General features: G+C 59.3%; 32 protein-coding genes and 4 pseudogenes (1 of these 36 cut by a window edge). 18 read left to right on the top strand and 18 right to left on the bottom strand.

The genetic code is table 11. The features are described from left to right. Both HNQ99_RS14550 and HNQ99_RS14545 read left to right on the top strand, forming a co-directional pair. Positions 1-339 (top strand): annotated as a pseudogene (locus HNQ99_RS14550) (hypothetical protein); the annotation flags it as partial. Further along, positions 339-1,427 (top strand): relaxase/mobilization nuclease domain-containing protein, encoded by a 1,089-nt coding sequence (locus HNQ99_RS14545; RefSeq protein ID WP_184476921.1) that lies wholly within the window; start codon positions 339-341, stop codon positions 1,425-1,427. The pseudogene HNQ99_RS14550 and the gene HNQ99_RS14545, both read left to right, overlap by 1 nt. 216 nt (positions 1,428-1,643) lie before the next feature. Here HNQ99_RS14545 and HNQ99_RS14540 read toward each other — a convergent pair whose 3' ends face one another. From HNQ99_RS14540 to HNQ99_RS16460, 5 genes are all read right to left on the bottom strand, one after another. Then, complete coding sequence (locus HNQ99_RS14540; protein WP_246415014.1) at positions 1,644-2,081, bottom strand: GFA family protein; 438 nt, start codon at positions 2,079-2,081, stop codon at positions 1,644-1,646. A 312-nt stretch (positions 2,082-2,393) separates the two neighbouring features. Continuing rightward, positions 2,394-3,014: a hypothetical protein gene (locus HNQ99_RS14535; RefSeq protein ID WP_184476919.1), complete on the bottom strand. Its 621-nt coding sequence runs from the start codon at positions 3,012-3,014 to the stop codon at positions 2,394-2,396. 3 nt (positions 3,015-3,017) lie between these two features. Continuing rightward, positions 3,018-3,548, bottom strand: a complete 531-nt coding sequence (locus HNQ99_RS14530) for a hypothetical protein (RefSeq protein WP_246415013.1) — start codon at positions 3,546-3,548, stop codon at positions 3,018-3,020. Positions 3,549-3,765: 217 nt separating this feature from the next. Continuing rightward, entirely contained in the window at positions 3,766-3,975 is a 210-nt protein-coding gene (locus HNQ99_RS14525) for a DUF5818 domain-containing protein (RefSeq protein ID WP_184476917.1), read from the bottom strand. After that, on the bottom strand, positions 3,975-4,298 hold the full coding sequence (locus HNQ99_RS16460; protein ID WP_221232708.1) for a hypothetical protein: 324 nt from the start codon (positions 4,296-4,298) through the stop codon (positions 3,975-3,977). Before HNQ99_RS16460 ends, HNQ99_RS14525 begins: the two co-directional genes overlap by 1 nt. A 77-nt stretch (positions 4,299-4,375) precedes the next feature. On the opposite strand from HNQ99_RS16460, the gene HNQ99_RS14515 reads away from it, so the two are divergent. The 16 genes and pseudogenes from HNQ99_RS14515 to HNQ99_RS16815 all read left to right on the top strand — a co-directional run bounded on the left by HNQ99_RS14515 (position 4,376) and on the right by HNQ99_RS16815 (position 30,939). Next, positions 4,376-4,918 (top strand): thermonuclease family protein, encoded by a 543-nt coding sequence (locus HNQ99_RS14515; protein WP_184476913.1) that lies wholly within the window; start codon positions 4,376-4,378, stop codon positions 4,916-4,918. A 22-nt stretch (positions 4,919-4,940) separates the two neighbouring features. Further along, positions 4,941-5,045 (top strand): annotated as a pseudogene (locus HNQ99_RS16705) (hypothetical protein); the annotation flags it as partial. A gap of 83 nt (positions 5,046-5,128) precedes the next feature. Next, a complete protein-coding gene (locus HNQ99_RS16700) occupies positions 5,129-5,254 on the top strand; it encodes an excalibur calcium-binding domain-containing protein (RefSeq protein WP_246415012.1) in 126 nt (41 codons plus the stop codon). A 314-nt stretch (positions 5,255-5,568) separates the two neighbouring features. Continuing rightward, complete coding sequence (locus HNQ99_RS14505; RefSeq protein WP_184476911.1) at positions 5,569-6,345, top strand: helix-turn-helix transcriptional regulator; 777 nt, start codon at positions 5,569-5,571, stop codon at positions 6,343-6,345. A 78-nt stretch (positions 6,346-6,423) separates the two neighbouring features. Further along, positions 6,424-7,050 carry an acyl-homoserine-lactone synthase gene (locus tag HNQ99_RS14500; protein WP_184476909.1) on the top strand — a complete coding sequence of 209 codons (627 nt, stop codon included), beginning with the start codon at positions 6,424-6,426 and terminating at the stop codon, positions 7,048-7,050. Positions 7,051-7,084: 34 nt separating this feature from the next. Beyond that, a complete protein-coding gene (locus HNQ99_RS14495; protein WP_184476907.1) occupies positions 7,085-7,999 on the top strand; it encodes a phytanoyl-CoA dioxygenase family protein in 915 nt (304 codons plus the stop codon). Further along, on the top strand, positions 7,999-8,475 hold the full coding sequence (locus tag HNQ99_RS14490) for a winged helix DNA-binding protein (RefSeq protein ID WP_184476941.1): 477 nt from the start codon (positions 7,999-8,001) through the stop codon (positions 8,473-8,475). The genes HNQ99_RS14495 and HNQ99_RS14490 overlap by 1 nt, the downstream gene beginning before the upstream one ends. Positions 8,476-8,802: 327 nt before the next feature. Continuing rightward, positions 8,803-9,357 (top strand): outer membrane protein, encoded by a 555-nt coding sequence (locus tag HNQ99_RS14485; RefSeq protein WP_184476905.1) that lies wholly within the window; start codon positions 8,803-8,805, stop codon positions 9,355-9,357. A gap of 712 nt (positions 9,358-10,069) precedes the next feature. After that, on the top strand, positions 10,070-11,770 hold the full coding sequence (locus tag HNQ99_RS14480) for a TolC family protein (RefSeq protein ID WP_221232707.1): 1,701 nt from the start codon (positions 10,070-10,072) through the stop codon (positions 11,768-11,770). 32 nt (positions 11,771-11,802) lie between these two features. Beyond that, positions 11,803-13,953 (top strand): type I secretion system permease/ATPase, encoded by a 2,151-nt coding sequence (locus tag HNQ99_RS14475; RefSeq protein ID WP_184476939.1) that lies wholly within the window; start codon positions 11,803-11,805, stop codon positions 13,951-13,953. Beyond that, positions 13,950-15,344, top strand: a complete 1,395-nt coding sequence (locus tag HNQ99_RS14470; RefSeq protein ID WP_184476901.1) for an HlyD family type I secretion periplasmic adaptor subunit — start codon at positions 13,950-13,952, stop codon at positions 15,342-15,344. Before HNQ99_RS14475 ends, HNQ99_RS14470 begins: the two co-directional genes overlap by 4 nt. Positions 15,345-15,554: 210 nt before the next feature. Next, positions 15,555-15,950: an SEL1-like repeat protein gene (locus HNQ99_RS14465; protein WP_184476899.1), complete on the top strand. Its 396-nt coding sequence runs from the start codon at positions 15,555-15,557 to the stop codon at positions 15,948-15,950. 88 nt (positions 15,951-16,038) lie between these two features. After that, on the top strand, positions 16,039-16,524 hold the full coding sequence (locus HNQ99_RS14460; protein WP_184476897.1) for a hypothetical protein: 486 nt from the start codon (positions 16,039-16,041) through the stop codon (positions 16,522-16,524). Between the two features lie 1,349 nt (positions 16,525-17,873). Further along, the gene (locus tag HNQ99_RS14455; RefSeq protein WP_184476895.1) at positions 17,874-30,206 is read left to right on the top strand and encodes a cadherin domain-containing protein; all 12,333 of its coding nucleotides are present in this window, start codon (positions 17,874-17,876) and stop codon (positions 30,204-30,206) included. Positions 30,207-30,213: 7 nt separating this feature from the next. Then, positions 30,214-30,744 carry a toxin-activating lysine-acyltransferase gene (locus HNQ99_RS14450; RefSeq protein WP_184476893.1) on the top strand — a complete coding sequence of 177 codons (531 nt, stop codon included), beginning with the start codon at positions 30,214-30,216 and terminating at the stop codon, positions 30,742-30,744. A 60-nt stretch (positions 30,745-30,804) separates the two neighbouring features. After that, entirely contained in the window at positions 30,805-30,939 is a 135-nt protein-coding gene (locus HNQ99_RS16815; RefSeq protein ID WP_281376849.1) for a hypothetical protein, read from the top strand. Positions 30,940-31,300: 361 nt separating this feature from the next. Here the strand turns inward: HNQ99_RS16815 and HNQ99_RS14445 are convergent, their stop codons facing one another. The 13 genes and pseudogenes from HNQ99_RS14445 to HNQ99_RS14385 all read right to left on the bottom strand — a co-directional run. Further along, positions 31,301-32,080, bottom strand: coding sequence for an LPD7 domain-containing protein (locus HNQ99_RS14445; protein ID WP_184476891.1), 780 nt, complete (start codon positions 32,078-32,080; stop codon positions 31,301-31,303). Beyond that, the gene (locus HNQ99_RS14440; protein ID WP_184476889.1) at positions 32,081-33,901 is read right to left on the bottom strand and encodes a type IV secretory system conjugative DNA transfer family protein; all 1,821 of its coding nucleotides are present in this window, start codon (positions 33,899-33,901) and stop codon (positions 32,081-32,083) included. Beyond that, on the bottom strand, positions 33,873-34,886 hold the full coding sequence (virB11, locus tag HNQ99_RS14435) for a P-type DNA transfer ATPase VirB11 (RefSeq protein ID WP_184476887.1): 1,014 nt from the start codon (positions 34,884-34,886) through the stop codon (positions 33,873-33,875). Before virB11 ends, HNQ99_RS14440 begins: the two co-directional genes overlap by 29 nt. Further along, on the bottom strand, positions 34,883-36,079 hold the full coding sequence (gene virB10 / locus HNQ99_RS14430) for a type IV secretion system protein VirB10 (RefSeq protein WP_322790379.1): 1,197 nt from the start codon (positions 36,077-36,079) through the stop codon (positions 34,883-34,885). Before virB10 ends, virB11 begins: the two co-directional genes overlap by 4 nt. A gap of 1 nt (position 36,080) precedes the next feature. After that, positions 36,081-36,926, bottom strand: a complete 846-nt coding sequence (virB9, locus tag HNQ99_RS14425; protein WP_184476885.1) for a P-type conjugative transfer protein VirB9 — start codon at positions 36,924-36,926, stop codon at positions 36,081-36,083. Further along, positions 36,923-37,615 carry a virB8 family protein gene (locus HNQ99_RS14420; RefSeq protein ID WP_184476883.1) on the bottom strand — a complete coding sequence of 231 codons (693 nt, stop codon included), beginning with the start codon at positions 37,613-37,615 and terminating at the stop codon, positions 36,923-36,925. The genes virB9 and HNQ99_RS14420 overlap by 4 nt, the downstream gene beginning before the upstream one ends. A gap of 2 nt (positions 37,616-37,617) precedes the next feature. Then, the gene (locus tag HNQ99_RS14415; RefSeq protein WP_184476880.1) at positions 37,618-37,950 is read right to left on the bottom strand and encodes a hypothetical protein; all 333 of its coding nucleotides are present in this window, start codon (positions 37,948-37,950) and stop codon (positions 37,618-37,620) included. A 10-nt stretch (positions 37,951-37,960) separates the two neighbouring features. Continuing rightward, positions 37,961-38,965: a type IV secretion system protein gene (locus tag HNQ99_RS14410; protein WP_184476878.1), complete on the bottom strand. Its 1,005-nt coding sequence runs from the start codon at positions 38,963-38,965 to the stop codon at positions 37,961-37,963. Between the two features lie 23 nt (positions 38,966-38,988). After that, a complete protein-coding gene (locus HNQ99_RS14405; RefSeq protein WP_184476876.1) occupies positions 38,989-39,294 on the bottom strand; it encodes a hypothetical protein in 306 nt (101 codons plus the stop codon). Then, positions 39,294-39,917, bottom strand: a pseudogene (locus HNQ99_RS14400) (type IV secretion system protein); the annotation flags it as partial. The pseudogene HNQ99_RS14400 and the gene HNQ99_RS14405, both read right to left, overlap by 1 nt. Before the next feature lie 129 nt (positions 39,918-40,046). After that, a pseudogene (locus tag HNQ99_RS14395) lies at positions 40,047-42,264 on the bottom strand (VirB4 family type IV secretion/conjugal transfer ATPase); the annotation flags it as partial. Positions 42,265-42,292: 28 nt separating this feature from the next. After that, positions 42,293-42,637 carry a type IV secretion system protein VirB3 gene (locus HNQ99_RS14390; RefSeq protein WP_184476872.1) on the bottom strand — a complete coding sequence of 115 codons (345 nt, stop codon included), beginning with the start codon at positions 42,635-42,637 and terminating at the stop codon, positions 42,293-42,295. A 60-nt stretch (positions 42,638-42,697) separates the two neighbouring features. Beyond that, positions 42,698-42,968, bottom strand: the 3' portion of a protein-coding gene (locus HNQ99_RS14385) for a TrbC/VirB2 family protein (RefSeq protein ID WP_246415011.1). Its footprint extends 107 nt past the window's final position; 271 of the gene's 378 nt are visible here — the last part of the coding sequence; its start codon lies beyond the right edge, outside the window; it ends in the stop codon at positions 42,698-42,700.

The following is a 42,968-nucleotide window of genomic DNA, read 5'->3' as shown; positions in this document are numbered from 1 at the left end:
GCCGAGCTTGCCGTGCTGGATGCGCGCGCGGCCGCGCGCGGGACGGATAGGGCGGGGTGGGTCAAGGCACTGATGCGCCGCCATATTGGCTTGAAGGGGAATGTGGATGATGGGTTACGCGGGAGCCTGGCCCCGGTGCGGCTCCAGTTGCAGCGCATTGGCCGCAACCTCAACCAGGCCATGCGGGCAGGCAACGCGGCGATGATGGCCGATACTGGTCTGCAGATCGAACGTGAATTGCGCCGCATCGCGGAGATGCGTCAGGACATCAATGAGCAGATTACAGCGCTGGGAGATGCGCTGCGCGGCGACCTTAGCTATTGGAAGGTTGCTGACTGATGGCGTTCGGTGAGCGCGAGGATGAATTGTGGGGCGTGCTGAAGCCGACGTTTCGGCCGCGCGTGTCTGGTGACCCCAATATCAAATATGCCAAGCATCTCCTGAACCAGACCGGTCCTTTCAAGCCGGTCTCCCATGTCGAACCGCCCTACGCGGATTCTCGTGCCGTCCTGGGCCGCGTGGTCCGCAAAGCGCCTGAAGTTCTGGTGAAAGTGACGGGGCGAAAGAAGGGCGCGGACCATCTGGGCGCCCATCTGAGCTATGTCGGTCGCAACGGTGAGATCGCGATCGAGACCCGCGATGGAGAAGTCCTTACCGAAAAGGGGGAGGTCCAACAGATCGCGCAAGAGTGGTCCGATCCGCTCTATTGGCGGCAGCGTGCTACCGTATCCGCAGTCTCAATGGTGTTTTCGATGCCGGAGGGAACGAACCCGGAAACGGTGCGGCAGGCTGTGCACGAGACGGCCGAGCGAATGCTTGGCGACAATCATGATTATCTGATGGCGCTGCATACCGATACGCCGAGGCCCCATGTGCATTTGACGGTTCAGGCCGAGGGCATGGATGGCGAGCGCTTCGATCCGCGACGGGAGGATTTGTTCAAATTCCGCGAGGCTTTCGCCGAGGCGCTTCGGAGCCGAGGTGTCGAATGCGAGGCGACGCCGCGCTGGACGCGCGGGCAGGGGAGGGCGGGTACCAGCATGGCCCTTGCCCAGATGCGCGCCAAGATCAGACGCGGGGCATCGCGGCAGCCAACGGAGGCCGACATGCGTCAGGCTCGAGAGGCCTTGGCCATAGCCATGGGGAAGGGGATGTCGCCGCCCTTTGTTGGACGCGCAAAGGAGCGGTGGGAAACCACAAGGCAGACGTACGAGAAGGCTGCGGAGAAGTTGGACCGGTCTGGCGATCCGCGCGATCAGGTTCTCGCCGGCGAGCTGCGCGCGTTCCTGAAAGATCGAACGATCATTGAGACTGTGCCCGATCGCGTATTGAAGGATGCGCTTGAGCGCGTGCGTCGTGCCCGGGAGCGACAGCGTGATAATCCACCAGACAGGAAGCCCTCAGATCGATCCCCACCTGGTCGATAGGCAGCCTCGACTGTTACTATATAAACAGGCAAGAGGATGCGTTACCGTCTCGCTCGGAGTGGCGGCAGACAGCGACATCTCCGGTTTGCTGCAACCCGAGAAAAGCTAATCAATCCAAAGACCATGCTCTCGGTGCCAATCCTCCAGCGCGTTGTCCGGATATTCCTCAAAACACTGGTCGTCTGGGCCGATCTCGGGCTCGACCCACATGGCCTTCTACGAGAGCATCATGTGGACGAGTGACGGGGCCTTCGGCAGTTCGCTATCGATAGCCGACGCGAAGGGATGGAAGAGCTCGGGATATTCTGGGCTGAACACCCACAGCGCACTGGCGCATGCGGCGCAGAAATGCCGCTCCCCCGTGCTGACGCGGCACCCACCCTGGCCATCGTAAAGCTCAGCGTGAAACACGGCGATCTTACCCGCGACCTTTAGCGTCCGCTTGTCGGCGTGAATATTGATTGCGTATCCGCCGCCACCCGCAGTCTTCCGGGATATGGAACAATAGCACCGCATGAACGGCAATGGAGCGTGGCTGTCGGCGGAGAAGCGACGCTCACCGCAGCGGCCGACCCATCGAGCTTTAGGGGCATGACCAGATCCTTTCGCTCGGTGAACTGCTATGTCGTGGGCGGGTTCCGCTACGCGGTCCATCGATAACCAATGCGCCCATATTGGGATAGCGCACTTTCTGATTGAAGGTCGCAATGACAATGCGCGCTTTCCGTCCATCCAGTTTCCCTGACCATTGGCGGGCGCTGGCGGATCTTGGGAAGGCATAATTTTTGTCAATCGCCTTAGAGATGCTCATCTGGGGAATATCGACTGTTACGGATGAATCTTCTCGCCAGTTCTGATCAGCTTCCAAAGCTGTGATCCGATCATTTGGATCCAGTCCAGGAACGAGACATATGCGTCGAAAGGTGGCGATCGCTGAAGGATATTCCCTTCCCTCATTGCCTGACCCTATGTCCCGGGCTCTTCATTGCGCGGTGATTGATGGTGTTGAGGCTGCTCAATTCCAGCTCCTCCGACGGTGGGCGGAACTGCTGGATCTGTCTCAGCCGGCGCGGGTACCTTATCGACATATCCCGTGAACGTGTCACCAGCCTTGAGTCTTCCGCTATCACCGCCATTGAGGAGGCCCAGTAATCCAAAGCCAACCACTGCCAGAACGACACCTGCCCCATTTCCGTCGCCTCGATCGGCAAATTCACCTCGAAGCGGCAACGGACCGGTTGGGAGATCAATATGGAGAAGGCGGGCATTGAGGCGTCCGGCCTTTCCGACAGCGCCGTTCTTTTTCACCTCTACTATTTCGCCCCAGGCGGTGGTCCCAACGGGGATGAGAGGTGATCCATTAATATAGACTGGTTCGTCCACCCGCAGCTTGAACCGCTCCCCATTGCGGGCGTTGCGGCTTGTGATCTCTTTCAGGATCATCAGACGAACAGGCGTCCCCGGCGGCACAATTTGTGCGACCGGACGGACTGTGGGAGTGCTGACCATTGGTTCTGTCACGATGGGTGCCGAAGGCGGCGCGGTGGCAGCTGCCACGACGGCGGCTGCCACAACCATGATGTTCATGGATTATTCTGCAGCCGGAGCGGCCGGTGCGACAGGATCGATAAACTTGATCGCAACACCGGTTGCCGAGCTTGATCCCCAGCTGAACGCGGTTACATGGGCATCCCCATATTGCGCCTTGATCACCGCGTCCGCGCCGAGCTTTTCACCGCGCTCCCACAGTTCGCGATAGATCTTTTCCTGGCTTGGTGCCTTGCTGAAGATGGTAGCCTTTCGCACCCCGGCTTTTACGTCGCCCAGCACCTTATAGGGCCGATCAGTGATATCATGGGGGAAGACCGGCACGCCGACTTCCTCATTGTTGATCACATATTGCTTGGTGACGGGCGCCGCATTGAGTGAAAACGGCACGCAAACCGCCGCGATTGCGGCGGCAAAGTAAATAGAAGTTTTCATAAATTCCCCCGAATTGAAGGGGTAAGAATGGCGATCAGCCAACTCCCCGTCAAGTTCATTGTTGTTACTCTTGAGTTTTGAAAACGTGGTGAAATTTAGCTTATCATCATAGACCAGGCATTTGCTGATGTCCTTCACACTACAAAACGTCGTCCGGAAATGCGCTGGGGCAGAGCATCGGCTACGGCTTTCGCCGCACTGCCCAGACCAGAGAGGAAATGCTGGTGACGAGCGCCGCCAGTCCGACCAATATTGGGGCATCCAATATAACAACCATGATCCGACTCCCTTCGCCGGATATTGTTCACATTATGTTCTATGTAGGACAGCTTTTTTGGGTTGGGCGGCTCTATGGCTAAAGGTCGCCTGCGGCGCCAATGCGCTCAACCGAAAGAATATCAAAGCCGATGCGCTCGCCTTCAACGGTGACCCGTTTCCCAAGCCATCGATGAAGGGTGCGATCGGGATCCAGGGTCCAGACACCGCCATCATCGACACGAAGCACATATCCTCGGGCGCTCTGGCCGAGCCGCCCCGTGATCGTGTGACGCGTTCCTCTTGGCATTAATGAATGCTCCTTTGCGGCGAAGTTTGTTCGAGTTCCCGAATGCGACGCAGGATCGACAGCCAGAGCTTGTGACCATCAAGATCACCCTTTTTGAGCAGGAGATCGGTGTTCATGGCGGCTCGAATAGTTGCATCCTCACCATGCATGTGGATCATCTTGTTGGCGCAGGCCCAGATTTCCCAATCGTTAATGCTCATGCCATGCCAGTCGCTATCGTTCCGCCTCGATGAAAGCGCGGCCGGTCGGGTCGCGCCCTGGCCGCCGCCGCCTCGTGTCTCAAGGACGGGCCGTGCGATAAGCGGATAATCTGAAAAGATCAAACGAGCCGGCCTGCAGACAACGCTGAGATTTCTCAAATATCCGCGACAGTCTTCCCCAATTCACGTAATAGATTCGTATGGGGCGGGAGAAACGAAGCTGGGCCAATGCCCACTATCGGGAATGGAGAGAGAAGAAACGCCGCTCTCGGCGCGGCAAACGCATGGGCGAAGTGCGGCTATACGCCACAGCCTTCTTGCTGATGGTCGGCACCTTCTGCCTCGTTTTCTTCTGGCCCGCCGGCAAGGGCGCAAGCGTGGCGGCCATCCCATCGGCCAACCAGTTTTCCTGCAAGGTGAGCCGCATCACGGATGGCGATACGCTTCGCTGCGCGGATGGCACGCGTGTCCGCCTCCATGCCGTCGCCGCCCGCGAATCCGATGGAAGCTGCAAGCCAGGGCATCCTTGCCCCACGGCATCCGCCTCTGAAGCGACAGCCACATTATCAGCGCTTGCGAGCGGTCAGACGCTGCAATGCGAACAGACCGGCACCAGCTACAATCGCGTTGTCGCTATTTGCCGTGATGAGGCGAACATCGAGATCAACTGCGCCATGATTGAAAGCGGAACCGCCCTGGTGTGGCCCAGATATAATCAGGAAAGAGCGATCTGCCGCCGTTGAGCGCTGACTTTCCAAAGCGGGAATGTGGGTAGGGGAAATAATGCTGCGCGCCGTCTTTCTGCTGTTACTTGCCACGAGTGGGCCGACCTTGGCGCATGGTGGTGGCCTTGATGCTGCTGGTTGTCATACCAACCGGAAAACCGGGGACTATCACTGTCACCAAGGCGCGGCGCGCGCCTTGGCGCCGACAAGGCCACCAAGCACCACGATATGCAGGGCTCCGCCTATCCCAACTGCGCCGCCGCTCGCGCGGTCCGCGCTGCCCCAGTCTACCTTGGCGATCCAGGCTATGGACGCCATCTTGATCGGGATGGCGATGGGGTGGGGTGTGAATGAGACGGCATTCATTCCGGGGTCTTGATCCGCGAAGGGTTACCACAGCAAACCGCCCGTCGGCTTAGCGTGCTCCCATAACGCTTTGAAAATGATCTCCAACGGCCGATGGTCCGCTAAATGTGAAAATCGGACGGGCGGGTGTATCGTCCGCAAGACGGACTAACCTCTCCTCCCATAATCACAACTAAATCTATCCATAGATTCTCCTCGCTATCTGCTAAATCGTGGTTAATACGATTTCGTACGATATGTATTACTGCCATTTTTCGCCGCCTGGCGTGACACATGCTGCCTTTGAAAGGGGGAAGGGAGTAATGTCGCACTTATTGGATGTACAGCAGTTCATTGAAGCATCCCGAAAGGTACGGAACGCCCGGGAATTAGAGGCGCTGATAGCCGCCATCACCTTGGACATGGGCTTTGATTATTACGCCTTGGTTCATCATGTCGATCTGCGGAGATATAATCCGGACTTGCGGCACATGGTGCCTGGCGGTCTCATCGCCTTGTCCAACTATCCTGAGGCATGGGTCGAGACCTATCAGCAGCGAAACATCGTAACCCGCGATCCCATCCTCGTCGCCAGCACGCGAACCGGCGTGGGCTTTGTTTGGGAGGACATGGGTAAGTTCATTGAGATCACGCCCCTGCATAGGGCGATTACTGAAGCCACGCGCCGCGCGGGTCTGATGCAGGGGTTCACGGTGCCGGCCCATGTTCCAGGACAAACGAACGGAACCTGCAATTTCGCGGTGGGTCGGGAACGGGCACTGCCAACCGCCAACCTACCCTTGGCACAACTGATCGGTTCCTTCGCCTTCGAGGCGGCGCGATCGTTGGTTCAACGAACCCTCGAGAAACAGGATCGCCCCACCAAAAGGAAATTAGGCAACCGGCAGCTCGAGTGTCTGGCCTTGATGGCCCAGGGCAAGAGCGATTGGGAAATCGGCCGCATCCTCGGAATCTCGGATTTAACCGTCAAGCGCCATTTCAAACTGGCGCGGGAACTTTACGACGTGCCGCGGAGCGTTCAAGTGCTACTGCGGGCGATCCATGAAGGCCAAATTGCCCTTTCTGATGTCCTTCCCTAATCCTGTCATTGCTCCTGTAGGAGCAATGCGTCCGATGCTAACCAAAGTCATATGGCCTCCGGAACAAAAGGAGGCATTATGGTTTGCATCATCAATGGGCATGAGGAATTGCTCGACCATCCGCTCGTGAGGGCAATGTACAAAGACAGAAAACGGGTTTTCATCGATCTGCTTGGCTGGGACCTGCCCCGACAAGGAGAGTTCGAGCATGATGCATTCGACGACGAGAATGCGGTCTATCTGGTCGTGGCTGACCCGATAACCGGGGATCACCTCGCTTCTTTGCGCCTTTTGCGCACCGATCGCCCGCATCTGATGAGCGAGGTCTTCCCACAGCTTTCCGAGGGTCCCGTTCCGGGCGGTGTTCATATTCGCGAAATTACGCGTCTATGCTTGTCGCCTAGGCTTCGTGCCGCCGAGCGCATCAAGGCGCGCAATGCCTTGGCGAAGGGCCTGATCGAATATGCGCTGCTCATGGACATCAGCGCCTTGACCGGCCTTTCCGAGATCAAGTTCCTCAGCGAAATCCTGTCCGCCGGATGGCGTTGCATGCCCTTGGGCCTGCCCCAGGTGATTGATGGTTCCGTCCTTGGAGCCTTCCAGATCGACGTGACGCCGGAAACGCTGCGCCAGCTCCGTCAATCCTGGCGCTGTGACGTCGATCATCCGCTGGTTTTCGACATCCAATCGCCACTCGCGGCGTAACTCCCTTTCATCAACTCAATCATTGAGGGCAATCATGAACGTGAATTCTCACGAAGCATTCGTGCGTCCCCACGACGCCGACAATCTGGTGGCGCAACTTCAGCGCGACGGCTTTCTCATCCTTCCCAACGTTGTGGACATCGAGCTACTCGACAGCCTTTATGCGGATCTCGAGCCGGAATTTGGTGCGGCGCGCTTTGGCACGGGCGTCTTTTATGGAGAAACCACCAAGCGCTTTGGACGCCTTTTTATGCGGTCGCGGTACGCCGAAGCTTTCGCCCGGCATCCGCTGATCCTTCCTATTGTCGAACAGATTTTGACGCCCTGGTGCGAGACCATCCAGATCAACCTCACCCAGGCAATCGAGATTTTTCCGGGGGCGCCACACCAGGTACCACATCGGGACCAAGATATGTGGCGCGCTGACAAGGGCCGGCAGGACTATATGGTCAACGTCATGTGGGCGCTTGATGATTTTACCCCGGACAATGGGGCGACGCGGCTATGGCCCGGCAGCAATCACGCGCTGCCGGATTCCATGCTGCCGGAAGAATTGAGCGTGAAGGCGGTCATGCCCCGCGGGTCGGCCGCGATCTTTCTTGGGTCCACCTTGCATGCGGGCGGCGCGAACCATTCCACGCGGTCCCGGCGCGGAATGATCATCAGCTACTGTCAGGCCTGGCTCAAGCCCTGGGAAAACCAATGGCTCGCTTATCCGCCCGCCATAGCCCGGACCTTCAGCCCGGAACTAGCGGCATTGGTGGGCTATCGCCAGCTGGCGCCAACCTTGGGGAATTTCGAAGGACAATGTCCTTCGGTCCTGCTGGGTGATGACGCGCCCAGCCATTTGTCCTTTACAGATTTGCTAACCGACGAACAGCAGGAGCTTGCCAAAAATTATCAAGCGCGGTTCGCTGTCGATGGGGAAGGCGCCAAACTGTGCAAGTGATGCTGGTGGTTGGTGATTTCATGGAACTTCCTTGTGAGGAATATGCGAGACATGTGCTCGAGGATAGGACGGACATTAATGCCGAACAATTGAAGGGCGATATGATCAAACGTCTGGCTTCGACAAGGCGTGGGAGTGAGGAACCGACGATCGCGCTTGCAGAGACTCTTATACTCATGCGGCGAAGGCGCGAAGAAGCGCTAGGACGTGAGCTTTTCGCCGATCCCGCTTGGGACATACTGCTCGATCTCTATGTCGCCCGTTCCAGGAACAGGCCCATATCGATCTCAAGCCTTTGCATTGCCGCCAGCGTTCCGGCCACCACGGCCCTGCGCTGGATCAACTCCCTGGCGGAGAGGGGTTGGCTCATCCGAGAGGCCGATCCCAATGACGGCAGGCGTATGTACGTTCGCCTGACGGATGAGGCCTCCAGCAAAATGCGCGACTTTCTTAATTCTTGTCTGACGGCTGAATGAGGCGGCGCAGGAGATCCGCACCGTGGGCGATATGGTTTGCTGGGATGCGGATCTCCAAGGCGTCCAGTTCCGAAAGGACGGCGTCAAGCCGAGCGACAATATTCGCCAGCCTGGGTCTACAATCCGGGGAATCTTGGGGATGATCTTTTCGTGCCATAAGGCGTCATATCTCGCGGAAGCTTAATATGCACCTAACCATATGGGCGCAAATCTATGTCCAAAATATACAATACTGCCTTGAAAATTTCTTCTTATAGGCCGGCAAAACCGGCAGGAGACCGGCAGGTCGCTACTAACCATTAGTCCATTTTCAGGGGGAAATCCTACATGCGTATTCTCATACTTGGCGCTGTTTCAGCGCTAGCCTTTGCCTCGCCCTCAGCCGCCGCCGGATTCCACGCCGACATTCATGGCGGATGGGACAGTGTCTCGATAGCGGGCGCCGATGATGATGGTATCGCTTATGGTGCGGCACTCGGCTACGACCTGCCGGTGGGGCCGAACATGTTCGTAGGTGTGGAAGGCAGCATCGATGACAGCTCGACCAAGGAATGCGTCGGCGATCTGCTCGAAGTCGGCGACAGCCTTTGCGCCAAGACCGGTCGGGATCTGAGCCTCGTCGCTCGTCTCGGCACAAATCTGGGCGATCGGGCCAAGCTCTATGTGCTGGCGGGCTACACCAACGCCCGGCTCAAGCTGTCCTACACCGATTCCACCGGAACTGTCTCCGATGGCGAGAATGGTGACGGCGTGCGTGCCGGTGCTGGCCTGCAACTCGGCCTGGGCTCGGGTGCCTTTGCCAAGGCGGAATATCGCTACTCCAACTATGAGAGCGACTTCAGCCGCCATCAGGTGCTGGTCGGACTCGGCTACGAGTTCTGATCGCAGGCAAATTGATTGTTAAGCTAAGGGAGCGCCCCGGCCGTCATGGTCGGGGCGCTTTCTTTGGGGCATTTGAGCAATCGGCAATCCACAGGTGGGTGGTTGCCACGGGTCAATGTCGTCGTGACAAGAAACCGCTGCATACCCCCAGTGAAATTTGAACGCTCTTGGTTAATGAGGTTACACTCTGCCGACTGTTGGACAGGCGCGCATTGAAAAGAAGGAAACCGACGTTGGCCGTCAGGAGACAAACCGAATTTTCATTATGGACCAATAGTATATGGAAAACGGTTTGTTATCTTACATTACTGATTGCATGGCCGTTGGCAGCATGTTAGCGGTGTCGGCCGCTGGGGGGCAATATACAAAATCGGGTCCGCTCCCACGCGCAAAACACACGCTTACTGGAGCATCGCTGATGCGTGGACCCTGTACATTGATCAAATATCTTATCCTAGACCTTTCGACGAGAATGATATCTAGCCACGTATGACGAACACTCCGCTTGGGGGAAGCGGAGGCCGCGGGGGCATTCATAAAGCTTCTAGATCGGACTCGGCGCTTGCCCGTCTTATTTTGCTGTTGAGCTCTGCCGGTTTCTGGCAGATCGCATATGAATATTGCGATGGCGAGGGCAGCCAAAGCCACGCGGCTTCGGCGCGAGCCTGTTTGGAGGCATATTACTGCCGAGACCCCGCTCATCCCCATAGGCATGGCAAGGACAAAATTTCTTTGCCTGTGTCTGATGCTCGTGGGTCTGATATGGACTGCACCGGTCATTTCGGCTCAAGCGCATGACTGGACCAAGAAGTCCGTCAAACCTTCTAAAGCGCGAGGCGATTATCCTGAACCTTGGCCAACCCCTGATGCAAATGACAGTGAGGCGGCAGAGCCTGATGACAGCCTCGCTCTCGCCATAGCCCAAGCCTATGAAAACAACCCGCTGCTCATGGCAAGGCGATATGAACTGCGGGCAACCGATCATGAGCTTGGCTTGGCTCTCTCTGCAACCCGGGCGAACGCGCAGCTTCAAGTCTCAGGCGGATATGAACAAATCGATCCAGGCCGGATCACGCAGGCGGCCAGGCCCCTGGTCGACCAGCTCAATGATCCGATGATCGACCGCAATGATTTGGGGGCACAGTTCGTCGTTGATCAGCCCTTGCATACAGGTGGGCGGGCGAAAGCCGATATCCTGAGCGCGCGGGCGCAGATCCAGGCGGGGAGAGAGGCGCTGCGTGGGACCGAGGGCGATCTGCTCGTCGACTTGATTGCAGCTTATGCCGATGTCCGGACCGACATGAAGGCGGTGGTTATCCGTCAGAAAAATCTCGACGTCCTTGGCGCGACATTGGACGAGGTCATTGCTCGACGTGAGGCAGGCGAACTCACGCGTACCGACATCGCCCAGGCACAAACGCAGTTGCAATCCGCGCGCGTACAGCTGAACGCCGCGCAGGCACAACTGCAGCAAAGCCGTGCCGCCTTTACAGCGCTCGTGGGCCGCGAACCGGGAAGGCTCGCGCCTGAACCGCCGCTGCCTTTGGTGCCGCAGTCCGCCGATGAAGCCTTTGACATCGCCCAGCGGTTCAACCCGGAACTGGCGGCGGCGATCCATTCGGAGAAGGCGTCGCGGGCGCGCATTGCCGCAGCGCGCGCCGAAGGCCATCCGATCTTTTCCCTGCGGGGTATAGCAGGCGTGACTGGTCCGGCCTCCCCCTTGCATGGCTATAATGAGGATCTGTCGCTGTCAGGCCGGGCGACATTGACCATTCCTTTGACGAGCGGTGGCCGCGTGAGCGCGCTTGTGGGCCAGGCGCTGGACCGCAACAGCGCCGATCGGCTTCGCATCGAAGCGGCGCGGCGGCAGATGGTGCAGAATCTTGTTTCCGCATGGAACCAAATGGCGACGTCCGAGCGCAACGTGCAGGCGCAGCGAGTCCAGCTCGAAGCGGCACAGGTTTATTATGAGGGGACGTTCGAGGAATACCGCGCGGGGCTACGCTCGACATTCGACGTTCTTTACGCACAAAACGCGCTTCGCGAAACCGAGATAGGCCTCCTTGCATCCAATCGCGATCTTTATGTCGCCGAGGCCTCATTGCTGCGCCAATTGGGCCAGCTGGAGGCTGGGAAGCTTCTTGTTGGCGTGGGGCTGTATGATCCCGCACTCCATTTGCGCAAGGTTGAACGTCGCGGCGCCATGCCCTGGGACGGTGTGATCCGTGCGCTCGATCGCATCGGGTCGCCTGATCAGGACCGGCAACGGCTTATGGCGCCAAAGCAGCCCTCTGATGAGCCCACAATGGCATCTACCCCAGAGGCTAGGCGGCAAGCCGATCTCATCACCCATAGTCCAACGACCCCGTTGCCAGGTTCCATGGCGGCGCCACCTGAGACAGGAAAGAAGTGAGCGAAGCCGATCCCCGACCGATAGGGCCGCCAATGCCGATCCCGGCAGACGATAGCGGTCTCATTGCCTACGCTACCTTGCTCGCCATGCATCGCATCGCGGTCGATCCAGCGCAATTAAGGCATAGCCTTGGTCATCATCGCTCCATTAATGCCGATGATCTTAGGCGACTTGCAAAACGGCAGGACGAAGTACGCGCTAAAGCGACGCGATCCAGCTTTGACCAGCTGCAGAATATCCCATTGCCTGCTCTCGCCAATGGACCGAAGGGTTGGTTCATCATTGGCCGTGTCGTCGGCGACGAAATTCTGATTCAGCCCCCGCGCCACGATATCGATGCCGCCCCGTCGCAGGTGGCGAAGGTCGACCGCGCTGGTCTTGAAGCCCTTTGGTCGGGCGAACTCATGCTGGTGACGACGAGGGAAAGCCTGGGCGGTATTTCGCGCGCCTTCGATGTCTCCTGGTTCGTTCCCCAGATCGTGAAATATCGCCGGCTGATCGGCGAGGTCTTGCTGGTGACGCTGGGGATCAACCTTCTGGGTCTCGCTTCCCCGCTTTTCTTCCAGAATGTGATCGACAAGGTGCTGGTCCACAACACGCTCGACACCTTGACCATTCTCATTATTGGTTTCGGGGTGGTCTCCGTCTGGGAGACGGTATTTGGCTGGCTTCGAACCCGGCTATATTCCGAAACCAGCCAGAAGATCGATGTGGAACTTGGCGCCAAATTGTTTCGGCATTTGCTTGGGCTCAATCTTGCCTATTTCGAGGCTAGACGGGTTGGCGACATCGCCATGCGCGTGCGGCAGCTTGAGACGATCCGCGAATTCCTGACCAATGCGTCTTTGACCGTGCTCGTCGACCCACTGTTCACGATCGTGTTTCTCGTGGTCATGTGGATTTATTCCTGGCAGCTTTTCCTGATCGCAGTGCTGGCGATACCGGCTTATTTTGCGGTGGCTCTCTTCGTCACCGGGCCATTGAGGGCGCGGATCGAGGAGAAGTTCGAGCGCGGCGCCGCCAACAATGCACTCCTTGTCGAAAGCATCGGCGGTATCCAGACGGTGAAGGCCGGCGCGGTCGAACCGCAATGGCAGGATCGTTGGGAACGGCAGCTCGCAGGCTACAGCTTTGCCTCGCAAAAGGTCATCAATCTCAGCAATAGCGGAAGCCAGCTTATTCAGCTGATCTCCCGACTTAACATGGTGCTGATCCTCTATTTCGGCGCAAAAGCGGTGATCGACAAGGATCTGACGGTCGGCGGCCTGGTCGCGTTCAACATGTTTGCGCAGAGGGTGTCAGGACCGGTCATCCGCATGGCGCAGCTCTGGCAGGACTTCCAGCAGGTGCGCATTGCGATCGAGCGCCTTGGCGATGTCCTCAATCAGCCGGTAGAGCCAGGAGCGGGCAGCCGCGTCGCTCTGCCCTCGATCAAGGGTCATGTCGCGTTCGACAATGTGAGGTTCCGCTATGGCCTCGAAGGCGCCTGGACGCTGGAGGACATTGACTTGAATGTCGAGGCAGGATCGACCCTCGGCATTGTGGGATCATCGGGCTCGGGCAAATCCACGCTGACCAAGCTCCTGCAGCGCCTTTATGTGCCCGCCTCCGGCCGTGTCCTCATCGATGGCGTGGATATCGCGCAGATCGATCCCGCCTGGCTGCGCCGGCAAATCGGCGTCGTCCTCCAGGAAAATCTGCTTTTCAACCGGTCGATCCGCGAGAATATCGCCCTTGCCAATCCCGCCATGCCATTGGAACAGGTCATCGCTGCAGCGACCCTGGCCGGCGCGCATGAATTCATCGTCAAGCTGCCGCAGGGCTATGACACGCCGGTCGAGGAGCGCGGCACGAACCTCTCTGGCGGCCAGCGGCAGCGGCTCGCTATTGCCCGCGCGCTCGTCACCTCCCCGCGCATTCTCATCCTTGATGAGGCGACCTCCGCGCTTGATGCGGAAAGTGAGGAGATCATCCAGACCAACCTCAAGGCGATGGCCAAGGGACGGACCGTCATCATTATCGCGCATCGCCTCTCGGCCATCCGCCAATGCGACAGCATCATCACGCTTGAAGCCGGCCGCATCGTCGAGCGGGGCACGCATGAGGAGCTGCTGCGCGCCAATGGCCGCTATGCCGATCTCTATCGCCGGCAGACAGGCCTCGCCGAAGGGGTGCTGGCATGAACGCCTGGACGCATAATTGGGAGGTGCTGAAGGCTTCGTGGAAGGCCGACACCGAACGGCGCAAGGGTTTCATACCCTCCGCCGAAACCGATTTCCTGCCCGCCGCGCTGGAGGTCATCGAGCGGCCGGTTTCGCCCACCGCCCGGGTTGTAACATGGGTTCTGCTGGTTGGGCTTGTCATCACCTGCCTTTGGACCACCTTCGGCCGGGTCGATGTCGTGGCCTCTGCCCCCGGGCAGCTATTGCCCACCGGCAATATCAAGATCGTCCAGAGCCCTAGCGGGGGCGTGGTGCGGGCCATCTATATCCATAACGGCGATGTCGTGAAAAAGGGACAGGCATTGGTTGAGCTCGATCCGACGCTTTCGGGCGCGGACCTGGCCCAGGCGCAAAAGGCGCTGGCCGCCGCCGAGCTTGAGGCGGCGCGCAATCGCGCCATCGCTGATGCGCTTTCGGGCAAGGGCCTCAACTTTACCCCGCCATCGGGCACCCCCGCCAATATTGTCGAGACGCAAAAGCGCCTGATCGCCGCGCAAATCGTGCAGATCGATGCCACCACCGCCAGCCTTTCGGCCGCGCGGGCGACGGCGCTTTCCGACGCGCAGGCGGCGCGGGCGCAGGTCGCGAAATTGTCCGACACCGTGCCCATCCTCGACCGGCAGATCGAGAACATGAATGCGCTCGACGCCAAGGGCTATGCGCCAGGTCTGCGGCTTCTTGAACTCCAGCGCCAGAGGCGGCAGGAGGCAGGGGAACGGGATGTCGCGCAAACGCAGATCGGCCGCGGCCTTTCCGAAGCGCGCAAGCTGGAGCAGCAAATCCGGGAAACGCGCGAACAGGCACGCAGGGAAGCGCTGGCCGATCTCGCAAAAGCCGAGGCGGAGGCAATCTTGCGCCGGGAGGAAGTGACAAAGGCCAGTCAGAAGAACCGGCTTGAGCGCCTGCGCGCGCCTGCCGACGGCACCATCCAGCAACTTGAGATCCATACGATCGGTGGCGTGGTCGAGGCCGCAAAGCCGCTGATGGTGCTCGTGCCCGCTAATGACGGGATCAAGGTGGAGGCGCGCGTCCTCAACAAGGATGTCGGCTTTGTCCATGTGGGGCAGGAGGCCGCCGTGAAGCTCGAGGCGTTCCCCTTCACGCGATATGGCACAGTCCCGGGACGCGTACGCTCGATCAGCCGCGATGCGGTGCAAGACAAGGAACTGGGCCTTGTCTATATCGCGACAATAATCCTGGAGCGAAACTATGTTGATGCGGATGGGCGTCCAGTGACGCTTTCTCCGGGTCTGGCCGCGACTGTGGATATTCGTACAGGAACGCGCAGGATCATCAGCTATCTCTTGTCGCCTTTGCAGAGCAGCATTGCACAGGCGGGGCGAGAAAGATGAGTCGCAATATGTCTCGAGAGACGACCGTCTAAGGGAAAGCGAAAATTGTATAAAATGGACAATATTGCAAAATGGAGATTACTGGACTCTTTGATTTTATTCAGCTTGGATAATTGCCTTGACTGACGATATTCGAACATTACGAATTGGTAATGAGGGGGATGAAGAAATGCGCCGGTGGCAATCGCCACATATGCCAGGCATTCGGGGATGAAGCGCCCGACCGCTCCGCTGATCGGCTTGGCGCTTCTGGGCGCCTCGGCATGCGCCCGTTCCAGCTATATGGGCATATCGATGATACCCGGCGCGGCCGATCGGCAAGTGCAGGCGCTTGCGGTGCGTGCGCAGGCGGGAGACAAGCAGGCGCAATTGGATCTCGGCATCAGGTTCGAGGAAGGCAAGGGTGTGCCGCAGGACACGGCACGAGCGGTGAAGCTCTACCAGCAGGCGGCAAGCGATAGTGGTGGGCGAATGTGGGTCTATGCCCCCTCGCCCGGCAACGGCGCGCCCGCGCGCGCAATTCCGATCGATCGCGGCCCAAGGCAAAAGGGGCTGGAAGAGGCGAAGAGGCGTGCAAATGAGCTGGTGCGGAGCAAGGGCACATGATTAGCATCGCCTTCTTTTTGCTGATGAACCAGACGCAGGCGAATGCGGCGAAGGAAAGCGAATCGTTTCTAAATGAGGGGAGCATGGCATGAAGGTCGCCAGCCGACGGTTCCTGTACATTGCGGTATTCATCGTAGTCATACTTTCATTGCTTTTTTCACACTGGGATAACGCCCGGAAAGATCGCATCGCTTCGTGGCAGTTCAAGAAGGTATGTGAAAACTTTCCACGAATTAGCCATGAAGATTTGGAAACGGCAAAAAATTTGGCAAAGAAAATAGTTTCTGATGGCTTGGATCCTTCAGATTCTGGATCTTATTATATAAGGCCGCTAAAGCAGCAAGGCGAGATATATTATACTCCGCTGCGATTTTGGAGAATACATATAGATAACTTATATTTGGAAAAAAGGCCGATTATTTACAACGGCAAATTTTACTTTTATAGTAAAGAAATAATAATGTTTAAAAAAAATAGAGTTTTATTCCCGATAAGTTTTGGACCGGAAGAGTACACTGATACCTGTAATGGTAGTATCTATGATATTATGGGTAAACTGGGGAGGAGTGAATAATGTCGGGCTCTCAAAATCCGGTAACTGTAAAAGATTATTACAGCGCCAGCGTAGAAACAGCATATGCGTACTATGCAAGTGTACTGCAGCCTGGCATGTCAGACGCAGCCATTCGTAATGCTATGACGGCGATGAGAGACAGTACGGGAGGACCATATAATCAACCGTTTGTCGCGCAACTTAACGATACGCAGATCGATTTTTTTATCGATAATTATGAAATTCTATCAAGCTCCTCCACTAGTTCTTCTGCTCAACAAGCAGAGGTGAACGCGCTTATATTGCGATCGAAGACTACGAATAATATAACAATATCTGCTGCCGGAATTGGGCCTTACGATTTGGATTTTCCTGAAGCGGCCCGCTTCGATAGCGAGGTTTCAAGATATGGGATGCCGATTGACGCGATTATTGCCCTCAAGGACATGGCTGTACCCCTACTTAACCTTTATTCACAGGACGCGATATTTCTAGATGGCCATTCAAAAGGAGGGCCGATTGCAGCCGGTTTATTCGCGTATCTTAATATGCTTGGCTATGGCAATCGAATCAATGGGGTTGTCCAATTAGCTCCGGCTGGGATGATAACCGACTTCCACACTTCTGATTTCTGGGAATCTGTACATTTCGACTTATATTCTAACATTGACCCAGGTAAATTTGCTCTGGCTGGCGACATCATTGATTGGCTCGAAGGCAATAATGGCGCCAGAATGATAGATTTTACTGCCGACAATGATCCGGTAACTGGTGAAATATCAGTCGATAAAACCCTCTCGTTTGGTAAGGAGGTTTATGGAAAGCATATCGAGCTTCAAAATCCGGACGGGTATTTTTTGTATGCTCATAACATAGGTACTATTGGCGACTTAATGCTAACTGGTCCTCTAAGGGACATGGTCATTCCCAACCTATCGCCGTTGATAATCGGAAGTGATCGTATCGACGATGTTAATGACATCATTGTTACTGCACCACAAAAGCGGAAGTTTGTGCAGCCTCGCAGAACGCCGGAGCGTGTAAAAGACCCGGTTACAGGAATATTGCTTCCGAGCGGAATGGTGCCTGTATCGGGGGGGCAACCGGGGGATCCTCTTTATGGTTATGAGCAAGCAACCGGAAGATTTGTAGAATTTGAGGTCCAAGATTTTAATGGACAGTCAATTGTCACAAAGCAAACTATATTTGATTCTATTGATATAACCACAAATAAACCAAATATTGCCGTTGTTCAGCAACTCGATGGTGCAGGTAAAGTAGTTTCGACTGATATCAAGATCATCAACAATCCCGTTGGCATCGAGTTTTCAGATTTTGGCTCGGTTTTAGGATCAACGCTCGGCTACCGCTTGGCTGGTGGCAACGAATTGACGGGGGTCGTCTATTCCGCCGCGCTTAAGACGCTTGGCGACAATCTTGGAGATGTGCTTGATGGCGTCATAGGCAGACAGTCGGAAATACAGGCGGCTAAGGATGCCTTTTCTGCCACTGGCCATGAATTCCTCTCAAATCTCAAATCTGCTGGCATAGGCGCGGTATCGTCGTTCCTGACAGCGGAGCTGGTCAACGCGATCGGGCTAGACGGCTTTACCGGGCAGTTGGCCAATAGTGCGAGCGGAGCCTATGTTTCGGCGATCATAGAGGCGTTGCCTGAACTGGTGTCTGGAGCGCAGAAGCTGGGCGACGTGCTGGGCAGCGTCAATGTCGGCAATGTCATCGGTGGATTCGTCGGTTCGTTCCTGGCCTCGAAGGTCATCAGCTTCGACACGGTTGGCGGGCAGATCGGCGCGTCGGTGGGCGCGGCTCTTGCTCCTATTGGAGTTACTGCCTTGCTCGCACCAGCAGGGCTGGCTTTGACACCTATCGGTTTTGCTGTTGTTGCCTTTGTGGGCTTCATCGTTGGCGGCCTGATCGGCTCTCTCTTTGGCGGGACGCCAAGCTCCTGGGCGGATGCGCAATGGAGCGAGGGCGAAGGCAAGTTCATTGTCGCCAATGTTCGGTCGAAGAAGGGCGGATCGAAGGACGCTGCGCGTTCGCTGGCGTCGTCGGCTTCGGAAACCTTCAACGCCGTTCTCGCGGCCACCGGCGGCACGCTGCTCGAGCCCGCTGCCGTTCAGTCCGGCAGCTATGGCATGCGGGGCAAGAAGTTCGTCTACAAGCCCAAAAAGGGAGGGGATATCACGGAGCGTTTTTCGGGCGAGGACGCGGCGACGAGGGCGATTGGCTATGGCGTCTATACCGGCCTTGCCGACCCCGATTTCAAGATTGCGGGCGGCGACATTTACGTCAAGCGCGCCCTTTACAACATGTTCGAGATGGGCGGGCTCGATCCGCGTAATTTCGACACCAATGTGCTGCTGGGCAATATCTCGGCCGCGCAGCAATATGAGAGCTACCTCGCCAATTCCTCGGTGATCAATGCGCTCGTTTCCGCTGAACCAAATAGCGTGTTCGCGATCGAGACGCTGCTCACCCTCGCCCGCGCCGACGAGCTCGGCCTGACGCGCCGCGCCGCGTCCGACTGGTTCGGCGGTTTCTCCTATTTGATGGGCGAGGCGCAAACGAGCGCTGCCAATGTCGAGTTCGGTTTTGATTATGATCCCTATAGCGGGCAGATCAGCCGCCTGACCGGTGTCGGCGATTATGTGCTGGGCGATGCGATCGACATCGCCGGACAGACGACGATCGAAGGCACGACGGCGGGCGAGACGATCGACCTGCGGACGGGCAGCCTCGCCGATCAGCGCGGGTTCACGGTCAACGGCCATCTCAGCAACGACATCGCCGCCACGGGTTCCGATTTCACGACCTTGACGACGAGCGTGACCTTCGCCGCGGCCGACTGGCGCAAAACGGTTACGGTCACGGTCGCCAATGACGGCCTTGCCGAGGCGACCGAAAGCTTCCTTGGCAGGCTGTCGAACGCGCCGGACATGCAGATCATGGGTGGGGAAGCGGTGGCCACCATCGTGGATGGCACCGCCGCGCTGCCGACGCTGATGGTCGGAAACAGCTATGCCTGGGAAAATGACGGCTATGCCGTGTTCCGCCTGTCGCTCTCGAAAGCCGCGTCGAGCGCGGTCACGGTGGCGCTGGCGCTGGCCAATGACAAGGCCTCGGGCCTGGGCGTGGATTATGGCAGCACGGGCGCCGCCAACATCCAGGTGTCGACTGACGGCGTCAATTGGACCAACGCAACCAGCGCCACCTTCGCTGCGGGCGTGACGCAGCTCTTCGTGCGCACGGCGATTGTCGCCGATAATGTCGCCAACCCCGCTTATGTCGGACCGGTGATTTACAATGGGCAGGTCATCACCCCCGGCAATGGCGAACCCGAGTTCCTCAATATCGAGGCCAATGAACGCTTCACGCTGAAAGCCACGGTGACCGCAGGCGCGGCGGCGCTCGCCAATGGCGCATCGGTCGTGTCGGGAACCGGCACAATCGTCGATGGCGCGGGCACTGAGCCTTTGGTGTGGATCGACAATGTGGTGCTGGATGAAGCCTCCGGGCAGGCGAGGTTCACCCTGTCGCGCTCGCGCACCATGGCGGCTTCGACGACGGTGGATTTCGCGACGGCGGACAATCGGGTGCTCGACATCGATGTGGCCGCGACCGTCGATGGCGGCGATGGCAATGACACGATCTATGCCTCCAACCGTGGCGACAACATCTTCGGCGGTGCAGGCAGCGACACGCTCTATGGCGGACGCCTCGACGACTGGCTGCTGGGCGGCGATGGCGATGACGTGCTCGATGCGGGCACCGCGGACCAGAATGCGCTGGGCGGCGACGGCAATTATCTCAACGGCGGCGCGGGCAATGACATTTTGAAGGGCCGCGAAGGTTCGGACTGGCTCGAGGGCGGTGACGGCGTCGATACGCTGACGGGGGGCGCAGGCGACGATGTCCTTGCGGGTGGCGCGAGCGATGGCGACAGCCTCAAAGGCGCGGCTGGCGGCGACTATTATCTGTTCCGGCTGGGCGACGGCAAGGATGTCGTTGAGGATGGACTGAATGCCGCCGGCTCCACCGACGGCCTCTATACGGCTGTCCAGCAGAAGAACAGCAACGCGGACCTCAAGGACTGGACGGGATCCAGTATCTATTCGGAAAACGGCGCACCATTGAACGGCAGCGACCGCGTGGTGTTTGGGGCTGGAATTGGCCTTGGCGATATCGTTCTGGTCCGGTCGGGGACGTCGGGCGCGCCCGGCATGGATCTGATCATCAAGATCGCGCAGAACGGCGTCCTTACCGGCGATGAACTGACGCTCACCGGCTGGTTCGACAGCTACAAGAAGGTCGAATGGCTGGAATTCGCGGATGGGCAGGCCATTCGCGTTGGCGACTTTACCTCGTTCGTCGTCGGCACCGCGGAGAACGACGTCATCATCGGCACCGATGGCAATGATTTCGTCGTGGGCGGCGACGGCGATGACCGTCTCCAGCTGCTCGGCGGGGACGATGTCGGCATCGGCGGTCGGGGCCACGACGAAATTGGCGGCGACGACGGCAACGACATCCTCGTCGGCGGCAGCGACAGCGACATGATCCTGGGCGGAAGCGGCAATGACCTGCTTTCGGGCGATGGCGCTGATGACGATCTTTACGGCGGTCTCGGTAACGACCTGCTCACCGGCGGGCACGGCAACGACATGATCGTGGGCGGCGTCGGCAACGACGTCGTCCGGATCAGCCGCGGTGATGGTCTCGACACGCTCATCGACGATTATGCTGGAACCTGGGAGGTCGTATCGACCGGGAATGGCTGGAACACAGCCGGTGGCTACACCTATGACAGCGCCACGAACCGGGTGCTGCGGAACGGCACCGAGGTGGTCTTCGATGGTTCCAATTGGCTCGGCCGCTTCAATTACGACTACAACACCGCGACAGGCATAGGCACGCTTTCCCGGCTGGTACCGGCGGCAGGCGGCCAGGTCGGCAAGGACGTGTCGACGAGCGACAGCGATGCCCTTGAGTTCGACATGGGCATCAATATTCAGGATCTGGTGATGCAGAGGAGCGGCAACGATCTCCTCATTGGCATCAGTACGGAGAATGCCGGGACCCAATCCTTCGCATCCATCGGTGATCAGATTGTCCTCAAGGACTGGTTTGTCTCAACGACGGCCAATTCCCCGATTGAACGGTTCGTATTTGCAGCGACCGGTACGCAGGACATGACGGCTACCGCGGCGGGAGTCCAGGGCACCGACGCCAACAATACGCTCACCGGCACCGCCAGCGTCGACTGGATCACCGGTGGCGCGGGTGACGATACCGTCAACGGCGGCGACGGCAATGACATTCTGAACGGCAACACCGGGCAGGATTCAGTGACGGGCGGTACTGGCGCTGATGTCCTTTATGGCGGCAGCGGCGATGATATCCTGATTGGTGGCGCTGGAGCCGATATCCTGAGCGGCGGCGCCGACAGCGATACCGCCTCTTATGCCGGCGCGAGCGGGGCTGTTTACGCATATCTCGACAATGCCGCGGTCAATGCCGGCGATGCTACCGGCGACAGCTTTGCGAGCATCGAAAATCTGACGGGCGGCGCCGGCGCCGACCATCTTGGCGGCGACGCTGGCGAAAATGTGCTGAGCGGCGGCTCGGGGGCGGACAACGATGTCCTGATGGGCGGCCTGGGCGATGATATCTACACTTATGACGTGTCGACAGGCAGCGACATCATCCAGGACGGCAAGTTCGCGGTTGAGCAGATCGTCAATGCGCAAGGGGTCCTTGTTGGCCCCGATGGTACGCCAAACAATGGCTATTATACCGTTGGTTGGACCTATCTCGGCAAGAGCGGCAAATTCTACCAATACCGCCTGCTGGTAACGATCGCTGCGACTGGTGAAGTCGCGCTCGATGGAACCTACAGCTACACCAGCAGCCAAGCCAGCGCGCCCGCCCCCTCGACCTGGGCTCTCACCGACTGGAAGAACGGCTTTGCGCGCGTGGGATCGAGCGTCCAGGTCACGCGGGAAAAGTTCGATGCCTCGGTTGCTGGCGGCGACGATACGCTGGAGCTGGGCAGTGGCATCAGCCTTTCTGATCTCAGCGCCAGCTGGTCGGGCAATGACCTGGTGCTGAGCGCGCGCGGCACCGTGACGATCAAGAACCAGGCCGTCGCCAATCAGCAGGTGGAAACACTGCAATTGCACGACGGCCTCTCGGCTGATCTTCGCAATCTTCGCCTCAATAGCAATGGCGTCGACGGCGTTGATGACTTGATCCTGGGCAGTACCGGCAATGACACGCTAAGCGGTCTTACGGGGAATGATGCGCTCTCGGGGGCTGCCGGCAACGACACATTGAGCGGCGGCGATGGCGACGATGATTTGGAAGGAGGAGCTGGGGCGGATACGCTCAGCGGCGATGCTGGAATCGACACGGCGCGCTATGTGCGTTCGAGCGCGGCGGTGACCGTGAACCTCAATCTGACCACGGCCCAAAGCGGCGGGGATGCCGCCGGAGACATTCTCTCAGGCATCGAGAATGTGACCGGCTCGATCATCGGCGATGATGTCCTGACCGGCGATGCCAATGGCAACGTCCTTAATGGTCTTGACGGTAATGACACGCTGACGGGCAATGGCGGCGATGACGTCCTTATTGGCGATATCGGCAATGACACGCTCGATGGCGGCGATGGCAGCGACAATATGTCGGCAGGCGATGGCAATGACACTGCCTCGGGCGGGATCGGCAATGACATCATTGACGGCGGTGCGGGCGTGGACATCATCCACGGCGATGCCGGTAACGACCAGCTTGTCGCAGGCGATGGCGACGATACCGTCTATGGCGATGGGGGCGATGACGTCGTCATCGGCGATGCGGGCAATGACGGGCTCTGGGGCGGGGATGGTAATGATCAGCTGACCGGCGGCCTGGGCGATGACATGCTGCAAGGCGGGCTCAATGACGACGTCTATCTCTTCTCGAAGGACAGCGGTCTCGACACAGTTGTCGATGCCAGCGGCGTTAATCAGATCATCTTTGATGCTACCGTCGCTTATGGCGACATCTGGCTCGCGCGCACCGGCAATGACCTCCTAATCACAATCGCCGGCGGTACGACCAAGGTAACGCTTTCCAATTTCTATGCGGCAAGCAACCCGACGACGGTCCGGCGGATCGCCACGCAGACGCACGCCATCTATCTGGCCTATGCGCAACCGCTGATCGACCAAATGAGTGCTGTCGCCCTGGCGGCTCCGGCCAGCGTGCCGGCCGCCATCACCAATGCGGCGGCAGGCTATTGGTGGGCCGGCGGGCTTGCGGCACCGGTCGTGACCGATATTGCGCTCGTCGCCAGTGAGGACGTGACGACCAGCATTCAAGCTTCCGGCGTCGTCGATCACGACGGCAACATCACTGGCTATCAGATCGGCCAGAATGCGGCGCACGGAACCGTGACCCTCGATACCGCGACGGGACAGTTCACCTATCTGGGCGCTGCCGATTATTTCGGGCCGGACAGCTTCACGATCATCGTGACCGATGCCGATCAGCACAGCGCGGAATTCACGGTCGATGTGACGGTCAATCCCGTCAATGATGCACCCACCGACATCAGCTATGCCCTGCTGCCGCCTTCGCTGGACGGTATCCCTGAGAACCAGACCGGCATTATCGTGGGCGATCTTGCCGCGACCGACGTCGATCTGCCGCAGGACAGCGATTTTGGTCAGTCGATCTTCACCACCAGCGACAGCCGGTTCGAGGTCATTGGCGGCAAGACGCTAAAGCTGCGCGCAGGCCAGGCGCTCGACTTTGAAGCGACGCCGACGGTGCAGGTGTCGGTGACGGCCACCGATCGCAATGGCGCGGGCCTGTCCTTCACCAAGACGCTGACCTTCGCTGTCGCCGACGGCATCGACATCATCAATGGCACCGCGGCCAACGACACGCTGTCGGGGGCTGCCGGTATCGATCAGATCTACGGTTTTGATGGGAATGACACGCTTGCCGGCAACGGTGGCGACGACCTGCTCGATGGCGGCAACGGCGACGACAGCCTCTCGGGCGGTGACGGCAACGACGCGCTGACAGGCGGCAGCGGAATCGACACGCTCGATGGCGGCATTGGTGATGATACGCTTTCTGGCGGCTCTCAGAACGACACGCTGAGCAGTGGTTCTGGCAACGACAATCTTTCGGGCGACGCTAATGACGACACGCTCTACGGCGATGCCGGAAACGACACGCTGAACGGTGGTGATGGCAATGATTTCCTGATCGGTGGCGCAGGCGCTGACGCCCTTGTCGGCGGGCTTGGCACCGACATCGCCTCCTACCGCTGGAACAGCCTCAATGCGCTGGCGACTGCAGGCATTACGGTCAATCTCTCTAATGCCGCTGCCAACACGGGCAACGCCATTGGCGACACTCATAGTGGCGTTGAGGGCCTAGAAGGCACGGAATACAATGACAACCTGACCGGCGATGCGAATGCCAATCCGCTTTATGGTGCCGGAGGCGATGACCTCATCTATGGCGGCAATGGCAATGACAGCCTGTACGGACAGGCCGGCTATGACACGCTTTATGGCGATGGCGGCAACGACATTCTCGACGGCAGCGACGGCGACGACATCATCCATGGTGGCAGCGGCAATGACACGCTGACCGGCGGCAACGGGAACGACCAACTCTTTGCCGACGATGGCGATGACGTGCTCGACGGCGGTGCAGGCAGCGATACCATGACCGGCGGCGCGGGCAATGATACCTATGTCATCCTGACGACGTCAGGTGCCGACACCATCAATAACTATCATATCGATCTTAGTGAAAATGACCTCCTGGGATATCAGGGAACAATTCAGGATAAGGACCTGTGGTTCGAGCATATCGGCGATGATCTGGTGATCACCGTCGTGGCGACCGGAACGGTGACAACGATCAAGGACTGGTTTGCAACCGCCTCGCTCGCCGCACAGACCAATTACCAGATCAAGTTCATTCAGGCGAACGCCAGCAATGTCATCAACGTCAACGGTCTCATCGATCTGATGGCGACCAAGACCAAACCAACGACCATCGCCGCGCGCGACGCGCTGATGGCCGACACCAATTACTATACGAGCTGGCAGACCTATTGGGGCAACAACCCGCCCCCGGTGGTCAGCGCGATCGCCAACCAGATGATGAGCGAGGATACGCCGCTCGCTATCAGCATCACCGCAAGCGACACACTTGATGGCAGCACGCCATCGGCTCCCAACAGCGTTGGCTTGGTTTACAAGGTTTACAACAAGACGACGGGACTTGAGGATTACAGCCTCATTCAGTCCGTCAGCTTCGGCTCGCCGGACGCCTTCTATCAGCGAACCGCAACGATCACGCCTGTCGCTAACGCCTATGGCACCGCGCAGGTCGTGATCTGGGCCTATGATGGTGGGGGGCGGTATAGCCAGCAACAGGCATTCGACGTGACCGTCGGGGCTAAGGCCGACATGCCGGCGATCACGCTTGCAAAGGCCGGCGCAGCCCTCGATGGCAAGGGCAGCTTTCATGGCGGCCAGACCATACCCCTGAGCATCAATGTCAACTTCCCGGATACCGACGGTTCGGAGGCCCAGACCATCCTTATCACCGGCGTTCCTGCGGGCCTGTCGCTCAACAAGGGTACATACAACTCCGGTACGGCCACCTGGACGCTGACCTCGGCGCAACTGAGCGGTCTCGCGCTTACCGGCCCCGCCGCCTATTATCAGGACTTCAACCTCTCGGTAACGGCGAAGGCTGTCGAAAACAGCAATGGCGACACCGCCACCACGACCGCCGTCTCGGTGCCGGTCATCGTCAATGCCGCGCCGACGGATATCGGCGTTTCCGGCAGCATCATCGAGAACCCGGCCTATGGCGCGGGCGGCGTCACGGTCGCGGCCGTCGACCCGGATGGCGGATCCTTCATTTACAGCCTGACCGATAATGCCAGCGGCCGCTTTGCCATCAATAGCAGCACTGGCGCCATTACCGTTGCCACCAGCACGCCGTCTCAAATCGACTATGAAGCTTCGGCGAGCCATGTCTATTCGATCACGGTACAGGCGATCGACAATGGCGGGCTGAGCTATACCAAGACATTGAGCGTCGCGATCGCCGACCAGAACGAGCGGCCGACCTTCACCGCGACGGGACCATTCGGCATCAATGAAAATGTTGGCACAGGTACTGTGGTGGGTACCGTCGCCGCAAGTGACGTGGACAGCTACACCGCGAGCTACGGCACCAGGCGCTATTATTTTGCCGGCGGCTCGGCACGGGCGTCGGCCGACGGCGCCTTCTCGGTATCGAGCACCTCGGCAGACGGCAAATTCCAGATCAATGCGACGACGGGCCAGATCACGGTCGTTGGCGGCATCAATTATGAAGCGCTGGGCTCCAACAAATATTATAACGAGACCGTCTATGTAACCGACGATCTCAACAACTCCACGGCGCGGATGAATTCAACGACCGTGCGGATCAACATCAATGATTTGAACGAAGCGCCGACACTCAATCCGCTCAGCATCACCGTCAATGAGCAACCCGGCAACGCGACCTCTTGGCAATGGCGGATGCTTGCCAGCGATCCCGATAGCGACCCGGCGAAGAAGAATTTCTATTACACGCTTTCCGGTACGAATAGCGACTACTTCCTGATTAACAGCTCAACGGGGCAGATCTCGCTGGCAAAATCGCTCAATTATGAGGACGCAAGCCAGCCCAAGAGCTTCAATCTTACCGTTGGCCTGTGGGACCAGGGTAACGGGGGTGGTAACTATGTGCAGAGCACGTTCGCCGTGACGGCGGTCAACAACGTCAATGAAGCGCCGTCGGCATCGATCAGTGGGACATTTACTTATGGGGGTGGTGGAACGTACCCCCCTATGCCCCCATTAATTAGCGCTACTATCACTGGATACGATCCGGACACGAACTCCGCCTTCAATACCTTTTCTGGTGGATACGTGACAAATTACCAAGAATGGAATGGAAGCAGTTGGATAACTCCAGATCAGCCGACAGCAACATCAACATCGACACCAGGCACGTGGAGCATATTTTATGTTCCCCAACGTTCTCCTGCACGTTTTAACTATTATGTGGTCAGCTCGGGCCAATCCAGTCAAATTTATAGTATAACCATTACCGTGGGTTCAAGTTTTGCAGCGCCGCTCGTGCTCGATCTTGATGGGGATGGTGTGGAGCTTGCGTCGCCACAAAGCTCAACCATACGCTTCGATATGGATGCCGATGGCGTGCGGGACATTACGGGTTGGGCTGCGGCGGATGATGGCCTCCTGGCGATCGATCTAAATGGCAATGGAATGATCGACGATGTATCGGAGATTTCATTCCAACCCGATCTCGAAGGTGCGGTGTCCGATCTTGAAGGCCTGCGCGCCTATGACAGCAACAACGACGGACTATTCGATACCAATGACGCTCGCTTTGCCGATTTCCGCATCTGGCAGGACTTGGACCAGGATGGGGTAAGTGATTCGGGCGAACTCAAATCCCTTGATGAAGCGGGAATCGCGGCAATCAATCTGACCCTTACGATCACCGGTCAGACATGGGATTCCGTTTCTCTCGACAATTTGGTGTACGGCTATTCCGATTTTGTTCGGACCGATGGATCAGTTGGGACCATCGGCGATGCGTTCTTCTCCTATCTGCGAGATGGTGAAATGAACACGATCATCGGCTCGCACGTCGAGGCGGTCGGCATTGACTTTAACGGGAACGGTGTGTCGATCACCGACTTGTCGGGCACTACGATTGCGTTCGATCAGGCGAATGGTGGTGCGGTGGTTCCCAGCGCCTGGGTTGGGACCGGAGATGCCTTGCTGGGCATGGACATTAACGGCGACGGCTTGATCGGCAGTGGTGCGGAACTGGCATTGGGTGACCAAAGCTTCAGCCTCAATCCGCTTCGCGGACTCGATGAAAACAGCGACGGCCGCCTCGACGCCAACGACAGCCGGTTTGGCGAATTGCTGCTCTGGCAGGACGCGAACCAGGATGGCGTCAGCCAGGCCAGCGAAATGAAATCGCTTTCGCAGGCCGGGATTTCGGCGCTTGTGCTGCCGGGCATTGCGACGCCTTTCACTCTGGGCATCGGCGAGAGCCGCGCGATAGACAGCTTCACGGTCGAATTCACCGACGGCTCGACCGGCAGCGCAAGCAATCTCCTGCTCGCCTATACCGAACCACAAATCGCCGCGCCGATCGTCCTCGATTTCGACGAAGACGGCGCGGGGCTGGTGCCGCTTGCAGGCAGCCCCACCAAGTTCGACATGAACGGCGATGGCATTCTCGACCAGACCGGCTGGATCGAACAGGGCGACGCCTTGCTCGCGCTCGACCGCAATAGCAATGGCGTCATCGACAATATCTCCGAAATCTCCTTCGTCGGCGACAAGGCGGGCGCGCAGACCGATCTTGAAGGGCTTGTCGCCTTCGATTCGAACGGCAACGGGATACTGGATGCTGGCGACACGCAGTACGGCAATTTCCGTCTGTGGTTCGATGGCGATATAGATGGCCTGACCGATACCGGCGAGCTCAAGACCCTGGCCGAGGCCGGCGTCACGTCGATCTCGCTCACTGGCGCGCCCACCGGCGAGGCGACCGGTATCGCTGGCGCCAACGTTGTCTACAATATCGCCAGCTACACGCTCACTGGCGGCCGCCAGGGCCGCGTGCTGGATGCGGGCTTTGCTTATTCCGCCGGAACCGGCGGGACAACCGATCCCGATGGAGGCGAGGGCGGCGAAACCCCATCCGTACCTCCGCCGCCCGCCATCACGCTGCAGTCCAGCCAATGGGACGGCAAGTCCAAGCACTATCGCATCGCGTCCGCCAGTGGCGGCCTGCATGTCATTCCAAGCAAAGCCCAGGGCGCGTTTGATGCACGCGCGGGGCTGATTGCTCCAGCCGCCATTGTCGAGTTTCGCAATCGCTCGTTCGGCATGATGTCCGCCATCCTGGTCGATCTTGATGGCGACGGCCTTGAGGCGCGCCGCAAGGGCAAGACCAAAGCCAACTTCGATATGGACGGCGATGGCGTTGCCGACAATACCGGCTGGGTCAGCGGCAAGGATGGGATGCTGGTCATCGATCGCAATGGCGATGGTGAGATCACCGCTGCTTCCGAAATATCGTTCCTCACGGAGAAGGCGAATGCCAAGAGTGCATGGGAAGGCCTGGCCGAACTCGATACCAGCCGGGATGGCAAGATCAGCGCGCTTGATACCCGCTTTGGCGACCTCAAGATCTGGGCCGATGGCAATGCCAATGGCGTGACCGACGACGGCGAATTGAAGACTCTCACCGAACTTGGCATCAAGGAAATCGGCCTGTCCGCCAATGCGGTTTCTTCCGAAACGAAGCTCGGCCGCAACCTGCCGCTCTCAACCGCCGCCTTCACGTGGGACAGTGGCGTCACCGGGACAATCGGCAATGTCGCCCTGGCATTTGATCCAAGTTCGGTAGAAGAGACATCGTCACCCGAGCTTTCGCGCGGAACCGTTTCAGCCCAGTTGGGCGCATCCCTGCTCATGCAGGCGATGAGCCGCTTTGGTGCTGGTTCGACCGACGATTTATCGCATGGAACCCAAGAATATGGCCGCGAGCGGCTTGACTTTTTCGCTGCACGTGCGGCTTGATACAGCGATGACACAAGAAACTCATAAAAGCACGGAAACAGAAACGCCGGCCATGCAGGCGCCTCCCACCGTCAGCCACATGCTGGGCGAGATGACCTGGCTCCTGACACAATCGCCGCTCCACAAGGCGCTTGCCATAGGCGATCTTGAGTGGCTGGTGATGCCAGCCCTTATCCATCAGCAATTCTATCTGTTCCGTGACGGCCAGCAACCCGTAGGGCTCGCCATGTGGGCCAAATGTACGCCTTCCGCCGTTGCCAAGCTCGAAGGCGGCATGATCGAACCTGAAAATCGCTTGACCCTGGAGGAATGGACAAACGGCGATCAGATTTGGCTGGTCGATCTAATCGCCCCCTTCGCGACAATTGAAAACAAGCAACGCGAGATCATGATTGCCGACCTTATTTCAGGGCCGCTCAAGGGCAAGGAATTCCATTTCCACCAGACCGATCCCAAGACAGGCAAGCGCATGGTGCAAACAGTCACGGCTGATGCCGGGGATCGGCTCAAGGCGGCCGTGGAAGCCGCAGTAAAATAGCCCATCCCGAACGGGATTTTGCTTTGTTTTTTGTGGCGATCCCGATACCCGCAAACAGGAATGTTGGACGACAATGAACAAGAGCCAGTCGGATTTGTCGATGCAATCCGAAACAAGGCAGCCATTATCGTCGGCATCCTTGGCCTGATGGCCTGGATGGCGCTGCTGTGGTTGATGTTCGGAGACGTATTATGACGGCAACGAACCCATGGATCCGAAGGGCCGTTTATTAGATGTTTGGTCCCGGAGGTTGAGCGGGCAAGTTTGGAGCTGCAGTCGTTTGCCCGGCTTGCCGGCAGGCCAAAGGTTGGCACTGGACTGGCGGATTGGGCTATCCGACGAGGAATGGGACGCCATCGGTACGCTGCTGCCGCCTGAGCGCGTCCACCGAGATGATCGATAGCACCCTCATCCGGGCACATCATTGTGCCGTCGGCATAAAAGGGGGCTCAGAAAACCGAGGCGCTTGGTTGATCGCGCGGCGGCTTCAGCAACAGCTCCACGCCCGGTGTGATGCAAAAAGCCGCCAAGCAAGGGAGCTGTAAACGTACGATCCTTAGCGACCGCTCGGTGATCGCTGATATTGCAAGATCTGGGTTTGCTGCATCTCGATGATGCGCTCGTCCTGTTGCTGGAGAATCCGCACGCCGGCGATACGCTCTCCCCTTCCGATCCTACCTGCAACTTCTTCCTTCCGCCGGTCAACGAACGCCTTTTGCCGCTCACTATTTTGCGGGAAGCGTGAGCTCGCGATCGTTATGGCATGCGCGACATGGCTCTGTGCACGGCGCAGGTCCGGGTCTTTGGCATTTTCGCTATGGGACTGACGGCGAAAGCGCTCGGCCAGATCAAGGCGCAGATCGGGCTTTTCCTTATTGTCACGAACTTGGTTCGGGGTTCGTGGGGTGCGCTGCCGTTTCTCCACGTCATCGGCCTGACGGGTCTGAGTGCGTGCGGCGGTCGACCTGGGCTGCCGTGCCTGGTCCCGTTTGGCCGCTGCCCGCGTCTTGGCATCCGGCTTATAGCCCTCGATGGTGATGCCCTGTGCGGCGGCCGCCAAATACGCAGCCCGCTTGAAATCGGCATCGCCGTTGATCTTGAGAGAGGTCCAGCCATTCGCCTTGGCGAGCCGCACCAGATCGGGGAGGGCGCTGGCATCGCGTGCCTTGATGCGGTCGTGCGATATCGTCGCGACCGGCGTTTTATCATGGGCGCTGCGATAGAGCTTGTTTCCCACACGCAGAAAGCGGGATTCCAGCTCTTCGGGCATTTCCACGCCGGGACGCTTCCGGGGCGCTTCCTCGCGCGGGTCGGGAGGGTTGAGGTTTTCAGTCATTTATCGCTCCTGTTCAATCACGCCCACGCGCTCGTGGCCGCGTTGATCTGCCTCGACGTCGACCAGAATGTCCTCAAACTCCGAGATGACGACGCAATCCATGGCGAAGGTTTCGGGGTCTGGGTTTGCGAGCTGGTCGGCGTCAGGCAGCACGCAGGGAGGAAGCTCTTCATCCTCCCGAATGCGCCGAGGTATCGGCGCGACGATCGGCGCCGGCGCGGCCCGGCGCGTAAAATGGCTGTCGGCATAGTAGCGGATCTTGTCACCCCGGATGGGGGGCATCCCTCCGCGCAGCAACAACAGCTCGTCCGCGGGAAACTGCATCAGCTCTTGCGGGAGCAGAAGCGCGCGACGGTGATCGGACATCGATTTGGAGCGGTTGGCAAGAATGCCATGGATCGTCAGCGAACGGGTGACGGCCTCCTGGCCGATATAGCCGATCCGCTCGGATAGCTCGTTCGCGACCCTCAGTTCCTTCGGCGTGAAGGCGACTTCGACGCCGCAATTCGACACGATTTCGTCAGCGACATGCTCACCATAGACGGCACGGAGCTGCGACCGCGACTGGATCACGGGAAGTAACCGGATTCCGTAGCCCGCCACATAGGAGAACGCGCCTGCGATCACCTGGGCGCGGCCGAGGCGGGCAAACTCATCGAGCAGGACCAGCACCTTGATCGGCGTGGACAAGTCGGGAAGGTCGCGCACGTTAAGATCGATGAGCTGCTGGAACAGGAGATTGTAAAGCGGCGCCACACGGTCCAGTTCGTCGGGCGAGACGCCGAGATAGACAGACATCGGCCGCATACGCAGCTCGCGCAGATCGAAATCGCTTTCCTCCGTCGCGGCATCGACGCGCGGATTGAGCCATAGGCTCAGCTTGGAGGTGACGGTTTGGACGATGCCGGAAAATGTGTTGTCCGCGCCCGATGTGAAGTCGGCCAGGGCATTGCGGCACCCCGTCGAAAGGACAAGCGACCGATCATCCAGCACCTTGCGGAAATATCCCCGCGTATCGCCGGTGGTCATCAACCGGTAGATTGCGCCGATGGTGAAGGGCGCATCGGATTGGGCGAGATAGGCACCCACGCCTACAAAAGCGGTTCTCGCAGAATCGGTCCAGAACGGCTCGCCCCGCTCAGGCGGAACGAACAGCATCGTCGCGATCTTCTGAAGCTCGATTATGGCCTGGTCGGCATCGGTCCTGTCGATATAGGCCAGCGGATTATAGCGCGCGGTTCGGCCTTCCGGGTCGGTCGGGTTGAACAGGAACACGGCTTGGCCGTGCTTGGCACGAAACCCCGCCGTGGCCTCATAGTTCTCCCGCTTCACATCGAGGACGACCGTGGAGCCAGTCCAGCTCAACAGGTTGGGAATGACGATGCCCACGCCCTTTCCGGAGCGGGTCGGAGCTTCCACGATGCAATGCTCATTGCCTTCAAAGATCAGGAAGCGTCCTGATTTCTTGCCAAGGACGATCCCCTCATCCCCCCTGAAGCCGTTGCGCCGGATTTCGCCTTCCTTGGCGAAGCGCGCGGCACCGTGCAGCGGCGGCTCGCGCGTAACAAACCAGAACAGCAGCAGGCCAGATAGGAGCGATCCGGCGGCGAGACCGGCGGCCATCGCCTTCAGCACGACTGGATCACCGCGATAATACCAGAAGAATGCCGGCATCTTCATCGGGTCGTAGGCCGATGCCGGAAGGCCCAGGACGAACCATGCGACGATCGAGCCGGTGAGGCACAGGAGGACAAGCGCTACGGGCAAGCCGAGCGCCAGCGTCAGTCCAAGACTAGGCTGCGTGCCGCCCTGCAGGGTCATAGTAGATCTCCGTGACGCGAAACTTGCCCTGGACCTTCTTCATCTGCACCACGACATCCACGAGGATTTTGAGCAGCGAGCGAATGTCATCGCGCCCGAGATCAGCGCCGCCCTCGCTCTCCTTGACGAGCAAGGTGAGCTGATCGAACGCGAGCTCCGCCGAAGCGGCATGGATTGTCGTGATTGAGCCGGGATGGCCGCTGTTGACGTTGCGCAGGTAGAAGAAGGCGGTGCCGTCGCGCAGCTCCTGCAACAGGATGCGATCAGGGCGCATACGCAATGCGCTCTCGAGTAATTCCTTGGCCGTCACCTTGGCGGTTCCCTGGCCGTCCTTGCTGTAGGTCATATGGACGACATTGCGGTGTGGGACGACCAGTTCGCGGGTGTCCTCGATTGTCAGCAGCCGCTCATCTACTGGAATGAGTTGGATCAGGCCTTTCGCCAATGTCGTTTTGCCCGATCCAGTTGCCCCTGAGATCAGGATGTTGAGACGGCTGCGCACCGCCAGCTCGAAAAACTCAACGTGACGCCCCTCGCCCAGCAGGGCGAGCAGCCGATCTTCAGTTTCGGTCATGCCCCGCGCCGCAACTTTCGTTTCCGTGAAGAGGCCGCTGGCGTGAAAGTCCCCCATCGTCATCGTCCGGCAAGAGGGCTTGCGGATCGTGATGGATACCGTTCCATCGGGCGCGACGGGAGGGGCGACAATCTGGACGCGCTCGCCCGTCGGGAAGATCGTGGAGCAGATCGGGTTTTCGCGCGTGACATCCTGCGAGGTGAACGCCGCTGCGGCCGTCGCCAATATGTTGAGGCGGGGTAGGGTCAGCTCTTCTTCGACGGCCCAGGTCCAACCGCCCTTCCGTTCCACCGCCACCTCAAGGGGCTGGTTTATGACGACCTCCGTCACCTCCTCATCATCGAGATATTTGCGAAGGGGTTGCATCGCATCGTCCAGGACAGCGGTGTTGCGAAAGGCCGTGACCGTCATTGGTCCGCTCCCTTTAGGCCCAATCCGTAAACATGGGAGAAGTCGAAATCCTGCGCCACGGTGATGGCGAGATCGGTGCCTTGGGCGACGCGAAGGACGGGCTTTATATGTTGTGTGTCTTGAAGGATGGTCGAGGCGGAATCCGAAGGGACGCGCGCCACGTTGTTGCCGGCGCTGCCGACAGCCGTGGACGCGACATAGGCTCCATCCTCCAGCACGCTGAAAAGCAGCGCGGAGCCGAACCGATCCCAGAAGAACCGATCTACCTTGCCGCCAATGCCGGCACGGCCGAGGCTGTCGGATGCGGGCGACGCGATGTCGATCGACACCCCGCGTGGAGTCACGGCGCGGCTCCACATCGCAAACAGCCGGTATTGGCCCCGGTTCAACCCGCCCTGATATTCGCCAAAAACCTTTGTACCCTTCTCCAGCAAAACGACACGGCCGTTGTCGGAATAGATGTCGCGGGGAACGATGCAGGTCGCATAGCCGGGCACGCTGCTGTCCATGGCGGTCTGAAGCGTGCAGGGAATGATCGAGCCAGCGGTGACGAGATAATTGCGGTCGCCAATCATGCGGGCGCTGGTGCGCCCGATCGCCGACGTCCGCTTGAGTTCATCCAGCGGGGTGGCTTCGCTCGATCTTCCATCGGGGGCGGCTGTCGGCGGCGCCTCTTCCCCAAGACCGCCGACACGGCCAGCGGCAGCCTGTAGGCCCGACGTGCCATTATAGGCGACAAGGGTGGAACGGCGCGCGGAGTCCCGCAACTCTTGGGCTTCGGCAGCGCGGCGTTGGGCTGCGGTCATTTCGGCCGATTGCCCTCCGCCAGTTCCGGCACCACCTGGCCCTATCGGAGGCACCTGTTCACCGGCAAGCTGCACCGGTGCGTTGGGGTCTTGCAGCGCTGATTGGAGCGTCGGAGCGATCACGGTCTTGGGATCATAGGGTACTTCCGGAGCGGGCGGCTTCGGTTTGACCTCCGGCATCTTATTGTTGCCACCGACACCGGCAGCGATCGTGAGGGCAGCAAAGAGGAGGGAGCCGCCCAGCGCGCCCGCCACGATCATCTTCTTCGTGTCCCACTGGAAGGATTTGAGGGAAGGAATGCGGTTCGGCCGATCGACCGCGGGTGCTTCGCGGTCGATTTCGTTCATGTCCGGCGTGGCGTCGACGTCGAATCTCTTGTCGCTCACATCAATTCTCCGTCTGCCGCCCAACCACTTCCGAGGCGGTATCCGTCTTGGGATCGCGGCCGTAGAAGCTCGGATTGTCGTTGTAGATGCACAGCACCACCTTGCCTCGGCGCAGCCGCAATTCGCGGAACACGCCATGGATGACGACGAATTCGTCACGCACATCAAAGGAAGCCGTGGCCTCGCTGCCGTCAGGATTCACCGTGAAGATGGCGGGGATTTCGCGCTGGTTGGGGAAGCGCAGGACGGTGAACTGTCCGTTATCGGTGACTTCGGAGGGTTGAATGGCAGATGCCCCCTGCACGGTGTAGTTGAGATTGCGGGTGCCCTCCAACACGCCGAGATCCAGGGCGGCCTTTATGGCGCCGTTCTGCTGCGCAAGCACGTGTGCGAGCTGGCGGCGAGCAGCAGCCTCACGGAGCGCGGCGGCCTCTTGTTCTGGATACCGCACACGGACCTTGAAGTAGGTTTGGGCGACCCGCGAATTGGCAACGGCGGACAAGGCAAAGGTGTAGTTTCGCTTCTGGCCGGCATAATCGGTTACGACGATGAGATTGGTCCCCCCAGCACGTTCACGCGGCTTGATGAAGAGCGAATTTTCAGCCGGCGCGACCTCCCACGAGACGGTATCGCCCATCGCGACGAACTTGATGACCTCACCTTGCGCGAACTCGATCTGGGTCGCAGTCCTGAATGCGCTCCGGATCGCAATGACGTTCTGATCGCTATAGTTGACCTCTCGCACGCGATGATCGGCGGTGACGGGGCGGGGCGTATTTTCGGCGCTGGCTTGGCCGGGCAGCGCAGCGGCCAGGATCGCGGCCGAAAGCATGAGGAGCTGTTTCATTTTCCACCTATCTCCACATCCGCGCGATAGGATTTGACCTGAAAGCCGAGTGGATTGGCGTAGCGCCCCGCTTCCGATTCCGGCTTGGACAGCACATCGAACGTGATTGTCGCGATGGCAGGGGTTTCAGTGGCCTGCCCATCGCGTTCAAGCCGCTTGGTGAAACGAACCTGTGCGACGTTGGGCGAGATGAAGGCGACAGCCCTCACGCTGACGAACACCGTGTCGCTCGCGGTGAGCTGGTTTTGCGGGGAGTCCGGGTTGTCCTTCTTGTAGAAGGTGATCCACCGCCGTTGTTCCTCCGGCGCCGATAGCGCGAGAACCTGGTTGAAGTACTCCTGGCGCGCTTGCGGAATCCAGCCCTCGCGCGCCCTCACATAGTTGGCGAGGAAGTATTTGCGGACCGCCTCATCATAGGTGATCGTTTTGTCGCCGCGAAGCTGCTGCGTCACTTCTGTTGCGCCCGTCGAGCGATCGACCGTTACGACGTAGGGCACCACCGTCTTGAGCGGCGACAACATCGCCACGGACGCCACGCCTACGATCGATATAGCGCTGGCGACACCAGCGACGATCCAGGCCAATCGCTTCGACTGGTTGGCCGCCACAATGCGTTCGCGATCCCAGCTTTGGGCCTCGGCAAAATATGCCTTCAGATCCTCCGCACTATCTTTGACACCGATCGCCATCGTCAGCAGCTCGCATAGACGGGCCGTGAGGCCGCTTTGTTATGGGGAAGCGGCGTGACGGCGCTGATTGGCGGCACGCCATTGTCGTCGCGTGCAGCCGGCGAAGCGGCCTCCGGCGATGACGATGAGGGGAAGAGGTTGGTCGGCGGCGCTGCCGGCGTCGCACTCGGAACATTACGGGCGGGCAGGGTAGGGAGGATGGTCCCGTAAGGGTTGGCGGGCCGCTTCGACTGTCCGTTGCATCGCGGAACCTTGGCTTCCTTGGCGGCAAGGACCGGCGTAGGGGTCGAAAGGGAAAGCAGGGCGAGTGGCGCGAGCGCCATGGCAATCTTCATGACATTACTCCTATCGCGTCCGGGTCAGCGTTCCGCCGGTGCCACCGCCTCCACCCAATCGGCGCGCACCGGCGCCAACGGCGCGCGCGCCGCTCAGGGGCGCGCCTGCCATGGTGCGGCCAGCGATCGGGGCGAGGTTGCCCGTTACGGCGTTGGCGAATTGCGCTGCCAAGGCAGGGCCGCCACCACCCAGGCCCGACGCGAGGCTTGGGATTTGCAGGAAGAAGAAGAAGCCCAGGACGTAGAACGAAAGGGCTTTCAGCACGGCGATGAGGACTTCGTCGTCGTTCGTGATCGAATTGATGAACGTGTCCGTCGTCTGCGAGATGAACAGCGTGACCAGCAGCGCGAACACCACTAGCATGATGTAGCTGATGGCGGAGCCGAGCCATGCGAAGAACCATCCTCGCGTGGAATCGAACAGCAGAGCGGCCACGAAAAGAGGACCGACGACGGCCAGCAGGGCGAGCGCAAAAAGCGCAAAGGCGCAGATTGTGAACCCCAGCGCGCAGGACAATAGTGCGATGAAGAGGATCACCAAATTTGCGAAGGCAGCGAGGATGATTTCAACGATGTTATTCGGCATGCCAATCAGGTTCACACCAGCGGCATCAGTGTGGGCCTGAACAATCTCCTCGATCTTCGTGATGGCGCGAAACGCTCCTTGTAGAAGCGTGTCGAAGTAGCCGCCGAGACCACCAACATCAGCACCGCCAAGCGCATTTGCGAATTGCCCCGGCAGTCCATTCATCGTGAAGAGGCCGACCGATGCCCCATAGAGTGAGCTGACTGCCCATGTGAGGGCGGCGAGCTTCAGCGTGCGATAGACGAACTCGCGAGCAGGATACTGGACCGCACCCCGGAGGATCGCGCCGCCCAGTAGGATGATGTAAATGGTGACGCCGACGCGAAGGGGGCCGGAGATGATGCCGATCACCGAGGAATACAGCGCGATGATGCCGGCAAGGGCGCCATCCACTGAATTCATCATGTTCTCGAAGATCGGGAAATCCATTGGTCTTCCACCCTATCGCGACATCAGATGCCCATTTGTTTTTTGAACTTTTCGCGCTCGCGCTTCTGGATCAGTTGATACCTAGCGGTGTCGGCGTTGTTGCAATTCTCGGTTACGACAGCAGGCCAGCTAGTGATCGGTCGCTGCGACCCTTTCCAAGCGGTACAGACGCCTTCCATTTCGGTCCGATCGGCGTCGTTTTTCATGAAGAAGTCGACGGTCCGGAGTGGAATGTCCGAACGAAGGCCATCGCCGGTCTGTGCCTTTTCAGACGGTGAGCAGGCAGACAGCACCATGGAACACCCGCAGAGGATGAGTGGGGCTCGCATCAGTCGATGCCCATCTGCCGACGGAATTTCGCGCTCTCGCGCTGCTGAAGTGTCAGATAGCTTTGATATTCGGCCTCAGCCTTGGCCCGACGCTGTAATTCAACGGCTTGCAGGGCCATCATGTCGTTTGTCATCTGCGCTTGCTCAAGCTGAAGGCGGGCGCTCATATCCGCCCGCTCAGCTGCCGAATTTGCGCTGCCGAGCCGCGAGCGCAGCTCCTCCAGACCATCGCGACGGCTCGTCACGGAATCCCCCACGGACCCAGCCAATCCAGCGGTGACAGCAGCCTGTCGGGCACCCGTCTCATAGCTTGCCCGTGCGCTCTCCGATGCGTCGGGAGAGAGTTGCCCCATCAGTCCCTGAAAGACGCTATCGGAGCGACCACGAAGGCGGCCGATCACGTTAAGATCGCCGTTAGCGTAACCATCGAGGCTGCCCGACGACACGTTCAGTTCGCGCATGGCGTCGGTGCGCAGGCTATCCGCAACCCGCCCGATATCCGTCGCCTTGTTGAGATCACGATAGAGATCGCGGGCCTGTTGGAGCTGGTCGGCCCCTTGCGCGAGTATCGACACGCCCTGGCGGACCTGCTCAAGCTGCTGAAACAAGCTGCGTGTGTCGGTCACAGGGATGCCCTGGGCGTGCGCGGAACCCATGCATGTCAGGAGCGAGACTCCCATCACGAAATAGCGAAGTTTCTTGGGGCTCATGGGACTTCTCCTTTCAACTTGAACGTCGGCGCTGGTGGAAGATTGAGCCGGATCGCGGCCGTGTTCGGCGATCACATCACAGGCAACCGCGGTCGTTTCCGCGCGGCCTGACAACACGGCCAACTCGTTGTCGAGGCCGGTCAGATCCAGTTCCACGACGACAGAGTCATGCCCCTGCTTCACGAGGAACTTGTGCGATTCTTGGCTGAGCTCCTCGCGGATCAGCGCGAATTCGGCATCCGTCATGGAGAATCCGTCGATATAATCGCGGCGCTGTCCGTTCGGATTGGGCAGCATGATCTTCGTTGCCACCTGCTCCAATATGGAGTGGCTGATGTCGCTCTTAAGCGCGTCGCCTGGGGATTGGGTCGCGAACACCATCAGCGCATTGCGCTTGCGGTACGTCTTCAACCCGTCCTGGGCGAAGCTGCGAAACGCATTGTCCCCGAGCGCCTTCCAGAACTCGTCGATCACGATCATCGTGCGGTCGCCGGTCAACATCTTGTCGATCCGGTGGAACAGGTAGAGCATCAACGGCGCGCGGATATCGGCGTTGTCGAGAAAATCGGTCATGTCGAACCCGATGAACCGGGCATCGAGTGTCATTTCGTCTTCCGCGTTATCGAATGCCCATCCCAGCGCGCCGCGCGAGGTCCATTTCTCCAGTCTCGCGCCAACACCGCCCTCGTCGGCCATGCCGAGCATCGTGCGCAAAGCATCGAGCGAGCGCGCCGCTCGGGGCAGCTTCATGACGGCGGCAATGCCATCATCAATGCGCCTTTCCTCTTGCACGGTGATCGGCCGTCCTTCGGCGCGGACGAGCTGGCGGACCCATAGCGACAACCAGGCCCGATCCTCTGCTGTATTGGCCAGCGCCTTCAATGGAGCGAAGCCGGTGGGCGTGCCGTTGGCGAGCATGAGATAGGTGCCGCCACTCGCCAGCACGAAAATCTGCGCGCCGCGATCCTTATCGATGAAGATCTGTCGCGCGCCTGTCTTTTCGGCCTGCGCCATCAGGAAGTTGAGCAGCACCGTCTTGCCGCCGCCTGTCGGGCCGATAACCATCGTGTGCCCGACGTCGCGCTTGTGGAAGCTGAAGAAATAGGGGCTGCGCGCGCTCGTCTTGAGCAACGCGATGGCTTCGCTCCAATGGTTGCCGGTGGCGCGGCCCGCGGGGTAGGTGTGGAAGGGCGCGAAGGCGGCGAAGTTGAGCGACGTGATCGGCGCGGGCCGCGCGCGCGATCGACATGTGGTCGCGCAGCGATTTCAGGCTTCCGCCATAAACGGCGAGGGTGAAGTGATGATCGCCCAGCACGAAGCGGTTCGACATGAGGTCGTCCGCTGCGTCGACCAGATCGTGCATCTGGCTGATGGCCCGATCGTCGGCATTCTCCATCTGCCGCTGCCGCAAGCGAAACCGTTCGGCCGCGGTGGCGCGGCTCAGGAAAGTGAAGGATTGCGTGAGGACGAAGCCGAAATCGACGGCCAGCAGGGGTTCAAACTGGCGCGGTGTGGTGAAGGCCGGATACTCGCGGATGCCGAATATGCCGCCGAATGAGCTGCGGTCGGCATCGCGAACCTCCACCGTCTCGCCACCAAAGATGACCCGTTGCCGATAAAGGGCGCTGCCAAGATGGCCCCGGATGATCGGCACGCGCCGATGACGCCCCGTCATCACCATTTCGGCGACTTCGAGCGGTTCGGAGAATTTGAGGCCATTATGCCCATAGATCGCGAGCCGGCGCGGCTCGCAACGCGCCATCAGCTTCTCAAAATCGCGGGCCTTGTCCTCGAGAAACTCGATCAGATCCTCATCCACGGCGTCGGCCGCTGACAGGGTCTTGGCCTTGGACCGGAACAGATGGATCAGCTTGTCTGCGCCATGCACGGCGGGACGCGCGAGGATGGTGACGAAGAAGCGGTTGATGAACATCCGCTCCCGATTGATCCGCGCGAAATAGGCGGCATCGAGGTCGCGGGCGAATTTCGACCGGAAATTGCCGCCGGGATATTGCTCGACCCGCGCCCTGACCAGATGCGTCCAGATCGACAGGCGATCGTCGTGCAGGTTGCGCAGCATCCCGTTGAGCTTGGAATGCCAGTCATTGAGATCGCGAACATCGGCCGTCTCGAAAGCGCGGCCCTGCAACTCAAAGGTGAGCAGACAAGCACCGGAATCTAGAACGATCATCTCGTCATTGATGTGCCGCGCATAGGGCAGGAACTTGGTAGGCAGCACTTCCTTGAGCGCTACCTTCATCGGCACCTGGGCCGAAAGACGATCCACTCTAGCCACGGCGCCCGAAGCCCTTGCGGGCAATGCCCTTGAGGGGGAGGGGCGTGTAGCTCGACCCACCCCAGAAGGTGCGATTGCGGTTCGCCGCCTTGGTGCGGAAGAACAGGAACATCAGCCTGAAGGCGTTGACATCCTGACGCACCACGAGGCGGGCAAGGCCATAGCAAACCGCGCCTGTGACGAGCGCATAGACGGGGTTGTTGGTGCCGATCAGGACACAGGCCGATACCAGCAGGATGGGCACGGCCGCTTCGATCGGGATGCCCGCCCACAGCGCTGGCCGTGTCACCGCAAGGAACAGCGTGTTGCGCGCTATCTCCTCTCTCTCATCGGCCATGGCCGCCTCCCTGCCAGCGTTCAATGCTGCGGCCTGATGCGCCGTCGGGCCGCCGGTCCATCAGGCTGAGCCTGCGATCTGGTCCACGATCCACGGCGCCGAGAAGATGATCGCGATACCGATGATGACTGTCACTAGTGCGCCGGTGTTGACCCGGCCCATCAACCATCCTGCGCCAGCGACAATGACGGCGATGACCGCAATGGCGCGGAGCAGGCCGTTGCTGAGCAGGCCCAGCACATTGTTGGCGAAGCCCTCCAGATTGGCGGATTGGGCGAATGCCGGGTCCGGTGACACGAGCGACGCAAGCCCCGCTACGGCAACGGCGGCG

Source organism: Rhizorhapis suberifaciens (genome assembly GCF_014200045.1).
Lineage (GTDB): Bacteria > Pseudomonadota > Alphaproteobacteria > Sphingomonadales > Sphingomonadaceae > Rhizorhapis > Rhizorhapis suberifaciens.
The sequence above is the reverse complement of the archived record's forward strand: the minus strand, read 5'-3'. Positions and strand labels throughout refer to the sequence as shown.

Excerpts from the sequence above, each read along its gene's own strand:
- HNQ99_RS14545 (WP_184476921.1), top strand. The coding sequence starts at position 339 with ATGGCGTTCGGTGAGCGCGAGGATGAATTGTGGGGCGTGCTGAAGCCG.
- HNQ99_RS14540 (WP_246415014.1), bottom strand. The coding sequence starts at position 2,081 with ATGGACCGCGTAGCGGAACCCGCCCACGACATAGCAGTTCACCGAGCG.
- HNQ99_RS14535 (WP_184476919.1), bottom strand. The coding sequence starts at position 3,014 with ATGAACATCATGGTTGTGGCAGCCGCCGTCGTGGCAGCTGCCACCGCG.
- HNQ99_RS14525 (WP_184476917.1), bottom strand. The coding sequence starts at position 3,975 with ATGCCAAGAGGAACGCGTCACACGATCACGGGGCGGCTCGGCCAGAGC.
- HNQ99_RS14515 (WP_184476913.1), top strand. The coding sequence starts at position 4,376 with ATGGGGCGGGAGAAACGAAGCTGGGCCAATGCCCACTATCGGGAATGG.
- HNQ99_RS16700 (WP_246415012.1), top strand. The coding sequence starts at position 5,129 with ATGCAGGGCTCCGCCTATCCCAACTGCGCCGCCGCTCGCGCGGTCCGC.
- HNQ99_RS14505 (WP_184476911.1), top strand. The coding sequence starts at position 5,569 with ATGTCGCACTTATTGGATGTACAGCAGTTCATTGAAGCATCCCGAAAG.
- HNQ99_RS14500 (WP_184476909.1), top strand. The coding sequence starts at position 6,424 with ATGGTTTGCATCATCAATGGGCATGAGGAATTGCTCGACCATCCGCTC.
- HNQ99_RS14495 (WP_184476907.1), top strand. The coding sequence starts at position 7,085 with ATGAACGTGAATTCTCACGAAGCATTCGTGCGTCCCCACGACGCCGAC.
- HNQ99_RS14490 (WP_184476941.1), top strand. The coding sequence starts at position 7,999 with ATGCTGGTGGTTGGTGATTTCATGGAACTTCCTTGTGAGGAATATGCG.
- HNQ99_RS14485 (WP_184476905.1), top strand. The coding sequence starts at position 8,803 with ATGCGTATTCTCATACTTGGCGCTGTTTCAGCGCTAGCCTTTGCCTCG.
- HNQ99_RS14480 (WP_221232707.1), top strand. The coding sequence starts at position 10,070 with ATGGCAAGGACAAAATTTCTTTGCCTGTGTCTGATGCTCGTGGGTCTG.
- HNQ99_RS14475 (WP_184476939.1), top strand. The coding sequence starts at position 11,803 with ATGCCGATCCCGGCAGACGATAGCGGTCTCATTGCCTACGCTACCTTG.
- HNQ99_RS14470 (WP_184476901.1), top strand. The coding sequence starts at position 13,950 with ATGAACGCCTGGACGCATAATTGGGAGGTGCTGAAGGCTTCGTGGAAG.
- HNQ99_RS14465 (WP_184476899.1), top strand. The coding sequence starts at position 15,555 with ATGAAGCGCCCGACCGCTCCGCTGATCGGCTTGGCGCTTCTGGGCGCC.
- HNQ99_RS14460 (WP_184476897.1), top strand. The coding sequence starts at position 16,039 with ATGAAGGTCGCCAGCCGACGGTTCCTGTACATTGCGGTATTCATCGTA.
- HNQ99_RS14450 (WP_184476893.1), top strand. The coding sequence starts at position 30,214 with ATGACACAAGAAACTCATAAAAGCACGGAAACAGAAACGCCGGCCATG.
- HNQ99_RS16815 (WP_281376849.1), top strand. The coding sequence starts at position 30,805 with ATGTTGGACGACAATGAACAAGAGCCAGTCGGATTTGTCGATGCAATC.
- HNQ99_RS14445 (WP_184476891.1), bottom strand. The coding sequence starts at position 32,080 with ATGACTGAAAACCTCAACCCTCCCGACCCGCGCGAGGAAGCGCCCCGG.
- HNQ99_RS14440 (WP_184476889.1), bottom strand. The coding sequence starts at position 33,901 with ATGACCCTGCAGGGCGGCACGCAGCCTAGTCTTGGACTGACGCTGGCG.
- virB11 (WP_184476887.1), bottom strand. The coding sequence starts at position 34,886 with ATGACGGTCACGGCCTTTCGCAACACCGCTGTCCTGGACGATGCGATG.
- virB9 (WP_184476885.1), bottom strand. The coding sequence starts at position 36,926 with ATGAAACAGCTCCTCATGCTTTCGGCCGCGATCCTGGCCGCTGCGCTG.
- HNQ99_RS14420 (WP_184476883.1), bottom strand. The coding sequence starts at position 37,615 with ATGGCGATCGGTGTCAAAGATAGTGCGGAGGATCTGAAGGCATATTTT.
- HNQ99_RS14415 (WP_184476880.1), bottom strand. The coding sequence starts at position 37,950 with ATGAAGATTGCCATGGCGCTCGCGCCACTCGCCCTGCTTTCCCTTTCG.
- HNQ99_RS14410 (WP_184476878.1), bottom strand. The coding sequence starts at position 38,965 with ATGGATTTCCCGATCTTCGAGAACATGATGAATTCAGTGGATGGCGCC.
- HNQ99_RS14405 (WP_184476876.1), bottom strand. The coding sequence starts at position 39,294 with ATGCGAGCCCCACTCATCCTCTGCGGGTGTTCCATGGTGCTGTCTGCC.
- HNQ99_RS14390 (WP_184476872.1), bottom strand. The coding sequence starts at position 42,637 with ATGGCCGATGAGAGAGAGGAGATAGCGCGCAACACGCTGTTCCTTGCG.